Raw genomic sequence first — 56726 nt, forward strand, 5'->3', positions numbered from 1 at the left:
AGCATTATAAAAAAACGCCCCGCTGTGGCGGGGCGTTTTTATGGGCTATCACGCTTGGGATTGACCCAAGGGATTTAGCTGGCTTCTGTGGGCCTTACTTCTGCGGACGCAGGGCCGGGAACAGAATGACGTCACGGATGGTGTGGCTGTTGGTGAACAGCATCACCAGACGGTCGATACCGATACCCTGACCGGCAGTCGGCGGCAGGCCGTGTTCCAGTGCGGTGACGAAGTCTGCGTCGTAGAACATGGCTTCGTCGTCGCCTGCTTCTTTCTGATCAACCTGATCCTGGAAGCGTTTGGCCTGGTCTTCTGCATCATTCAGCTCGGAGAAGCCGTTGGCTAGCTCGCGGCCACCGATGAAGAACTCGAAGCGGTCGGTTACGTCCGGGTTCACGTCGTTGCGGCGGGCCAGCGGAGAAACGGCAGCCGGGTACTCGGTGATGAAGGTCGGTTGCAGCAGCATGTGCTCCACGGTCTCTTCGAAGATCGCGGTGATCACGTGGCCCAGTTCCCAGCCCTTCATCAGCTCGATGTGCAGACGCTTGGCAACGGCCTTGGCGCTCTCGAGGGTAGCCAGATCGTCCAGGGTTACATCCGGGTTGAACTTCAGGATGGACTCGACCATGGTGAGGCGCTGGAACGGCTGACCGAAATCGATGGTCAGACCCTCTTCGCCCTCTTTGGCGTAACGGATCTTGGTGTCGCCCAGAATGTCCTGCGCCAGGGTGCGCAGCAGCTCTTCGGTCAGGTCCATCAGATCGATGTAGTCGGCGTAGGCCATGTAGAACTCGATCATGGTGAACTCGGGGTTGTGACGAACCGAGATACCTTCGTTACGGAAGTTGCGGTTGATCTCGTAGACACGCTCGAAACCACCGACCACCAGACGCTTCAGATAGAGCTCCGGAGCGATACGCAGGTACATGTCGATGTCCAGCGCATTGTGGTGAGTGACGAACGGACGCGCGGAGGCACCACCCGGGATGACTTGCATCATCGGGGTTTCCACTTCCATGAAGCGCTTTTCATTGAAGAATTTACGGATACCGGCAACCACCTGGGTGCGGATCATGAAGGTCTTGCGGGACTCTTCGTTGGCGATCAGATCCAGGTAGCGCTGGCGGCAGCGAGCTTCCTGGTCGGTCAGGCCTTTGTGCTTCTCGGGCAGCGGACGCAGCGCCTTGGTCAGCAGGCGGATATCGGAAACGTGAACGGAGAGCTCACCGGTCTGGGTCTTGAACAGGGTACCTTCGACACCCACGATGTCGCCCAGATCCCACTTCTTGAACTGCTCGTTGTAGAAACCTTCCGGCAGGTCGTCACGGGTGACGTAGACCTGGATCTTGCCGGCCATGTCCTGCAGGGTGGCGAAAGAAGCCTTGCCCATGATCCGGCGGGTCATGATGCGACCGGCAATCTTCACCCGTTTACCTAGGCTCGTCAGCTCCTCGGCGCTTTTGTCGTCGAACTCTGCGTGCAGATCGCCAGAGAGGCTGTCGCGACGGAAGTCGTTGGGGAAAGGATTACCCTGGGCGCGCAGGGCGGCCAGCTTGGAACGACGCTCGGTCATCTCGTTGTTGAGTTCGAGAGTTTGGTCGACTTCCGGAGTGATGGTTTGTTCAGACATGGTGATTCCTGCTTGTTTACAGACCTGATTTCAGGCTGGCTTCGATAAACTTGTCCAAGTCACCGTCGAGCACCGATTGGGTATTACGGGTTTCGACGCCGGTGCGCAGATCCTTGATACGGGAGTCATCCAGCACATAGGAACGGATCTGGCTGCCCCAACCGATATCAGACTTGGTCTCTTCCAGGGCTTGTTTCTCAGCGTTCTGCTTCTGAATTTCCAGCTCGTAGAGCTTGGCTTTCAGCTGCTTCATACACTGGTCTTTGTTTTTGTGCTGGGAACGGTCGTTCTGGCACTGTACCACGACACCGGTCGGAACGTGGGTAATACGCACCGCGGATTCGGTTCGGTTAACGTGCTGACCACCGGCACCGGAGGCACGGTAGACGTCGATCCGCAGATCCGCCGGGTTGATCTCGATATCGATATCGTCGTCGATCTCGGGGTAGACGAACACAGAACAGAAGGAGGTGTGACGACGGCCACCGGAATCGAACGGGGACTTGCGAACCAGACGGTGTACGCCGGTTTCGGTACGCAGCCAGCCGAATGCATATTCGCCGGTGAACTTGATGGTGGCGGATTTGATGCCAGCCACGTCGCCTTCGGAGCATTCAATCAGCTCGGGCTTGTAGCCGTGGGCATCGCCCCAGCGCAGGTACATGCGCAGTACCATGTTGGCCCAATCCTGCGCTTCGGTACCACCGGAGCCGGACTGGATGTCGATATAGCAGTCGGAGCCGTCGTGCTGACCGGAGAACATGCGGCGGAACTCGAGATCCACCAGCTTGGCTTCCAGCTGTTCGGATTCGGCGATGGCTTCGTTGAAGGTCTCTTCGTCTTCCCCTTCCACGGCCAGGCTCACCAGCATCTCGACGTCATCCACGCCCTGGGTCAGGGTGTCGATGGTGCCGACCACGTTTTCCAGCGCAACGCGCTCTTTGCCCAGCGCCTGTGCGCGCTCGGGTTCATTCCATACGTCCGGCTGTTCCAGCTCGGCGTTGACCTCTTCTAGACGCTCTTTCTTGGCGTCATAGTCAAAGGTACCCCCTAAGAAGCTCGGTCCGCTCAGACAGCTCCTTAAGTTTATTTAATACGGGATTAACTTCGAACATCGTGAAAACTCTCAGGGTCGATGTGATTTAAAAACGGGATATTCTAGCCAATTGTGGAAGGAATAAACAGGGTTGCCTTGGCTTGTGCGGCTCATGCCGTCAATTTCTGGTGCACTTTTCTCCACCTCGGTAGAAAATATCGCCCGCAGACCCATTTTCAGGTTCAGTTTTGGCCATTCGGGTCGCTAATGACTACGTGTAGTGTTGTGCAATTTAGGGAAAAACCCGCTCCTCACCTCAATAAGAAGAACACATGATGAAAAACCTGTCACTCAAGCAGAAGATACTGTTGTCAGTGGTGATCGCCCTTTCGTTGGTGATTTTGTTGCTCTCCTGGCAGAGCTATAGCAGCCAGAAATCCCTGTTGCTGCAAGGCAGCCAGGAGCAGTTGCAACGGCTGGGTACCCAGCAGGCCGAGCGTGTCAGCGACTGGCTCGCAGCCCGTCGCGACGTGATCCAGGCGCTCGGCAACAAGGCCGGTGCCGACCCCCTCAATGCCTTGCAACAGGCACAAGTCTCCGGCCGTTTCCAGCTCACCTATTTCGGTGAGAGCAGCGGCAAGATGAATGACTCCGATCCCTCCATCAACCGCGATGGCTACGACCCGCGCTCCCGCGGCTGGTATCAGGAGGCGATGAGCAAAGGTGGCCTGATTGTCACCAAACCCTATCTCGATGTGGCTTACAACATCATGGTGGTGACCCTGGCCCAGCCGGTTTCTGGCGGGGTAGTCGGTGGTGACCTCTCCATCGCCTCGCTAGTGGAAGACGTGACCAAGATGCAGCTGCCTGCCGACGGTTTCGCCATCATGATGCACAAGGATGGCACCATCATCGCCTACAAGGATGCCGCCAAGGCGATGAAACCGGCCAGCGAGATCGACAACGATCTGACCAACGCGCTGATCGAGCAGAGCAAGTCGAGCAAGGATCTGGTACCAGCTTATTTTGACAGCGAAGGTCGCGACAAGCTGCTGTGGGCGGTTGATATCCCCGACACAGACTGGGAACTGGTGCTGGTGCTGGACAAGGCCGCGCTGGAAGCGCCGCTCTCCTCTCTGCTGATGACCCAGCTGGGGATGGCGCTGCTGGTGCTGGTGGGTAGCATCCTCGCTATCTCCTGGCTGGTCAGCATGCTGCTTGGCCCGCTCACCAAGGTCTCCCAGGCACTGGCCCGCATTGCCGATGGTAACGGCGATCTGACCCAGCGCATCAAGATCGACGCCAACGACGAAGTGGGCCAACTGGCCAACAGCTTCAACCGTTTCGTCGGTAGCCAGCATCAGCTGATCGGCAATATCCGTCAGCTGGCCAACGAGTTGAACGCCGATGCCGAGCGCAGTCTGGTGACCAACCAGGCCGCGGTGGACGAGCTGCAGCGTCAGCAGCAGGAGGTGACCATGGTCGCCACGGCAGTCACCGAGATGGCAAGCGCCACCATGGAGATCGCCGGCAACGCCGAGAACACCGCCGCCGCTGCCCAGCAATCTGCCCAGAGCAGCGAGCAGGGCAAGATGCTGGTCAACAAGACTCGCCAGTCCATCAATGGTCTGGCCGAAGAGGTGGGGCAGGCGACCGAGGTGATCGGCGAGCTGAGCCGCCACGCGCAGGCCATCACCAGCATTCTCTCCACCATTCAGGGGATTGCCGAACAGACCAACCTGCTGGCACTGAACGCAGCCATCGAAGCGGCTCGCGCCGGTGAGCAGGGTCGTGGTTTTGCGGTGGTCGCTGACGAGGTGCGGGTGCTGTCGCGCCGTACTCAGGACTCCACCCAGCAGATCCAGTCCACCATCGAGACACTGCAACAGACCACTGCCCGCGCGGTGAGCCTGATGCAGACCAGTCAGGGACTGGCGGACAACAGCGTGCAGGATGCCGATCAGGCGGTGCGCGCGCTGGAAGAGATCACCAGCGCCATCTCCCTCATCTCCGACATGGCGGGTCAGATCGCCACTGCCGCCGAGGAGCAGACCCAGGTGACCGGCGAGATCACCCAGAACACCACCGCCATCAAGGATGTGAGTGACGAGATCACCGCCGCCATGCGCGATCTGGATCAGGCCCACAGCCTCAAAGGGCGTGCTGCTGACCTGAACCAGCAGGTGTCGACCTTTATCCTGTAAGGTGCAACTCACGGCCTGTTCCGGCTGAGATAAACAAGCCCCGCCCTCTGTCGAGTGCGGGGCTTTTTGTTGTTCGGAGGGAGTGCGGGCTTGGTGATTTCGGGCTGTCTAGGTTGCTCGCTGGTCACCCTGGTGGCGGATACGTGCCCCGGCTCTGCCTGCGTCAGCTGGCGAGTAGAGAACAAACAAAGAGCCCACCGAAAGGTGGGCTCTGATTCATATACGTCTGACGGAAAGGGAATTACAGGAATGGCATTGCCATAAACAGCTTGATCACCATGGCGTTGATGATGTCAATAAAGAAGGCGCCCACCATGGGCACCACCAGAAACGCCAGGTGGGAGGGACCGAAGCGCTGGGTGATGGCCTGCATGTTGGCAATCGCGGTTGGGGTGGCCCCGAGGCCAAAGCCGCAGTGACCTGCCGCCAGCACGGCCGCATCGTAATTTTTGCCCATCACCCGGAAGGTGACGAAGATGGCGTAGAGCGCCATCGCCACGGTCTGGGCGGCCAGCAGGATGAAGATGGGCAGCGCCAGGCTGGCCAGATCCCACAGTTTCAGGCTCATCAGCGCCATGGCGAGGAACAGCGACAGGCTGACGTTGCCCAGTAGGGAGACTTCTCGATCGCTCACCTCATGCCAGTTCAGCAGGGTCAGGACGTTGCGCAGCAGCACGCCGACAAACAGCACGCAGACAAAGATCGGCAGCTCGAAGGCGCCCCCTTTGAGCGAGGCCGAGAGCAGCTCGCCGCCCTTGAGGCTGATGGCGATCAGCGCCAGCGTCTCGATGACGCTGAAAGTGGTGAGGGGGCGCTCCATATCCGGCATTTCGAAGCCCTGGGGGGCTTCATCCTGATTGTGCTCTTCACCGGGCACCTGCACTTTCTTCACCAGATAGCGAGCGACCGGGCCACCAATCAGGCCGCCCAGCACCAGACCGAAGGTGGCACAGGCGATGGCGAGTTCGGCAGCGGATTGCACGCCGTACTTCTCGGAGAAGGTCGCACTCCAGGCCGCCCCGGTGCCGTGGCCGCCGGAGAGAGTGATGGAGCCTGCCAGCAGCCCCATGTGGGGATCCAGACCGAGCAGGGTCGCCAGACCGACGCCCAGACTGTTTTGTACCAGCAGCAGGCCGGTGACCACCATCAGGAAGGTAACCACCGCCTTGCCGCCGCGTTTCAGGCTGGCGAGATCGGCGGAGAGACCGATGGAGGCGAAGAAGGCCAGCATCAGCGGGGTTTGCAGGCTGGTATCAAATTGCAGCTCTATCTGCAGGGTGGAGCGCAGCAGCAGCAGTACCAGCGCGACCACCAGGCCGCCGGCTACCGGTTTGGGGATGTTGAAGGTACGCAGCAGCCCGACTCGGGTAACCAACACCCGGCCAAGCAGCAATACCAGAGTGGCAGCGACCAGCGTTGCGTAGGAATCAAGTTGTAACATTCAGTACTCCCATGTTGATTGGCTGTGTCTTTCATAGCAAAAGACTTACAGATTCAGCCGGGATGAAAACAGTGTGGCTTATGTGCCAGCAAAGAAGGGGAAACATCTCCCCGCCCCAGGAAAGATGGGGCTTGTGCGGGCCTGAAATGCTCAGGCATCCAGATGAGATTTTAGTAAAATCCGGCGGATTGTAGCAAAAAGCATCATTTAATTCCATCTTTGTCGTATTAATGCTCGTTTTAGTGGTTTATTGTGACATTTAACACTATGTAGGTAGAGGGCAGAAAAGCCGAAAAGGGTGCATGGAACGGCTGTCATTTAGGGCGCCAGTCTCTATAATTCGCCGGTTTCCGCTGCACGCAGAGGCGATGGCGGGCGTTGACATTGTGGTTCACCCCGACATGGTTCATGTTCCGGTGGTGTTCACTTCATCAAGAGGAGAGGGTGTGAAGAAGTCTATCTACATTGCCTACACAGGCGGCACCATTGGGATGCAGCGTTCCGATCACGGCTACGTGCCGATGGCGGGCTTTATGGAAGACTGTCTGGCGCGGATGCCCGAGTTCCACCGCCCCGAGATGCCGGATTACCATATCCACGAATATGCCCCCCTCATCGACTCCTCCGACATGACCCCGGCGGATTGGCAGCGTATCGCCGAGGATATTCGCGACAACTACGAGAAATACGATGGCTTTGTGATCCTGCATGGCACCGACACCATGTCGTTCACCGCCTCGGCGCTCTCCTTCATGCTGGAAGACCTGCACAAGCCGGTCATCATCACCGGCTCCCAGATCCCGCTGGCCGAGCTGCGCTCCGACGGTCAGCAGAACCTGCTCAACGCCCTCTATATCGCGGCCAACTACCCGATCCACGAGGTGACGCTGTTCTTCAACAATCAGCTCTATCGCGGCAACCGCAGCAAGAAGGTGCACGCCGATGGTTTCCACGCCTTCGACTCCCCCAACTATCCGCCGCTGCTCAATGCCGGGATCGCCATCTCGCTGGAAGCGGGTGAGCTGGGTGTGCCCTCCGCGCGGCCGCTGGTGCTGCACGACATCACTCCCCAGCCCATCGGCGTGGTGACCCTCTATCCGGGTATCTCCAGCGAGGTGATCGCCAACATCCTGCAACAGCCGGTGAAGGCGCTGATCCTGCTGTCATTCGGGGTCGGCAATGCGCCGCAAAACCCGGCCATGCTGGCGCTGCTCTCCGAGGCTTCGGCCCGCGGCGTCATCATCGTCAACCTGAGCCAGTGCCTGCACGGCAAGGTCAATATGGGGGGCTATGCGACCGGCAACGCCCTGTCGCGGGCCGGGGTGATCTCGGGCTTTGACATGACCGCCGAGGCAGCACTCACCAAGCTGCACTTCCTGCTGAGTCAGGACTTGCCATCCCACCGCATTCGCGAGCTGATGCAGCAGTCGCTGCGCGGGGAGCTGACCCCCTGATAACCCTCGCGGTAGGGTGCAATAAGCGCAGCGCATTGCACCGATGACGAGGGGTGATAAGTTAGGAAAAAAGAGGGGAGCCATCATGGCTCCCCTCTCTGTTGTGGCCGCAGCGAGCGGCCTGCCGGGTAAGACTCAGTGGTTGAGGTCGACCCGCACTATCTCTTCCTCGTCGCGATACTGACGCTTGAGCTCGCTCTTGCTCTTCATCACGATCTCGCCGTCACGACCGATGTTCATGTGCTCGGGATTGTCGAGATGCATCGCCTGCCAGGCCATCACGGCTTGCAGGGAGGTGGCCTTCTGCTCGTCGGTGAGGGGCTTGCCATCGGGCCACTTGCCCAGCTCGACAGCGGTTTTGAGCCGCTCATACACCTCTTCGGGCATCTGCCTGATAGCTTGCAAAAACTCACCCTGTTGAAACGACATTTGGCCTCTCCTTGAACTATTGAGCCATAAACAGCGGGATCTGATGGGCCATGCAGGTAGACCCTATCGGTCTATGCCGGCAGATCCTGGCGGACTACGCCAGCCATCTGCTCCATCACCCGCACTACCTGACAACTGTACCCGAACTCGTTGTCATACCATACGTAGAGCACACAGTGATCCCCTTCGGCGATGGTCGCCTGGGAGTCGACGATGCCCGCATAACGGGAACCTACCATGTCGGAGGAGACCAGCTCGGTGCTGGCGCTGAAGTCAATCTGGCGGTGCAGGGCCGAGCTTAACGCCATCTGCTGCAGATAGGCGTTGAGGCTCTCCCGATCGGTGGCCTGCTCCAGCGACAGATTGATAATCGCCAGCGACACATTGGGGGTCGGCACCCGGATGGCGTTGCCGGTCAGCTTGCCCTTGAGCTCGGGCAGCGCCTTGGCCACCGCCTTGGCGGCGCCGGTGCTGGTCATCACCATATTGAGAGCTGCGCTGCGACCGCGGCGCTCGCCTTTGTGGTAGTTGTCGATGAGGTTCTGATCGTTGGTGTAGGAGTGGACCGTCTCCACGTGGCCGTGGTGGATGCCGAACCGCTCCTGCATCACCTTGAGCACCGGGGTGATGGCGTTGGTGGTACAGGAGGCGGCGGAGATGATCCTGTCACCCGGGCCTATCACCTCATGGTTGACCCCGAACACCACGTTCTTCATCTCCCCCTTGCCGGGAGCGGTCAGCAGCACCTTGCCAGCACCGCGCGCTTTCAGGTGCTCGGAGAGGCCTGCCTCGTCACGCCATACCCCGGTGTTGTCGACGATCAACGCATCGTGAATGCCGTAGGCTGTGTAGTCGATGTCGGCCGGGCTATTGGCGTAGATCACCTGAATGAAGGTGCCGTTGGCAATGATGGCGCTGCGCTCCACATCCACCTCGATGGAGCCATTGAAGGGGCCGTGCACCGAGTCGCGGCGCAGCAGGCTGGCGCGTTTCTCCAGATCCCCGTCGCGACCACCGCGTACCACGATGGCGCGCAGACGCAGCGGATTGGCAGCGCCGGTGCGCTCGATCAGCAGGCGGGCCAGCAGGCGGCCGATGCGGCCAAAGCCGTAGAGCACCACGTCGGTCGGCTGCGGCATCTGGCTGCGGCCAAGGGCCGGTGCCAGTCGCGCTTGCAGATAGTCCTCGATCCCCGCTTCATCCTGATGATCCTGCCAGTAGCCAACTGCCAGCTTGCCAAGGTCAACCTCGGCGGCGGTGGGTTTGAGGGCAACGATGGCCTGAAGCAGGGGGAAGCTTTGCTGGATGGGGAGGGGAGTGCCCTGGTGGCGGCGGACGACCCGGTGGGCCTTGAGGATATCGATGGTGGAGGCGTTTTGCAGCGGGCGGCCGTAGAGGGTGATCTCGACCCCTTGTTGTCGGTAGAGGCGACCAATCAAGGGCTGCATGGCTTCGGCGAGCTCCTGGCTCTCCTGCCACGCTTGCAAGTAGTGCTCGTGGGTCATTGACCAGATCCTTTATTTCACGTTGTTGGTGTAAATAGAAAATTCGTCGAATGCAGATCAGGGTAGGGGTGTATATTTCGTTATATTATTCTGCAATCGCGGCCTTATATGGCGCGCGCATTGTAATGGATATGTAACCGGCTTGCTAGCCGGAGGTGGCCCGTAAAGGCGCCAGTTGTTACCAACCCGCGTTACCAACAAGATGTGAACCATGGCCAATTTCCCCCTGCGACAGACCTTCATCATGCTTTCCGTCGGCCTTGCCGTGGCTGGCTGCAATGACGACCGGATCCACAACATCTGTGGCAATCATCCCGAGCTCTGCCAGGATCTGGTGGACGATGGCTGGTGTCGCTACGAGCGTACCGATGTGATCCGCAGTCGCTTCTATCTCAAGGAGGAGGGGACGGATCGGCGCAAGTACGAGCTGATGCGTAACCTTGAGCGCTATCTCAAATGTGCCGAGCGCTCCACCAGCATTGAGTACAAGAATGCCCGCGAGCAGAAGAGCCCACGGGTAGAGGGAATGCTGGCGGCCGGGGATCAGTTGGCCCAGCTCGATGCCGCGACCCGCAATTCACAAGATCCCTACCTGCTGCTCTGGCACTGGACCAACAACACCAACGAGCTGGCTCGCCAGCAGTTTATGGCTCTGGAAGGCACCAAGGCGCTGGATGAACCCGAGCTGCAACTGGCGCTCGGCGGTATCTACGCCAAGAGCGACCCGGAAAAGGCCATCGCCACCCTGCAGCATGGCCTATCCCTCTATCAGGAGGGGGACAAGGTCAACAGCCGCATGTTCACCTCCCTCAGCACCCTCTATATGGGTCAGAAACAGTACGGGTTGGCCTATCTGTGGGGCAAGGTGAGCGAGTCGTTTCAGGATAGCCCCGAGGTCTCAGCCAAGCGTTTTGGCATCTACCACACCCTGAGCAAGACAGAGCAGGATGGTTACGATGTGCGGGCTGCCGAAATTGTCGAGCAGCTAAAGCATGGCAACTACCGGCCCTGATGCAGTGATGACGACGTTCTCTCCGGCCAGCTGCTGGCCCAATCCGTTCGATCTCTCTTTCGTTCATGGCGAGGTACGTACCGATGGCCGCACTCTGGAGCGCCTCACGGTGCGTGCCGTGGTGCCCCGTGGCGACGAGCTGCTGCTGGTCCACTCCCGGGTCAACGGCGATCTGATGTTCCCCGGGGGCGGCATTGAAGCGGGGGAGAGCCACCATGTGGCGCTGGCCCGCGAGCTGCTGGAGGAGTGCGGTGCCGAGCTGCGGGAAGTGGGGGGACTGCTTGGCGAGACCCGTGAATATCGCGCCGCCCGCGAGCCGGGGTTCGATGCCTACTGCATCCGCTCGCTCTACTACTTGTGCCGGATTGGCGATCAGCTGGTGGCCCCGCAGCCGCAGCCCTACGAGATCCGCCTCGGTTTTGTGCCCGGCTGGTTTGCCCTCGACGAAGCGCTGCAGACCAACAAGACCCAGCTGGCGGGGCCCTGTCCCCAGTGGACGGCGCGAGAGACCCGGGTGCTGGCCCAGCTGCAACGCTGGCATCAGCAGGGGATCTTCGACCACGGTTGATGAGTACATCAAGCTGCAACTGTCTGTGATATCAATAAAAAGAGCGCCAATAGGCGCTCTTTTTCATTGCGAGGGAGGAAGTTATTTGGCCTCCCTGTCGTACGAGATCATTTGACCTCTTCGCCCTTGGCTTGCAGATCAGCATGGTAGGAGGAGCGAACGAAAGGACCACAGGCGGCGTGGGTAAAGCCCAGCTCCATGGCGACATCTTTCAGCTCGTCAAACTCTGCGGGCGGCACGTAGCGCTTGACCGGCAGGTGGTGGCGGCTCGGCTGCAGATATTGACCCAGGGTCAGCATGTTGACGCCGTGGGCGCGCAGATCCTTGAGTACCTCGACGATCTCTTCGTTGGTCTCGCCAAGGCCCATCATCAGACCGGACTTGGTCGGCACGTGGGGGTGCATCTCCTTGATGCGGCGCAGCAGCTCCAGCGACCACTTGTAGTCGGCACCCGGGCGGGCGACGCGATACATGCGCGGCGCGGTTTCCAGGTTGTGGTTGAAGACGTCCGGCGGGGTCTCGCGGAACACCTCCAGCGCTTGCTCCATCCGGCCACGGAAGTCCGGAGTCAGGATCTCGATGCGGGTCTGCGGGCTGTGCTCGCGGATCTCGCGGATGCAGTCGGCGAAGTGCTGGGCACCGCCGTCGCGCAGATCGTCGCGGTCCACCGAGGTGATCACCACATACTTGAGGTTCATCTCTTTGATGGTCAGCGCCAGCTTCTTCGGCTCTTCCGGATCGAGTGCCAGCGGGCGGCCGTGGGCCACGTCGCAGAAGGGGCAGCGACGGGTGCAGATGGCGCCCATGATCATGAAGGTGGCGGTGCCGTGGTTGAAGCACTCCGCCAGATTGGGGCAGGAGGCCTCTTCACACACCGAGTGCAGCTTGTTCTTGCGCAAGGTGCTCTTGATGTGTTCGATCTTCTGGCTGGAGGGGGGCAGCTTGATCCGCATCCAGTCCGGCTTGCGAAGGAGTTCTTCGTTGGGATCCGGCATGAATTTCACCGGGATCAGGGCCATCTTGTCGCCATCGCGCAGCTTGACGCCCGGCTCCATACGAACGGGTTTGCTCATGATTCACTCTCGGTGTTTGTTATTGTTTGATAGCCAATCAGGCGGGCCAGTTCGGCCACCAGAATGGATTGCGCCTCGGCCACGCTTTGCGGGCCGCCCAGGGCGCTGGTCTGGGTCATGGCCATGCCCGCATAGCCGCACGGATTGATGTGCAGGAAGGGGGTCATGTCCATGTTGATATTGAGTGCCAGCCCGTGGAACGAGCACCCCTTGCGGATGCGCAGACCCAGCGAGGCCAGTTTTGCCTCCATGCCAAGGTCATTTTTCACATAGACCCCGGGGGCATCGGCCTTGGCATAAGCCTGGATATCGCTTTTGGCGAGGGTATTGATGATGGCTGTCTCCAGCGCGGTCACCAGCTCGCGAACCGAGAATTTGCAGCGGCGGACATCCACCAGTACGTAGAGCACCAGCTGGCCCGGGCCGTGATAGGTCACCTGACCGCCGCGATCGCTCTGCACCACCGGGATATTGCCCGGATTGAGCAGGTGTTCGGCCTTGCCGGCCTGGCCCTGGGTGTAGACGGGATCGTGCTCGACCACCCAGAACTCGTCCGGGGTGTCGCTGGTGCGGTTGTCGGTGAAGGCTTTCATGGCGTCCCATACCGGCTGGTAGGGGCGGCGACCCAGCTGCCTGACAATCAGGCTGGACTGGGCGGGGATCTGGGATGACATGGCGTCCTCGCGGCGTGCTGCGGCCAAAAACAGTCGCCCCGCAGAACGGGGCGAGAGAGAAATTACAGTACGTATTTCACCAGCTCGATCTTGCCAAGGGCGTGGTACATCGCTTCGATGTGCTCTTTGCTCTGGGCAGTCACGGTCACGCGGACCGAGTGGTAGTTGCCCTTGGAGCTGGGCTGGACTGTCGGGCTGTAAGTGCCGGGTGCGTGCTGCTGCAGCACTTCAACCACCATTTCCGGCAGTGCCGGGTCGGCAACGCCGAGTACCTTGAACGGGAATTTGCAGGGAAACTCCAGCAGTTCATCAAACTTGGTATTCATTTACTCACCTTTTGCGTCATCACCGGGATGACTTCATCTTGGATGGCTAGTGGCCGATGGCCCGTGGAGGCCGCCATTTCAAGTCTATATGGGCACGGCTCATAACTATATGGGCGCTGCCCGGACCGGGATCAAGGCCAGGATCGGTCAGACAAGGATGGAAGTGCTGCTTTTTACCACAAATCAGGGTAAGGCGGAACCTGCAGTTTACAGGGTTATTCACTGCTTTTGTCCGTCACAGACAGCAGCGGCGCCTGTTGGCGCCGCTGTTTGGTGAGGATTGTGCGTTGGATTACTTGAACCAGCTGGTGACCAGCAGTACCAGGTAGTCCCACAGACGGCTCATCAAGCCACCTTCCTGCACCTCTTCCAGGGCAACCAGCGGCACCTGCTTGATCTCTTTGTCACCCTGTTTCAGGAACACGGTACCGACGCGCTGACCCTTGGCCAGCGGCGCTTTCAGCTCGCTGTCGAGCTGGAAGTCAGCCTTCAGGTTGTTGCCTTGACCGCGGGTGACCAGCACGGAGACATCTTTGTCGACGCCCAGTTTCACTTCCGGTTTGTCGCCCATCCAGATCTTCTGGGTGACCAGCTCGGTGCCTGCCTTGTACGGGGTCAGGCTCTGGAAGAAGCGGAAGCCATAGGTGAGCAGTTTTTTGCTCTCGGCGGCGCGGGAGGCTTCGCTGCTGGCGCCCAGTACCACGGCGATCAGGCGCATGCCTTCGTTGTTGGTGGCAGAGGAGACCAGGTTATAGCCGACCTGGCTGACGTGGCCGGTCTTGATGCCATCCACCTGCAGGGATTGATCCCACAGCAGGCGGTTGCGGTTGTGCTGAGTGATGCCGTTGAACACGAAGGATTTCTGGGAGTAGATCTTGTACTCCTCCGGCAGGTCGCGGATCAGCGCCTGACCCAGACGGGCCATGTCGTGAGCGGTACTGTAGTGACCTTCCGCATCCAGACCGTGCGGGTTCATGAAGTGGCTGTCATTCATGCCGAGCTTGGCGGCCCAGCTGTTCATCAGGCTGGCGAAGGAGTCGGTGCTGCCTGCCAGGAACTCGGCCATGGCGACACAGGCGTCGTTGCCGGACTGGATGATGATGCCCTTGTTGAGATCATCGACGGAGACCTGCTTGCCCACCTCGATAAACATCTTGGAGGAGTCGGAGTAGTTCTTGGACCAGGCGTTCTGGCTGATGGTCACCATGTCGGTGCGCTTGATGTTCCCCTTCAGCAGCTCCTGGCCGATGATGTAGGAGGTCATCATCTTGGTCAGACTGGCGGGCGGCAGACGCTCTTCGGCGTTCTGCTCGGCCAGCACCTGGCCGGAGTAGTAATCGATCAGAATATGGGCCTTGGCGGAGATCTCCGGCGCGGCGGGAACCACCATGGGCATGGCATTCGGGGTCGGTGTCGGCACCGGCGTATTGGCCTGGGCGGTTACGCTGATCAGTGAGGCCAGAAGAACTGAACGGGCAAATTTGGACATCTTGAAATTCCTGCGAGCCAGATGGGGATAAAATGCGGGCCTAACTATACCAGATGCGCCCGCAGGTTATAGCCCGAGATGGCGATCAGAACTGGTTTTTTATCCATCACTCCCTGTCATCACGCCATAAAACGACGTGATGACAGTGAGTAAGCGGTTAGTCACATCCGCAGCAAAGGCGGGCGATCAGGGCACGATAAAGGCCTGTTCCAGCCCGCCCTGACGTACTTTTTCCAGCACACTTGCCTGCTGGTCGGCGGCGACCGGGCCAATCAGCACCCGGAAAATGGCGCCATGAGCATCGATCCGGTAAGGCACGCCGTAACGCTGGGTCATCACCTTGCCCATTGCCTCGGCCCGATCCCGGGAGCCGCTGGCCAGTACCTGGATCATCTTGCCATCCCCACTGCTGGCAGGCGCTGCGGCCTTGGCCGGAGCTGACTTGACCGGTGCCGCTTTGGCGGGATTGGCCGCGGGCGCCTTGACTGGAGCGGGTTCGGCAGCGGGAGTGGCCATCGCCAGTGCGGTCGGTTCACCCAGGAAGCCATCTTGCGACAGCGTGTTGGAGGCCGCAGCCGGAGTGGTCGGGGTCATCTCGATGGGCTTCATCGGCTCCATGATCACCATCTGATCCGGGGTGTCGCTGATCAGCTCCAGCCGTACTCGGGCCTCACCGCTGTCGACCATCTCCAGCTGCTTGGCCGCTGCGTAGGAGAGGTCGATCAGACGCGGGCTGTTGAAGGGACCGCGATCGTTGATCCGCACAATGGTCTCCAGCCCGTTGTCCAGATTGGTGACCCGCACATAGCTCGGGATGGGCAGGTTGCGGTGGGCGGCGCTGAACAGCTTGCTGTCCAGCACATCGCCGTTGGCGGTCTTCTGGCCGTCCAGATCCGGCGACAACCAGCTGGCGGTGCCCTCTTCGCTGTAGTGTTTGATGTCGCGCCACACCTCGTGCTTCTGCTTGCCGATCCAGTAGTCCCGGTTGCCGCTGGCACTCAGGGGCTCGGGGCGCGGAATTGCGCCGGTGGCTTGCGGGATCTCGATAACGGGTGGCTTGCTGACCGGTGCTTGCGGCTCGACGGGGGCGCTCTGTTCCGGCTGGCTGCTACAGGCGGCCAGCAACAAGCTCAGGCTGAGCGGGAGGAGTTTGTGACGAAGATGCATACGCTTCCTGAATGGCTTGGCTAAGTTGATACACCGCCATCGCATAGAGTGGGCTGCGATTGTAACGGGTGATCACATAAAAGTTATGCCGTGCGACCCAGTATTCCGGTCCATCGGCTTGGGCAAACGCCAGTAACTTGACCGGCGTCTGTGGGGCCAGCGGCGTGGCGAGCTCAATCCCTGCCGCCGCCAGTTCTGACCACTGTTGTGTTAACTCGGGCTCAGGCCTGAGTAGAGGTTCGACTGCCATCAACCCGATCTGGGCCGGTTCCACCATGGATTCGCCCCAGCGCCACTGGTGGCTGGCAAAATAGTTGGCCACGCTGCCGATGGCATCGACCGGGTTGGCAAACAGATCCCGCTTGCCATCCCCGTCAAAGTCGACGGCATAGTGGCGATAGCTGGAGGGCATGAACTGCCCCATCCCCATGGCGCCGGCATAGGAGCCCTTGAGGGTATCGAGTTGCCACCCTTCCTCTTTGGCCAGCACCACCAGCTGGGCAAACTCCTTGGCAAAGAAGTCGGCCCGCTCGGGGTAGTGAAATCCCAGGGTGTAGAGGCTATCGAGCACCGGATGACGGCCCATCTGGCGACCGTAGAAGGTCTCGACTCCGATGATGGCCACGATGAGCGAGGCGGGCACCCGATAGGTCTGCTCCGCGCGGGCCAGTGTCTCGGCATGTTGCTGCCAGAACTGCTGGCCATCACGGATGCGATCCGGGGTAACAAACAGCGGCCGGTAGCGATGCCAGGGTTTGGCCTCCCACGGCTTGCTGATGGTGTCGAGCACCTCTTGGCGCAACTGGGCGCGGGCGACCGCGGCCTGCAGCTCCGCCAGCGGCACCTGCTGCTGTTCGGCGAGCAGGGCCAATCGATCCGGCGACACGGCGGCGGTCGCCATCGTGGTGACGAGATAAATCAGCAATCCAACCCGTCTCATCAGGCGAGCAGTCTTCTATGAGTCTGGATGGACATCAGTATGCCAAAGCCGGCCATCAGGGTCACCATGGAGGTGCCGCCATAACTCACCAGCGGCAGGGGCACCCCCACCACCGGCAGGATGCCGCTCACCATGCCCATGTTGACGAACACATAGACGAAGAAGGTGAGGGTGATGGCGCCGCCCAGTAGTCGCTCGAAGCTGTTCTGGGCCTGCATCGAGATAAACAGGCAGCGACTGATGACGTAGAGGTAGAGCACCAGCAGCAGGGCAACCCCCACCAGACCGAACTCCTCGCTGAATACCGCGAAGATAAAGTCGGTATGCCGTTCTGGTAAAAACTCAAGCTGGGACTGGGTCCCTTGCAGCCACCCCTTGCCAAAGACGCCGCCGGAGCCGATGGCAATCTTGGACTGGATGATGTGATAGCCTCGCCCGAGCGGGTCTTTCTCCGGGTCGAGCAGCATCAACACCCGCTGGCGCTGGTAGTCGTGCATCAGGAAGAACCAGAGCACTGGCATAAAGGCCAGCATCAGCAGGACCGCCAAGCCGATCAGCCACCAGCTGAGCCCCGCCAGGAAGATGACGAAGAAGCCGGAGGCGGCCACCAGAATGGAGGTGCCAAGGTCAGGCTGCGCGGCGATCAGCAGGGTGGGCAGCAGCACCATGATGAGGGCGATCACCACATGGCTGAACTTGGGGGGCAGCGAGTGGCGACTGAGCCAGGCTGCCACCATGATCGGCATGGAGAGCTTCATCACCTCGGAGGGCTGGAACTTCATAAAGCCCAGATCGAGCCAGCGTTGTGCCCCCTTGCCGATGTGGCCGAACACGTCCACCGCAATCAGCATCAGCACCACCACGGCGAATAGCGGCACCGACCAGCGGGCGTAGAGGGAGGGGGGCAGCTGGGCCAGGCCGATCATCAGAGCAAAGGCGAGACCGCCGCGCACCAGCTGGCGCACGATGGAGTCCATATCCTGACCGGAGGCGGAGTAGAGCACCACCATGGAGAGGGTCATCACGGCCAGCAGACCGAGCAGCAGGGGCAAGTCGATATGCAGCTTGTACCAGATGCTCTGCTGGCGGGCAGAATTACTCATTGGGAGCGACCTCACTCGGTTGGGACGGCTTTTCCGGTGCCGGTGGCAGTTGCGGATCAGGGGGCAGCAGATAGGCATCCAGCATTTGGCGTGCAATGGGCGATGCAGCTCGACCACCGCCACCTCCGATGGAGTTTTCCAGTACCAGAGCTACCACCGCTTTGGGCGCCTCGAAGGGGGCATAAGCAACGAACAAAGCGTTATCGCGATGTTCCGCCTTGACCGTCTTGATGTTGTAAACCTGATTTTCCTTCAAACCGACTACCTGGGCTGTGCCCGATTTGCCGCCTGAGGAGTAAGGCGCCTTGGCAAACGAGTGACGGCCACTGCCTTCACTGCCATGGTTGACTCGCCACATCCCATCCTGCGCCACTTTCCAGAAGCTGTCGTTCTTGAGCTTGAGGGCGATATTGGGGTTGATGGGGGCATCGACCACCCCCGCCTGGGAGGCGGTGCTCTTGAGCAGGTGCGGGGTGACGTCGTGACCATTCTGGGTCAGGATGCTGATCGCCTTGGCTAGTTGGAGCGGGGTGGCGCTCCAGTAGCCCTGACCGATACCGACAGAGATGGTGTCACCCTGATACCAGGGCTGGCGCCAACGGGCCATCTTCCAGTCACGGGACGGCATGACACCCTTGGTCTCTTCATAGAGATCGACCCCTGTGTACTGACCGAAGCCAAACTTGGTCATGTAGCTGTGGATCTTGTCGATGCCGACTCGATAGGCGAGATCGTAGAAGTAGGTATCTGCCGAGACCTCGATGGCGCGATAGACGTCGAGCCAGCCATGACCCCAGCGGCGCCAGTCGCGAAACTTCTTGGTGGTACCGGGAATGGAGAAGCTCGGGCCGCCGAAATAGCGGTAGCCCGGGGTAATGGCCCCCTCGTTGAGACCCATGATGGACATCATGGGCTTGACGGTGGAGGCAGGGGCATAAATGCCCTGAGTGGTGCGGTTCACCAGCGGCCGCGCCGGATCGTTGAGTAGCGCCGAGTAGTTGGCGCTGGAGATACCGGTCACGAACAGGTTGGGGTCATAGCTCGGGCTCGACTCCAGGGCCAGGATGGCGCCGGTTTTCGGGTCCATCATCACGATGGCTCCGCGCTGGCCAGCCAGCAGTTGCTGGGCCTTGAGCTGCATCCGGACGTCGATATTGAGGTAGATATCCTTGCCCGGAATAGGTGGCTGGAACTTGAGGGTGCGGACAATCCGGCCGCGGTTGTTCACCTCGACCTCCTGATAGCCCGCCACACCGTGCAGCTCATCCTCGTAATACTTCTCCACCCCCTGCTTGCCGATATCCTTGGTGGCCGCGTAGTTGGCGAGTTTTTCTTCCTTCTCGAGGCGCTCTACGTCACGGGTGTTGATCTTGGCCACATAGCCCAAAGCGTGGGTGAGGGTGTCACCAAACGGGTAGTAGCGCTTGAGGTAGGCCTCGATGCTGGCGCCCGGGTAGTTATGCTGGTTGACCGAGAAGAGGGCCACCTGATACTCGGTCAGCTTCTCGTAGAGGGCGACCGGCTTGAAGCGGCGCTGGCGCTTCACTTCGGCGAGGAACTTCTCCTTGGTGCCCTCCGGCAGACCCAGCAGGGTGATCAGCTGGTCGGCGGTTTTTTCGAGATCCTTGGTCTCTTCCGGCACAATTTCCAGACTGTAGACCGGGCGGTTTTCCGCCAGCAGCACACCGTTGGTGTCATAGATGAGGCCCCGTGGCGGTGCCACCGGCACCACGCGGATGCGGTTGGAGTTGGAGCGAGTCTGGTAGGTGTCGTAGGACTCGACCTGCAGATAATAGAGATTGCCCAGCAGCACCAGCATCAGCACGACGATGCCGATGTAGGCTACCAGGGTGCGCCGGAAGAACAGATTGCCCTCGGCACTGTGATCGCGCATTTCGATGCGTTGTTTCAGCATGCCTTTACCTCAAGACCCTTGGGGGCAATAAGAGCAGGAACTGCATTGTTCACTCTCTGTGATATGGGTGAATATGAGAGGTGAGACTCCAGAGACGCATGGCTCACTCTCTATGATACGGATGATTGGTGGTGATGCTCCAGGCCCGATAGAGGCTCTCTGCCACCAGCACCCGCACCAGCGGATGGGGCAGGGTGAGCGGTGACAGTGACCAGCTCTGTTCAGCGGCAGCCTTGCACTCGGGGGACAAGCCTTCCGGCCCGCCTACCAGCAGCGCGACATCGCGGCCATCGAGTTTCCACGCCTCCAGCTGGGTAGCCAGCTGCTCCGTGGTCCAGGGCTTGCCCGGAATATCGAGGGTGACGATGCGCGAGCGCCCCGCAGCCGCCAGCATGGCTTCCCCTTCCTTCTGCAGGATGCGGGGAATGTCGGCATTTTTGCCCCGTTTGCCAGCGCCGATCTCGACGAGTTCAAACGGCATGTCTTTGGGGAAGCGGCGACGATACTCTTCGAAGCCATGCTCTACCCAGGCGGGCATCTTGGTGCCCACCGCAATCAACTGGATCTTCATGGTCGTTACACTTGTGCTCTTATTGCGTATTCATTTGAGCGGCACCGCTCCACAGCTTTTCCAGTTGGTAGAAGTCACGATGTTCATCCTGCATCACATGCACGATCACCGAGCCCATATCTACCAGCACCCATTCACCGCTCAGTTGCCCTTCCACGCTCAGCAGATCCAGACCCGCGTGGCGGGCTTCGCTGGCCAGATGGTGGGCAATGGCGCTGACGTGACGACTTGAGTTGCCGGAACAGATGATCATGGTGTCAGTAATGCTGGATTTGCCGCGTACATCGAGGGTGATGATGTCGCGGCCTTTCATGTCATCGATCTTGTCGATGATAAAGGCATGCAATTCTTGGCCTTGCAATGAGTCTCTCCTGTATTCCGGCACGCAGCGTTTGCGTCAGGGCGGCGGATTATATCATGGTCACTCCCGTTTCCCATCGGGTGGGGCGGGATTACGACAGGGGCTAGCGGCGGTTGGCGCGGTAGAGCCCCTGTTGATCAATATAGTGCGCAACCGACTCGGGCAAGAGGTAGCGGGTGTCTTGCCCCCCATCCAGCAAGGCCCGCAGTCGGGTGGCTGACAGTTCGATGGGCTGGTTGTCCGCCAGCCAGATATGACCGGCCAGACGCTGATGCAGCGCGTTGGCATCCGCGGTGTGATGGCGCGCCAGCAGCTGCGCCACCTCGGTCGGATAATCCGGTTGCCAGCCCGGCCGCACGCTCACCACCAGATGGGCATGGTCGAGCAGCTCCTGCCAGCGGTGCCAGCTTGGCAGGCTCAGCAGGGAATCCATCCCCATCAGAAAACAGAGCGGCGTATCGGGCAGTTCACGACGCAGCTCGATAAGGGTCTCGATGGTGTAAGAGGGCTTGTCCCGTCTCAGCTCCCGCTCATCTACCACAAAGTGGTGGTTCTCTGCCGCCGCCAGTTTGACCATGGCGAGGCGCTGTTCGCTTGAGCAGAACGGATTGGCACGGTGGGGCGGGATATGGTTCGGGATCAGCCGCATTTCGGCCAGCCCGAGAGCATCGCGCGCCTCGATGGCCGGGCGCAGATGGCCGATATGGATAGGATCGAACGTGCCTCCCAGCAGGCCAATGGGCGCTTTCAGCACGGGCTGCTCTCCATCACCAGCGGCAGCGGGGTGCCATCACGAAAGCCGAGGGCAATGGTCTGCAGCATCAGCCACGCCTGTTCGGTATCGAAGCGGCGCTGGGCATCGTCCAGCTGGGCCATCAGTTGCCACAGTTGCTGCAACTTGGCAAACGGCAGGCGGGTCAGTGCTTGCTGAATGAGCTGCTGGCGGCTCTGCCAGATGCGCAGGCGGCTGAAGTGCTCCCCCAGCGGCTGGCCGTTGCGCATCGCCAACGACAGCTCGGTCAGCTGCTCCAGCTCGCGGCAGAGGGTCCAGGCCAGCATCCCTGGCTCGGTACCTTCGGCCCGCAGGGCGGCCAGAATGCGCTGGGCCCGGTTCACCTTGCCCTCCAGCAGGGTATCGACCAGCTGAAACGGGGTGAAGTGGGCGTGGCGGATAATGGTCTCTTGCAGATAGGTGACGCTGATGGGCTGGGGCGGCGAGAGCAGGGTCAGCTTCTCGATCTCCTGACTGGCGGCCAGCAGGTTGCCCTCGTAGGAGTGGCACATGAAGTTGATGGCATCCGGCAGCGCCTTGAGGCCGAAACGCGCAAAGCGGGCGCTCATCCAGCGCGGGAAAAACTTGGGCTCCGGATGGTTGACCGGCACATAGGTGCCAATCTGGTAGAGCTTGTCGAACCAGGCCGCCTTCATCTGGGTCTGGTTGAGGCGACCGCCACTCAGTACCAGCAGCAGGTCGGGATGAAGCTGCTTGCCAATTTCGCTGATGCGGGCAGCGAGATCCTTGTCCACCTTGGCGGGCAGCTCCAGCTCGATGATCTGACGGGCGGAGAAGAGGCTCATGGCCTGACAGGCATCGTAGACCTGATTCCAGTCCAGCCCCTGTTCCACCACGAAGGTGTGGCGCTCATCGAAACCCTGCTTGCGGGCGACCTGACGGATGGCATCGATGGCCTCCAGTCGCAGCAGGGGCTCGTCGCCAAAAACGAGATAGCAGGGCCGAAGCCCTGCTTTGAGGTGGTCACCAAATTGTTCCGGGTAGATCCGCATCAGAAGCTGACCTGACTCAACTGACGGATCACCTGATTGGCCGCCTGCTCCTGCATTTCGCGGTTGAGCTGCTCCTGCTCACGGGAGGAGGCGAGCGCTGCATCCGGCTTGTTGAGGAAGCTGCGGTTGAAGTTGATGGGGAAGACCTGAGTCGGCTTGCCCGGTACCGAGATGGTGAACTGGGTACCAAAGCCCAGCACATATTCGGTGTCCGTCCCCAGTGCGTTGACCGAGGCGACCTGACTGGTGCTGCCTACGCCGGCCAGAGTGAGCACCGGAATGCCCTCCTTGTCGGCCAAGGTCACGCCAGAGGCCTTCAGACGGGTGGTAACCATCCGGTAGAAGTCGCTCTTGTTGTCGCCCACGACCTTCATGGTCATCAGCTCGCTCGGAATGCCGTTGCCGCGCATGTGAAAGCCGCAGCCTTGCAGCAGCAGACCAGCCAGCACGATGGCCATCCAGCGGGTGAAGATGGTGCCCATAGAAAATCCTCTTTGCATTAAGGGAAAGCGGCGGGCGCAGGGCCCGCCGTTATCATCCGTTTGCTGTCACAGATTGGCAATGATCAGTTGGCAGCCAATTAGTTAGCGACAATGTTGAGCTGTCATGGGCCGGTACGTCGTTACCCATGAGTGGCCACACAGTCAGCCAAGGTCGCCAAATGGTATGACATCAGTTGGCAACCGATCAGTTAGCGACAATATTGAGCAGCTTGCCAGGTACATAGATCACCTTGCGCACGGTCAGCCCGTCGGTGAACTTCTGTACGGAGGCATCGGCCATCGCCAGCTTCTCGACGTCGGCCTGGCTGATCTCGGCCGGCACGGTCAGTTTGCCGCGCATCTTGCCGTTGATCTGTACTACTACCAGCTTCTCGGTCTCGACCATGGCCGCTTCATCGGCCACCGGCCAGGCTGCGTGATCGATGTCGTCGCCCTTGCCCAGCATCTTCCACAGCTCGAAGCCGATGTGCGGGGTGATGGGGTAGAGCATAACAACGACAGCTTCCAGCGCTTCCTGCATCAGGGCGCGGTCCTGCTCGTCGTTGCCGAGCTTGGCCAGATTGTTCATCAGCTCCATGATGGCGGCGATGGCGGTGTTGAAGGTCTGACGGCGACCCACGTCATCGCTCACCTTGGCGATGGTCTTGTGCAGTTCACGGCGTACCGCTTTCTGCTCGTTGGTGAGAGCAGCCACATCCAGCGCGGCAACGGCGCCACCGGAAACGTGTTCGAAGGTGACGCGCCACAGGCGACGCAGGAAGCGCTGGGCGCCCTCTACGCCGGAGTCGGACCACTCCAGGGTCATCTCGGCCGGAGAGGCGAACATCATGAACAGACGGACGGTATCGGCGCCGTAACGCTCGACCATCAGCTGCGGGTCGATGCCGTTGTTCTTGGACTTGGACATCTTGGTCATGCCGGAGTGGATAACTTCGCGGCCTTCGTTATCGATGGCCTTGGTGATGCGACCCTTCTCGTCACGCTCTACCTTGACGTCGGTCGGGCTGACCCAGACGTTACCGCCTTTTTCGTCCTTGTAGTAGAAAGCGTCGGCCAGCACCATGCCCTGACAGAGCAGACGCTTGAACGGCTCGTCGCTGTTCACGAGACCCGCGTCACGCAGCAGCTTGTGGAAGAAGCGGGCGTAGAGCAGGTGCATACAGGCGTGCTCGATGCCGCCGATGTACTGATCCACCGGCAGCCAGTGGTTGGCAGCAGCCGGGTCCAGCATGCCCTTGTCGTAGTCCGGAGAGCAGTAGCGCGCGTAGTACCAGGAGGACTCCATAAAGGTGTCGAAGGTATCGGTTTCGCGGAACGCTTCCTGACCGTTGTAGGTGGTCTTGGCCCACTCGGCGTCGGCCTTGATCGGGCTCTGGATGCCATCCATCACCACATCTTCCGGCAGCAGCACCGGCAGTTGATCTTCCGGCGTCGGCACCACGGTACCGTCAGCCAGGGTCAGCATCGGGATGGGAGCACCCCAGTAGCGCTGACGGGAGACACCCCAGTCGCGCAGACGGAAGTTGACGGTGCGCTTGCCCTTGCCCAGTGTTTCCAGCTTGTTGGCGATGGCATCAAAGGCACCCTGGAAGTCGAGACCGTCAAACTCGCCGGAGTTGAACAGTACGCCCTTCTCGGTGTAAGCGGCTTCGCTCACGTCGACGTCGCCATCAACCGGCTTGATGACCGCCTTGATGTCGAGGCCATATTTGGTGGCGAATTCGAAGTCACGCTGATCGTGGGCCGGAACCGCCATCACGGCGCCGGTGCCATAGTTCATCAGCACGAAGTTGGCGACCCAGACCGGTACCTTGCGGCCATCCAGCGGGTGAATGGCGTAGAGGCCGGTGGCCATGCCCTTCTTCTCCATGGTGGCCAGTTCGGCTTCGGCTACCTTGGTGTTCTTGCACTCTTCGATAAAGGCTGCCAGTTCCGGATTGTTTTCGGCGGCCTGCAGGGCCAGCGGGTGACCGGCAGCGATACCGACATAGGTGACGCCCATGAAGGTGTCCGGACGGGTGGTATAGACCTCCAGCTGATCAGCCTGACCCTCGATGGCGAAGCTGATGTTGACCCCTTCGGAGCGGCCAATCCAGTTGCGCTGCATGGTCTTGACCATCTCCGGCCAGCCTTCGAGGTTGTCGATGTCGCTCAGCAGCTCTTCAGCGTAGTCGGTGATCTTGATGAACCACTGGGGGATCTCTTTCTGCTCCACCGGGGTGTCACAGCGCCAGCAGCAGTTGTCGACAACCTGCTCGTTGGCCAGCACGGTCATGTCGTTCGGGCACCAGTTGACGGAGGAGGTCTTCTTGTAGACCAGACCCTTCTCGTAGAGCTTGGTGAAGAACCACTGCTCCCAGCGGTAGTAGTCCGGCTTGCAGGTGGCGACTTCACGATCCCAGTCATAACCCAGACCCAGCATCTTCAGCTGGTTCTTCATGTATTCGATGTTTTCGTAGGTCCAGGGGGCCGGCGCCGTGTTGTTCTTGATGGCGGCGTTTTCCGCCGGCAGACCGAAGGCATCCCAACCGATGGGTTGCAGCACGTTCTTGCCATTGAGGCGTTGATAACGGGAGATCACATCACCTATGGTGTAGTTGCGAACGTGCCCCATGTGTAGACGACCAGACGGATAGGGGAACATGGAGAGGCAGTAGAACTTCTCTTTGTCTACTTTTTCCACGGCCTTGAAGGTTTTCTTGGCATCCCAGTGCTTCTGCACTGCTGGTTCGATTGATTGGGGAACGTATTGCTCTTGCATTGGTGACATCCGGATCTGTGAAATGAATAGATAAATCAGCTGGGAAATCGCAATAGAATACCCATATCCTGCGGCGGCAACAACCGCCAGCATCCGTCAAGCCTGAAGCCGGGCCAGAAAGGGATTTAGCAGAGGAGTAACAGCCATGGACAAACGTCAAAAAGGGTATGAAACCTTCATTGCCGAACTGCAAAAGCAGTGGCAAGAGACAGAGCAGTTCCAGGGGGAGCGCCTCAACCGGATGATTGCCCGCGTTCAGGCCTATCTGGAAGCGGCCAGTGACCTCACTCAGGACGAGCTGGCGCTCATCGCCGAGTATGTGAAGCGGGATCTGGGGAACTATGACGAGGGGCGCAAGGATGAGCTGGTGGAGGAGTCTGCCTTTATGCTGGCGCTCAAAGATACCGCCTGGTCCTGGCTGGCGGATGTGACCGACCGCGCCCAGGTGGAGTGGCGCGAGCTGGCCGACGAGCTGGAGCACAAGGGGGTTTACGAAGCGGGTGACTGGGTAGGGCTCGGGGTCATGGTGTGCGACCAGTGTGGCTGGCGCCATACCGTGCTGCACCCCGAGCAGCTCGATACCTGCCCCGAGTGCGGTTGCGCCGAGTATCATCGCGAGCCGCTCTCGCCCTGAGTCATGCCATCAAGGCGGACGAGATAACGAGCAAAAAGGCGCCATCAGGCGCCTTTTTCTTGCTTGCAGGTTTCGTCGGGACGTTTACTTGCCCGCGACGGAGAGGCCGCCAAAACGGATCTGCGGGGCGTAGAAGCCCTTGCCGTCGTTGTGGTGCAGGGTATCGCCGACCGCTTCCAGCTCGCCCAGCAGGCGGTAGAAGTTGCCTGCTACCGTGATGCCGCGCACCGGCTGCAGGCGAACTCCATCGCGGCAGAGGAAGCCCGACGCGCCAAAGGAGAAGTCGCCGCTCACCGCATCGGCACCCGAATGCAGGCCATCCAGCTTGACCAGCTCCAGATAGTCGCCGCTCTGCACTTCCGCTTCGCAGTGGGGGCCCGCGCCAAACACCAGATGGCGAGCGGTCACATCGAGGGCGCTGCGGGCACCGCGAGCGGCCGAACCGTTGCTGGCGACGCCAAAGTGGCGGGCGGTGGCGCTGTTGTGGAGCAGGGTTTTCAGCTCCCCTTCGCCAATCAGCAGCAGATCCGAGCTGGCCGCCCCCTCGCCATCAAACGCCTTGATGTTCATGCCGCCAGGCATATAGACTCGGCTTTCCAGAGTAAGCCAGCGTGACGCCACGCTCTGGCCGACCTTGCTGCGCCAGGGGTTGATCCCCTGCTGGGCCCACTTGCCCGACAGCACTCCCTGAAAGCAGCCAAACAGGCTGGCGAAGCAGTTGGTGCTGAAGATGACGCTGTAGCGGCCGCTCGGCACCGCTTCACCGGGCAGCAGACCATCGGCGATGGCGTAGATCTGCTCGATCAGGGCCTGACTGTTCAGCTCGTCGAAGCGACGGCCATACTGCCCCTGCGAGTGCATCGACTGGCGGCCATCCCGTTCCACCAGCGCCGAGGTGTAGCAGCCGACGCTGAACTCGCCGTGCTGGCAGAGGGTGCCCTGACTGTTGGCGAGCCAGAGCTGGCTCTCCCCTTCGAAGAAGCTGTTGTAGGGAGCGCCGCTCACATCGGGCATGGCCAGCATGTCAGATTCCAGGCGCAGGGCCAGTGCGATCTTCTCCTCAACCGGCGTGGTATCGGGCTGGTTGATCTCGGCGCAATCTGTGGTGATCCGGCTATTGGCCACCGAGATGCGCTGATCCGGATCCACCTTGGCAAAGCGGCTGGCATCGAGCGCATCCTGCAGCATGGCATCCAGCGCCAGCTCATCGAGGGATTCCGAGTAGGCGATGCCGACTCGACCCTCTTTGATCAGGCGAATGCCGAGCTGCTGGCTGCTGGTGACCTTGTATTCACCCAGCTCGCCCTTGTCTGCCTTGAGGGAGAAGGCTCTCTCCTGATTGGCGATGATGTCTGCCTCGGCGCCGAGGTCGGCCACTTTATCCAGCAGGCGGGTGAGCAGTTGATTCATGTCGATGGTGCTCATCAGGCGTTCCCTCCCACCAGAATATTGTCTACTTTTAGCGCCGGCTGGCCCACCGAGGTGGGGACCGAGCCCGAGACAGAGCCGCACATACCGGCGGCCAGCGCCAGATTGCGGCCCACCATGGAGATCTCTTTCAACACCTGCGGGCCGGTACCGATCAGGGTGGCTGACTTGAGCGGCTTGGTGATTTTGCCGTGCTCGATGAGGTAGGCCTCCTGCACATTGAAGTTGAACTCGCCGGTGCCGGGCTGTACTGAACCGCCCCCCATCTTCTTGGCGTAGATGCCATGTTCGACGGTGGCCAGCATATCGTCGAGGCTGTGGTTGCCCGGTTCGATATAGGTGTTGCGCATGCGCGAGGTGGGGGCGTACTTGTAGGATTCGCGCCGCCCAGAGCCGGTGCGTGCGTAGCCTGTTTTGAGGGCGCCCATTCTGTCCACCAGAAAACCGGTCAGGACGCCATCCTTGATGAGCTGGGTATGCTGGGTCGCCATCCCCTCGTCATCGACGTTGATGGAGCCCCAGGCGTTGCCTTGCAGTCCCTCGTCCACCGCATTGACCACCGGATTGGCGATAAGCTGGCCCATCTTGTCGTGGAACACCGACGCCTTCTTGGCCACCGAGGTGGTCTCCAGCAGATGACCGCACGCCTCGTGGAAGATGACGCCGCCAAAGCCGTTCTCCATGATGACCGGCAGGGTGCCGCTCGGGCAGGGAGCCGCGCCCAGTTTCACCAGTGCCTGACGGGTGGCGGTGAGCGCCAGCTCGCGCGGATCGATGCGATCGGCATGCTCCCACCCCATCAGGGCGCCGGGGGCCTCGTAACCGACGCTCTGCTCGCTCCCTTCCATGGCGATGGTCTGGGCCATGATGCGGTTGTAGTGGCGGCGATCGGCGACTTGCACCCCTTCGCTGTTGAAGATTTCCACCTCCTGCTCCCAGCCCAGCACGTTGCCGGAGAACTGGCTCACCTTGCTGCTCTCGGCGCGGGCCGCCGCATCCATGGCGTGCAGATAGGCGATCTTCTGCTCCAGCAGCTTGTCTGCCGAGAGCGGCAGCGCCACCGGGTTGCGATCGCTCAGGCGTGTGAAATCGAAGGCGGTGGCGGTCACCACAGGGTCGCGGCGGTCTTTGGCCGCCAGCAGAGTGACGATGCGTAGCAGTTCGTCGCGGCTGGCCAGATTGGTGTAGCCGTAGAGCACCTTGTGGCCGTAACAGAGGCGCACGCCGATGCCGAAATCGAGGCCGCCGCTGATGTTCTCTATCTGGCTGGAGAGCAGGCTGAGCTGGCTGCGGCGCTTGCGCTCGACAAACAGCTCGGCGAAATCGGCACCCAGCGCCAGCGCGTGATCGAGCACGTCACGGGCAATGGCGGGGGCCAACAGGGAGAATGGGGTCATAGAATATCCTTTTCTGGTCTGTCCGTTTGCTTCCGACATCCGGCTCTGATTGTTATGGGATGTCGAGTCCATTGTTGCAGACCAGCACAAAAAAGTCGCTATAGCGTCATGCGATGATACCGATTGAGAAAATCGGTACGATAACTGCGCCCGGGCAGCCACATCCACAGGGAGTGGCCGCCTTGAGATGAGTGAAAAAGATCAGAGCAGGGCGTGGATTTCGCTCAGGATCTGTTCGACCCACTGCTCGATGCGCGGATCGGTCTGGTCATACTGATTGGCATCGTCCAGCGCCAGCCCGACGAAGTGACGGCCATCGTCGATCAGTGCCTTGGAGGCATCGAATTCGTACCCTTCGTTGGGCCAGTAGCCCACCAGCTTGACCCCTTTTGGCACCAGCTGATCGTGCAGCATGCCGAGGGCGTCCTGGAACCATTCGCCATAACCGAGCTGATCGCCGAGGCCAAACAGGGCGACGATGCGTCCCTCCAGATGGAGATCGGTGATATCTTCCCAGCGGGACTCCCAGTCCTCCTGCAGTTCGCCAAAATCCCAGGTGGAGATGCCGAGGATCAGGATCTCGTAATCCTCCATCAGGCGTAGGGAGACATCCTTGATATTGTGAATATCCACCAGCTCGGGGCCGATGAGGGCGCGGATCTTCTCGGCAGCCATCTCGGTGTAGCAGGTGGTGGAACCGTAAAACAGACCAATCTTCATCGCTCTTCTCTCTGTTGGCGCTTTCTCGCTTGCTTTTGGCGCGTTCTCGCATGCTCGTGTGGGCTGCGCCATGTTGGCAACACGATGGGTAACGTAAGGGGAGGGCGCCAGTCTAGCAGATTGCTATTCGACCTTCACCGCCCGGCAAGGGGCGTGGCAAACGTGCCTTATCTTTCCAATGAAAGTGCCTTGTCTTTCCAAGGAGATGACGCGTTACAATGGGCCATCGATCCCCTGATTGCAGCGCACCATGAGCAAACCCGACCTCCATCCCCTGATTGAACCCTTTCTCGACGCCCTCTGGCTGGAGCGGGGATTGTCTGACAACACGGTCAGCTCCTATCGCTGCGATCTGGAAAAGTTTTCCCTCTGGCTCGACGAGCAGGGGAGCTCGCTGCTGCTGGCAGGGATGGACGAGATCCAGCACTACCTCGCCTGGCGGGTCGATCACCAGTTTGCGGCCAGCAGCACCGCCCGCTTCCTGTCGGCCCTGCGCCGCTTTTACCAGTATCTCAACCGCGAGAAGCTGCGCAGTGACGATCCGACCGTGCTGCTGGAGGGGCCCAAGCTGCCGAAAAAACTCCCCTCCGATTTAAGCGAAGCGGAAGTGGAAGCTCTGCTGAGTGCGCCGCTGGTGAACGACCCGCTGGAGCTGCGGGACAAGGCGATGCTGGAGCTGCTCTACGCTACCGGCTTGCGGGTTTCCGAGCTGGTGGGACTAACCGCCGAGCATGTCAGTTTGCGGCAGGGCTTGGTGCGGGTTATTGGCAAGGGTAACAAGGAGCGGTTGGTGCCCATGGGCGAGGAGGCGATGCACTGGCTGGAGCGTTACTACCGGGAGGCCCGCACCCTGCTGCTGGGGGGCACCAGCTCGGATGTGGTATTTCCCTCCAAGCAGGCCCGTATGATGACCCGCCAGACCTTCTGGCATCGCATCAAGCTCTATGCCCTGCGGGCCGGGATCAACGGCGAGCTCTCCCCTCACACCTTGCGTCACGCCTTCGCCACCCATCTACTCAACCACGGCGCCGACCTGCGAGTGGTACAGATGCTGCTGGGCCATGCGGATCTCTCCACCACCCAGATTTACACTCATGTGGCCAACGAACGGCTCAAGGCGCTGCACGGGGAGCACCACCCCCGCGCTTAAGCCTGTTGCAGGCGATTTTTGCCCGCTTGTTTAGCCTGATACAGGGCTGCATCGGCGCGGGCCATCACACTGTCTGGAGCATCATTCAGGGATTCGGCAATGCCACCGCTAAAGGAGACGCTTAAGCCCTTTTCACGCCAATCCTGTTGCCCCATGCTGATACGCCACTGCTCCATCAACTTCTGCGCGTTGGCAATATCAGTCTGTTCAAAAATAGCGACCAGCTCTTCCCCCCCAAAGCGGCACAGGGTTGCCTGTTCCTCCAGCAATTGGCTACCGAGCTGAGCGGTGCGCTTCAAAACGGCATCACCGATGGGATGACCATAGGTATCATTTATTTTTTTGAAGTTATCAATGTCGATAATTGCCAATATGTATTGGCTATTTTCTTTATGTAGAGTGGCGAGCGCCTCTTCCAAATAACGGCGGTTGTACAAACCGGTTAATGCATCACGCAGCGATTTTTCTGTTTCGGCCTGCATTTTGTCTGAAATCATTACAATTTCATCCTCCAGCTCCTCTATGCCTGCCAGCTTGGGGATAATAATTTGTTGCCCTGGAGGGGTGATACGCAATTGTCTAACAACTTGTACCAATGTGCTGATTGTATGCTCCAGACGTTGCCTGAAAATAATAGCAACCAGTGTGAATATCGATAATGATAATACCAGAGTGATAAATATAGTAGGCAGTATCTCACCAATCAAAATATCGCTCTTGAATGGAAATACAGTAATAACCAGCCACGATGGGTTGTTGTGAAGGGCGTGATATGAAATGAGATCACCATTTTTACTCATTAAGGTACCATTCCTGCCTTTCAATTCAGAAATCCATGGTTGGTCAAGTCGACTGCCGTTTTCCTGAGGGTCGCTGTGAGCCACAATCATCTTGCTGCCTCGGTCAAAGAGCATATATACAACATTGTTACTACTCTCCAGAATCCGCCCTATACGTGCTGAAAATACTTTCAAGTTCAGGTCGATGCCAATCACGCCAAGAAATTCCCCCTGGTTATTAAAAACAGCATGGGAAAGGGTGACGACCGGCATTTTTTCAATCGCGTCAATGTAAGGGGAACTCCAGATATTGATGCCGGGATGCTCGATAGCATTGCGGTACCATGGACGTTCCGACTCTTTGAACTCAATCGGGGTAGGATGAAGAGAGAAATTGATATGCTTGTTATCCTGAAGCATGTAGTACACGGTTTTTATTGGACCATCAGGGTAAAGAAGGTATTGCCAAATGTCGCGATAACGTTGTTTTAATTCCGGGGGAAGATCTCCATTATTCTCAGTAATGTCGGCAATGATAATATTTATTTGCCTCTCAACCGAAGAGAGTGAGTTATCCCATTGCTGCGCAGTACTATCGTTAAAAAATCTGGCGGTGCTTAGCAAGGTGTTTTTCTGCATAACAGAAAAAAGGTACGCACTACCCAATGTGGTCAAAACAAGTGGCAGCGCAAGCAGCAAAAGAAAACGGAGAATAAAGTTGTGATTGGAGTTTGCAGCAGTGGAGGTTTGCATAGTCACGACGCCTATATAACTTTACGCCATCTAACCATAGCCCATGGGCATCGTGACACACATACACACCAGTCTGGGGAGTCGGCTTAACGCTCCTGTTGAGATTTCAGCAGATCACGGATCTCGGTCAGCAGCTCCTGATCCTTGGTCGGGCCTGCCGGGGCGGCGGCTTCCTCTTCCTGCTTCTTCTTGAGGGTGTTGATGGCCTTCAGTCCCATGAAGATGGCAAAAGAGATGATCAGAAAGTCGATGATGGTCTGGATGAACTTGCCATAGGCGATGACCACGGCGGGTGTTGTACCTTCTGCGGCCTTCAGGGTGACCGCCAGGTCGCTGAAGTCCACGCCGCCCAGGATCAGGCCGATGGGCGGCATGATCACGTCACCGACAAAAGAGGAGACAATTTTGCCGAAGGCGGCACCAATGATAATACCGACCGCCATATCGATGACGTTGCCGCGGGCGGCAAAGGCTTTGAATTCTTGAATCAGACTCATTATTTCCTCCGAAATTAAACAAGATAGCGCGTTGATTACCCTTGCCAAAGGGCGAACTCTTGTCAGGAAAAACAGAGGCTAAGCCGCGTTGTTCCTGTCGTCCTGACTAGCTTGCGGGCGTTATGAGTCCTTGGCAATCGGGGGGAGCCATTTTTTTGGTACAAAGTGATATTAATTTTTTGGTAAGTAGCTGGTTGAATGATGAGCTGTGCTGCTGTAGTTTGCTGGGTCGATTCATTCATACCACGTGAGTAAACAAGTGAAGTATTTACTACTGGGAATGATGCTTTTGTGCACATTTGCTGCCAGAGCGGGGATGGATACCCAAGCCTTGAAACAGACCATCACGGCCCGGCTGGGGGTCCCCGTCTATCTGGTTGAACCGACCCCAATCGCGGGGTTGTATATGCTGGGCACCTCACAGGGGGTGCTCTACAGCGATGCCAAAGGGGATTATGTGGTGCAGGGGGTCATGCTGGATATGACCCGCGACATGAAGAACCTGACCATCTCGGGTATGCGCGAGCAGCGCCGACTTGGTTTGGCGCAGGTGGCTCATGCCCCCATCGTGCTCAAGGCTCGGGATGAGCGTCACCGGGTTGCGCTGTTTCTCGGCGAGCAGGACGCAAAGCGCCGTCAGCTCTCCGGCACCTTGCAACACCTGCAGGCATCCGGGGTGAGCGTGGCACTCTATCCGGTGATTGATCACGCCGAACGGGCCGCCGACTGGTGCAGCGATCCCCTGCTGCAAAATGATCCGTTAAAAGCCTATTTGCCTCAAACGGCATGTAGTGAGACCCTTATCCAAAATATTGGCCTGAGCCAATGGTTGGGGGTCAAGGTACTGCCGGCCTGGGTCTCCTCCGACGGGGATCTGGTGCGCGGGTATCAGAGCCCCGAACAGCTGCTCAAGATACTGGATCATATTGATGTCCCTGCAAATCCGTCGTCGTCCGCGAGTTGATGATTCCCATCTGCCTGCCACCCTGCATCCCCTGCTTCGCCAAATCTTCGCCAGCCGTGGCGTAGAGGATCCCGCCCTGCTGGAGCGCAGCGCCAGCCAGCTGTTGCCGCCCCAGCGCCTCTATGGGATGGAGCAGGCTGTGCCGCTGCTGGCGGATGCCCTGACTGCCCAGAAACGGCTACTGATTGTCGGCGATTTCGACTGCGATGGCGCCACCAGTTCGGCGCTGTGCGTGCTGGCCCTGCGCGCCATGGGGGGGCGCCATATCGATTTTCTGGTGCCCAATCGCTTCGAGTTTGGCTACGGTCTCACCCCCGAAATTGTCGAGCTGGCGGTGGCCCGTGGCGCCGAGTTCCTGATCACGGTGGATAACGGCATCTCCAGCATCGCCGGGGTGGCGGCTGCCAAGGCGGCCGGCATGCAGGTACTGGTTACCGATCACCATTTACCGGGTCAGGAGCTGCCTGACGCCGATGCCATCGTCAACCCGAACCAGCATGGTTGCGATTTCCCCTCCAAGTCGCTGGCCGGGGTCGGGGTAGCCTTCTACCTGATGGCGGCCCTCAACACCCATCTGCGTCAGCTCGGCTGGTACGAACGGCAAGGGTTGCGAGCCCCCAATGTGGCGGATTACCTTGATCTGGTGGCCCTCGGCACGGTCGCCGACGTGGTGGCGCTCGATGGCAACAACCGCATTCTGGTCCATCAGGGCTTGCAGCGGATCCGGGCCGGGCGCTGTCGCCCCGGCATTCAGGCGCTGGTGGATGTGTCGGGCCGCGATGGTCGCCGTCTCACCGCTGCCGACCTCGGTTTTGCGCTGGGGCCGCGTCTCAACGCGGTGGGCCGTCTCGATGACATGTCCCTCGGGGTCGCCTGTCTGCTCTGCGATGATCTCAATTTGGCGCGCCAGCTTGCGGCTGAGATGGACAGCCTCAATCAGGAGCGCAAGGAGATTGAGCAGGGGATGCAGCAGGAGGCCCTCGCCACCCTGGAGCAGATCCGTTTTCGCGATGGCGAGGTGCCGTCGGGCATAGTGCTGCACCGGGACGAGTGGCATCAGGGGGTGGTGGGGCTGGTGGCTTCCAAGGTGAAGGAGAAATACTACCGCCCGGTCATCGCGTTTGCCGAGAGCAGCGAGACCGAGCTCAAGGGCTCCGGCCGCTCCATTCCCGGGGTGCACCTGCGCGATGCGCTGGAACTGCTCGATACCCGCCATCCGGGCCTGATGGGCAAGTTTGGCGGCCATGCCATGGCGGCGGGGTTGAGCCTGCCCAAGGCCAACATCGAGGCGTTCGGTCGGGCCTTTGAGGCGGTCATCAGCGAGCTGGTGACACCGGAGCTTTTGACCGGGGTGCTGCTCACCGATGGCGAGTTGTTGCCGGATGAGCTCAACCTCGAGCTGGCGGAGTTGATTCGCGCCTCCGGCCCCTGGGGTCAGGCCTTCCCCGAGCCACTGTTCGACGGCGAATTTGTGCTGGTACAGCAGCGACTGGTGGGGGAGAAGCACCTCAAGATGATGCTGACAACCGATTCCGGTCACGCGGTGGATGCCATCGCCTTTGGCGTCGATCTCAAGCGCTGGCCCGATGCCTCGGTCAAGCGGGTGCGGCTTGTCTACCGGCTCGATGTCAACGAGTGGCGCGGCAACCGCAGCGTGCAGCTGCTGGTGGAACATCTGGAGGCTGCCGGTCTCTGAGCCGGTTGCATCGCTGCTTTGTCGCAGATAGCGCTGACAACGGCCACCCTCGGGTGGCCGTTTTTGTTGGCAGATCTCTGGAAAAGGGCGTTGACCTGTCTATAGCTTTACAGTTTAAGCTCGTCTTTATCGGGTCACCTGAGGGCCCGCACCGTGAGTGATTGCCATGAAAATATCCGAACTGGCCCGCCGCTGCGGCCTCGCCCGCTCCACCCTGCTCTATTACGAGAAGCTGGGGGTGATTGCCGGTACCCGGGCCGCCAACGGCTATCGCCACTATGACGAGGGGGATCTGCAGCGACTGCAGATGGTGCAGGCCCTGCAGGCAGGTGGTCTCAGCCTCAAGCAGTGCCTCGCCTGTCTGGCTGGCGAGATAGATCAAGCGGCATTGCAGGCCCGGGTCAGGGAGCTGGATGAGGAGCTGGTGCGGATGCAGCGCGCCCGGGATTTGTTGGCGGATCTGACAGGGCTGCGCCCGCGCTCCGGTGAAGAATTCAAGGCCTGGCAGCTGCAACTGCAGCGCGAGGCACCGGAGGCCTACTTCGCGTGGGTGATGAAACAGGGTTTTAGCGAGAAAGATCGCTACCACTTGCAATGGTTGAGCAAAGACATGAATGAGCATGAGCGTTACATCAAGGACTTTATCCAGCTGCTGGATGGCATGAGTTACTGGGGGCCGGGGGATCGCGCCTTCACCCAGCAGCAGTTTGCCGCCTTGCCCATCCGGCCGCGCCGGATCCTCGACATGGGCTGCGGGCGCGGGGCCTCGACCATGGCGCTGGCTCAGGTGACCGATGCCGCCATTGTGGCCATCGATCTGGAAGAGGAGGCACTGGCCGCCGTGGCGGACTCCGCCCGTGCAGCAGGCTTTGAGCATGTCTCCACCCTCTGCGCCAACATGGCGGCACTGCCGGACGATCTGGCCCCGGCCGACCTCATCTGGGCAGAGGGGAGCGCTTACGTGATGGGTGTTGCTAATGCGCTGAAGGCGTGGCGTCCGCTGCTCGCGAGCCCGCAGGCTTGCATCGTGCTGAGTGATGCGGTCTGGCTGACCGATAACCCGCCCGAGGAGGCGTTGGCATTCTGGCAGCAGGATTATCCCGCCATGCAGACGCTGGCGGGCCTGCTTGAGACGGTACAAGCGGCAGGCTACCGCTGCCTGTCGCACACTCCCTTGCCGATGAGCGCCTGGAACAACTATCTGGACCCTATCGAGGTCAATCTGGTGCGCTATCGAGACGAGCTGGGGGAGAGTGGCGCCTGGCAGGACTTGAGCCGGGAAGTGGCCATCCATCGCCAATATCTGGGCAGTTACGGCTATGTGATCTGCTGCCTGCAAAAAGATGCGTGATTAGCTGTCGTAAAAAAACGAGGCGCCTGCGGGCGCCTCGTTGTTTATCAGGAATTGCGGGTGGTCATTACAGCTCGCGGGCCCAGGGGTGGGCTTTGGGGCGCAGCGCCAGCGCCAGACCCAGCAGCAGTACGGTCAGACCGTAGAGAGGCCAGCGGCCAAAGCGCAGGTAGGGGGTCTCGCCGTGGGCGGGACTCACTTCGCTGCGCAGCACGCCCGCTTCAAATTGCGGGATCTGGCCGATGATGCTGCCGTCGATGTCGGTAACGATGGTGATACCGGTGTTGGTGTCCCGCAGCAGCGGGCGAGCCAGCTCCAGCGCGCGCATCCGGGCGATCTCCATATGCTGCCAGGGGCCGATGCTGGTGCCGAACCAGGCATCGTTGGAGACGGTCAGCAGGAAGTCGGTATCGGCATTGACGTTGCGGCGTACTTCCTCCGGGAAGATGATCTCGTAGCAGATGGCGGCGGCAAACTTGAGCCCCTTGGCGATCAGGTTTGGCTGCACTTCATCACCCCGGCTGAAAGAGGACATCGGCAGGTTGAAGAAGGGGGCGATGGGGCGCAACAAATCTTCAAACGGCACGAACTCGCCGATGGGCAGCAGGTGGTACTTGTTGTAGCGGTTGGGGTGGTTGTAGAAGTAGGACTCCTTGCCATCCGCATCCTGCACCCCCATGCCGAGCACGGTATTGTAGAAACGCTGTTGCTGCTCGTCGTAGTGAATGATCCCCGCCAGCAGGCCGGTATCGTTCACCTTCATCGCCTTGTCCAGATTCTCCAGATAGGGGCCCATCGCTTTCTCTATGGCCGGGATCGCCGACTCCGGCCAGATGATGATGTCGGCATCCTGATTCTCGCGGCTCAAGTCCTGATAGGTGCGCACCGTGGGGGCCAGCGCCTCCGGATCCCATTTGAGGGATTGGGCGATATTGCCCTGCACCAGCGCCACCTTGACCGGCTCGCCACGGGTCACCCAGTTGAGCTGCATCAGACCGTGGGCACCGGCCACCAGCAGGGCGGGCACCGCCAGCCACAGTGGCGAGCGGGATTTCCACACCAGCCAAATGGCGGAGGCGGAGAACAGCAGTGCCAGGGTGATGCCCTGCACCCCGAGAATGGGGGCAAAGCCCTTGAGGGGGCCGTCGATCTGGCTGTAACCAAACCAGAGCCAGGGGAAGCCGGTCATCACCCAGCCGCGCAGCCAGTCAGCGACCAACCACAGTGCCGGGAAGGCGAGCAGCCAGCGGCTCCAGTGACGGCCGCCAAAGAAGCGGGCAAAGATCCAGCAGGCGAGCGTCGGGTAGAGGGCTAGATAGGCGGAGAGCCCGGCCAGCAGCACAAAGGCGACCGGCAGCGGGATGCCGCCAAACTCGGTCATGCTGACATGGATCCACCACAGCCCCGGCAAAAAGAGTCCCATGGCGTAGCCAAAACCGCGCCAGGCGGCCTGTTTCGGCGTTGCTTTGTCCTGCAGGGCGTAGAGGCCAAGCAGGGAGGGGATCACCAGCGGCCAGTAGCCGAAGGGGGAGAAGGCCAGCACTGCGATGGCACCAGAGGCCAATGCACTGAGGCTTAACAGAATTTTAGAAGTAACAGGGGATAATCTCACGGGCGATGGTGCTCGTCTTGGTGTGCAACTGGGGTCGAATGGCCGGTATCTTAACCTGTAAGCGGGGCAACGGCGAGCCTCGATGCCGGTGGCAGAGAGCACAACGCCCCGAGGTCGGGGCGTTGTTTCACACATCGAGCGGATCTGCTTATTGCGGCTCGGATTGCGCCGCCGCGTGGTGCTCGGGGATCTTCACCTGCAGCTGCTGCAGACGGCGCCGGTCGGCATGCATCACCTTGAACAGGTAGCCGTCCAGCTCGATCTCCTCGCCCTTCTTTGGCAGGTGGCTGAAGGCGTGCATTACCAGACCACCCACTGTATCCACCTCTTCATCGCTGAATTTGGTGCCGAAGAAGTCGTTGAAATCCTCGATCTCGGTCAGGGCGCTGATGGAGAAGACCCGCTTGCTGAGGCGGCGGATTTCGTCCGGCTCATCCTCGATGTCGTCAAACTCGTCGTCGATCTCGCCAACGATCAGTTCCAGTATGTCTTCGATTGTCACTAGACCTGAGACGCCACCAAATTCGTCGACCACGATGGCCATGTGGTAGCGCTCTTCACGGAACTCCTTGAGCAGACGGTCAACCCGTTTGCTTTCCGGCACGATCACCGTGGGGCGCAAGATTTTCTCGAGCTGCAGCGGCTCGCTGGCGTGATGGCCGCCAAACCCGAAGGGGAGCAGATCCTTGGCGAGCAGAATGCCCTCCACATGATCCTTGTCCTCGTTGATCACCGGGAAGCGGGAGTGGCCGGACTCGATGATCACCGGCAGGATTGCATCCACCGGCTGGGACTTCTCGATGGTCACCATCTGGGAGCGGGGGATCATGATATCGCGCACGCGAAGATCGGCGATCTCCAGCACCCCCTCGATCATGTCCTTGGTGTCCTGATCGATGAGGTCGCGCTCTTCGGCATCTGCTATCACGTCTACCAAATCATTGCGGTCTTTTGGCTCGCCCTGGAAGAGTTGGCTGAGTTTGTCGAGCCAGGTTTTCTTCGGCGAGCCGGTACTAGGGTGATCGTCGGTCATTTTCTCTCTTGGTTACTCGTATGAACACACTTGAAATAGTTCGGGTTATATAAGGATGGCCATCTGCTGTTTCAAGACGATGACCATCCGGTTCTTTACTCTTCGTCGTTCAGATAAGGATCGGCAAAACCTAGCTCCTGCATGATGTCGCGCTCAAGCGCTTCCATCTCTTCGGCTTCCTCATCCTCGATATGGTCATAACCTAGCAGATGCAGACTGCCGTGCACAACCATGTGGGCCCAGTGGGCCATCAGGGGCTTGCCCTGCTCCTCGGCCTCGCGCTCTACCACCTGACGGCAGATCACCAGATCGCCGAGCAGCGGCAGCTCCAGACCGGGTGGCGCCTCGAACGGGAAGGAGAGCACGTTGGTGGGCTTGTCCTTGCCGCGATAGGTGAGGTTGAGCTCGTTGCTCTCCGCCTCGTCGACGATGCGCACCGTCACTTCTGCCTCTTGCTGGAAGCCGAGAATGGTTCCGTCGAGCCAGCCTTGCAGTTGGGCTTCGGTGGGCAGGCTATCAGTGCTGGCACTGGCCAGCTGCAGATCCAGGGTTACGCTCATTGCTCGCTCTCTTTGCTGGAGTTTGTTTGGCCGGCCACCTTCTCGGCTGCCTGTTTGGCGTCGAACGCCTCATAGGCCTGCACGATGCGGGCCACCACCGGGTGGCGAACCACGTCTTTGGACTCGAAGAAGTTGAACGACAGACCATCGACCCCTGGCAGCACTTCCAGCGCGTGGCGCAGGCCGGATTTGGCGTTGCGCGGCAGGTCTACCTGGGTGATGTCACCGGTGACCACAGCCTTGGAGTTGAAACCGATGCGGGTCAGGAACATCTTCATCTGTTCGGTGGTGGTGTTCTGGGCCTCATCGAGAATGATAAAGGCGTCATTGAGGGTTCTTCCGCGCATATAGGCGAGCGGCGCCACCTCGATGATGTTGCGTTCCATCAGCTTCTCGACCCGCTCAAAGCCCAGCATCTCGAACAGGGCGTCGTAGAGCGGGCGCAGGTAAGGATCCACCTTCTGGGAGAGATCGCCAGGCAGGAAGCCGAGCTTCTCCCCCGCTTCCACCGCCGGACGGGTCAGCAGAATACGGCGGATCTCCTGACGCTCAAGCGCATCCACCGCCGCTGCGACCGCCAGATAGGTCTTGCCGGTACCGGCCGGGCCTATGCCGAAGCAGATATCGTGGCGCACGATATTGGCAATGTACTGGGCCTGATTTGGGCTGCGTGGCTTGATGAGACCGCGCTTGGTCTTGACCGTCACCTCCTTGCCATAGGGGATGCTCGGCGCCGGTTCGTCATCCTGCTCCAGCACTCGCGACTCCTGAATGGCCAGATGGACCATGTCGGGGGTGATGTCGGTCACCTTGCCACCCTTGAGGGGCTGGGTTTCCACATAGAGGTGCTTGAGGATGACGGCGGCGGCATCCAGCTGGGCCGGTTTGCCCACCAACTGGAAGTGGCTGTCACGGTAGCTGATCTCGACGCCGAGGCGGCGCTCCAGCTGCTTGATGTTGTCATCGAAGGGGCCGCACAGGCTGGCAAGGCGCTGGTTGTCGGCGGGCTCCAGATGCAGATTCAGGGTCGAGATGTGTCGGCTCAAAATATCCTCGTCTCAAGGCGCTCCCCATCCGCCGGGCGAATGGGGAGGAGGGGATTAATGGGGGGTGAAGGCGGCCACGCCCAGCTCGTCCGGTACGTTATCCGGGCGACGGGCCAGGATTTCGCTCGGGGCGGTGGCGATCCGCAGGTTCATCTCGCTCTCGCCGCGGATGAACTTGCCGCGCAGGGAGTTGGGACGCACCTCGGTGATCTCCACGTCGGCAAAGCCGCCGATCAGGGTGTGCTGGCCTTCGAAGTTGACCACCCGGTTGTTCTCGGTGCGACCACACAGCTGCATCGGGTCGAGCTTGGAGGGCCCTTCCACCAGGAGGCGCTGGGTGGTGCCCAGCATGGCACGGCTAATCTGCATCGCCTGGTTGTTGATGACGTGCTGCAGGCGGGCCAGACGGGCTTTCTTCACTTCCATGTCGACATCGTCGGGCATGTCGGCGGCCGGGGTGCCCGGGCGCGGACTGAAGATGAAGCTGAAGCTCATGTCGAAACCCACATCCTCGATCAACTTCATGGTCGCTTCAAAGTCTTCGTCCGTCTCGTTCGGGAAGCCAACGATGAAGTCGGAGCTGATGGTGATGTCGGGACGGGCGGCACGCAGGCGACGGATCTTGGATTTGTACTCCAGGATGGTGTGCGGGCGCTTCATCATGGTCAGAATACGGTCGGAGCCGCTCTGCACCGGCAGGTGCAGGAAGCTGACCACTTCCGGGGTATCTTTGTAGACTTCGATGATGTCGTCGGTGAACTCGATCGGGTGGCTGGTGGTGTAGCGAATGCGATCGATACCGTCGATAGCGGCCACCAGACGCAGCAACTCGGCGAAGGTGCAGATGCCGCCATCAAAGGTCGGACCGCGGTAGGCGTTGACGTTCTGGCCGAGCAGGTTCACTTCGCGCACGCCCTGCTGGGCGAGCTGGGCGATTTCGTAGAGCACGTCGTCCAGCGGTCGGCTCACCTCTTCACCGCGGGTGTAGGGCACCACGCAGTAAGTACAGTATTTGGAGCAGCCTTCCATGATGGAGACGAACGCGGTAGCCCCTTCGGCGCGAGGTTCGGGCAGGCTGTCGAATTTTTCGATCTCGGGGAAGGCGATATCAACCTGGGCACCATGGCCCTCTTGCACTTCCTTGATCATGGCGGGCAGGCGATGCAGGGTCTGCGGGCCGAACACGATATCCACATAGGGAGCGCGTTGGCGAATCGCATCGCCCTCCTGAGAGGCAACGCAGCCACCCACGCCGATCACCAGACCGGGCTTTTTGGCCTTGAGCTTTTTCCAGCGTCCCAGCTGGTGGAACACCTTCTCCTGCGCTTTTTCGCGGATGGAGCAGGTATTGAGCAGCAAGACATCTGCCTCTTCGGGCTCTTCGGTAAGCGTGTAGCCATTGCTGGCATCCAACAGGTCGGCCATTTTGGACGAGTCATACTCGTTCATCTGGCAACCCCAGGTTTTAATGTGAAGTTTCTTGCTCATTGCTTCTCTTGACTTGTTTTGAAATCGGCATGGTCAAAGGACCGCGCATTTTACTCCGCAATCTGGATACTGCCTAGCTAATATCCAGCTGGCAATGGTGCTCACCCGATACCTGTTGCCTGCAAGCTCAATAAGCTTTCTCCTTGATTTGACGCAGCAATTCCCCGTTTGTCTCACTGTTTATCAGCCGCCCTTGCGCTATCATGCAGCCATCCGGTTCACGTCCGGGCGCTGTCGCCGGACGCACCCTTTCAGGAATAAATGTATGGAACAGTGTGATATCGCCATCGTCGGCGCCGGCATGGTGGGCGCCGCCACCGCCTGTCTGCTGGCGGCTCAGGGCCTCTCGGTGCGGGTCATCGAGACCCAACTGCCGGAGCATTACGCGCCGGAGCAGCCGCTGGATCTGCGGGTCTCCGCCATCAGTCAGGCCTCGGTGGCGCTGCTGGAGCAGGCCGGTGCCTGGCACCATCTGCAGCAGATGCGGCTCTGCCCCTACCGCCGGCTGGAGACCTGGGAGCTGGACGGTTTTGCCACCCGCTTCAATGCCGCCGATCTCGGTCTGCCCCAGCTCGGCTACATCATCGAAAACCGGCTGGTGCAGCTCGCCCTGCTCAAACGGATGGAGGATTTCCCCACCATCCAGACCCACACCCCGGCGGCGGTGACCAGCCTGCGCCAGAGTGCGGATGAAGCTGTGCTGACTCTGGACGACGGCACCGAGCTGGCGGCCCGCTGGGTGCTGGCCTGCGATGGTGCTGAATCTCACACCCGCAAGCTGGCGGGTATCGGCGTATCGCGCTTCGAGTACCGCCAGCACTGCATGCTGATCAATATCGACACCGACTTTGCGCAGGAAGATATCACCTGGCAGCAGTTCACCCCGAGCGGTCCGCGCGCCTTCCTGCCGCTGCCCGGTCAGCACGGCTCTCTGGTGTGGTATGACAGCCCGGCCCGGATCCGGGCGCTGGCAGCCATGAGCAACGAAGGGCTTGCCGCCGAGGTGCGTCGCCACTTCCCAAGCCGGCTCGGCGGATTTACTGTCACCGGCAAGGGGAGCTTCCCGCTGGTGCGCCGCCACGCCAACGACTACCACGCCGGTCGGGTGGTGCTGCTTGGCGATGCCGCCCACACCATCAACCCGCTGGCGGGGCAGGGGGTCAACCTCGGCTTCAAGGATGTGGCCTGCTGGGCTGATCTGCTGCAAGGAGCTGGCGCCGACTGGCATCAGCTGGCGTTGGCCGAGCGTTACGAGCGGCGCCGTCGTCCCGACAACCTGCTGATGCAGTCGGGGATGGATCTCTTCTACGGGGTGTTCAGCAACGAGATTGGCCCGCTCAAGCTGGCCCGTAATCTGGCACTCAATCTGGCGGATAAAGCTGGCCCCTTAAAGGAAATGGCGCTGCGCTATGCACTGGGGCTGGTTTGACAGGTAGAAACCAGATAGCACGGGCTGAATGCGCGAAGGAGCAAAGGTGATGAACAAGGCACTGCTGGTGATCGATTTTATCAACGATATTGCCCATCCCGACGGGCGCATTGCCGCCTCTGCAGCCCATGTGCTGGAGCAGGATGCTGTTGCGCATGCCAATCAGGCGCTGGCCCATGCCCGCGCCAACGGCTGGCTGGTAGTGCTGATCAAGGTGGGCTTTGACGGCGGCTATCAGCTGCAACCCAAGGGGTCTCCCATGTTTGGTCGCGCTCACCAGTTGGGGGCGCTGTCGCTTACCGACCCAGGCACCGATTTTCACCCGGATCTGGATGTGCAGCCCGGCGATCTGGTGCTGACCAAGCCCAGGGTCAGTCCCTTCTATGGCACGGCGCTGGAGCCTGTGCTGCGGGCCAATCACATCGACCACCTATATCTGTGCGGAGTGAGCACTAGCTGGGCCATTCAGGCGGCAGCGCGGGATGGTCACGATCGCGACTACGCCATCACCATTCTGGAGGATGCCTGCGCCGCCGCAGATGCCACCGAGCATCACACCTCGCTGCGCATGCTGGGTCGCATCGCCGAGATCATCAAGGTGTCCCGGCTGGCTTGATCCTTAACGCAGGCAGCATCCGAGCACCGTGTTGAGATTGACTCTGCGGCCCCCTGTCGGGCCGTAGCGCTTTTGGGCAACATGATTGTCGGGCAAGATAGTCTTCACATGGATAACAACAAGGATGGACAGATGCGTTATCAGGGACGGATCGCGAGCTGGAACGAGGCGCGCGGCTTTGGATTTATTACGCCGGAGCAAAATGGCGCCGAGCAGGCAATGAATGGAGCACGCAGTGCAGGGCTGTTTGTGCATGTTACGGCGCTGCAATCAGATGGCCGCGTGCCAGAGCCGGGGGAGCGTGTCACCTATCTGATCGGCAGTGGCCAGGATGGCAAACCGAGGGCGTTACAGGTCTTTTTCCCCGATCGCCCGCTCACGTTGGCGGATGCCGTGCCGTCGGCCGCATCATCAGCGGCACCATCGTTTCGGGCAGCAAGTCAGCCGCCACGCCCCACCTCGACCAGAGAGAGAAGTAACCCCTATCGACGTCGCAAGAGCAGCTGGAGTGGCAAATTGATCCCCCTGCTGGTGCTCGTCGGCCTCTTTTCCATCTATTCCCGTTTCTCGGCCGAGTCGATGGCGCCATTGCCGGTCTCCTCTTTCAATCAGGAGGAGGTCAGCACGCCACAGGCAACGACCTTTATTCGCCAGTGTGATGGTCGGCAGCATTGTTCCCAGATGACCTCCTGCGAGGAGGCAACCTGGTTTTTGCAACATTGCCCGAACACCAAAATGGATGGAGAGGGCGATGGCATCCCTTGCGAAAATCAGTGGTGTGGTCATTAAATGTGACTTATCAAATACATATGCTCATGATGTGCTCTTGTTATCCGGAACAGGGAAACTGGCCTGAAACCTTGCCGGATGGTGTTCGATGGTGAAATTTGGTCTCAGTTGGCTAAGTGGAAATTGGGTGCTTTACTCCATCTGCTGACTTTATTGTTAATAGATGGCGGTATGCCACTTTTGCCACAGGATGGCCATCATGGTGGATGATATACAGAGGCCGCGAAGTCACTTCTCCGAGCGGGCTCATTATCTGGCTGTGCTGCTGGATTCGCTGGAAGACCAGATATCGGTGATAGACCGGGATGGCGTGATCCATTACACCAATCTCGCCTGGGAGCTGTTTGGTGAACAAAATGGCATGCCCAAGGGATATAACTGGCTCGGAGTCAATTACATGGGGGCTTGTGACGATGAAGCCGAGCCCTCTGGATTGGCTGCTGTGGAGGGGATCCTCCGGGTTATCCGTCATCAGCAGGAGAAGTTCTATCTGGAATACCCCTGCCACAGCCCCGACACCCAGCGCTGGTTTATGATGCGAGTAGCGCCGGTACCCGGGCTTGATGCCGAGTATTTTTCCATCGCCCATATCAATATCACCGAGCGCAAGCTGCTGGAGCTGGAAGTTGCCAGCCTCTCCCAACATGATCCCTTGACCGGACTGGCCAATCGGCGGCTGTTCAACAGCTTTCTGCATAACGAGTGGCGGCGCAGCATGCGTGAACACACACCGCTCTCCCTCATCATGCTGGATCTGGATAACTTCAAGGCGTGCAATGACCATCTTGGTCATCAGATGGGGGATGGCTCCCTCCAGCTGGTGGGCCATCTTCTGCAATCCTTCTGCCAGCGTCCGGCGGATCTGCCCTGCCGTTTTGGTGGTGACGAGTTTGCTCTGATCCTCGGCAATACCGATCGAGATGCGGCCCAGCGGATTGGAGAGGAGATCCGCCAGGCCATTAACGATCTCGACATCGTGGTGGCAAATAATATTCAGCTTAGCGCCAGCATTGGCATTGCTACCTACACGGCAGAGCAACTGCTGGAGGGAGAAGGGGCGTTGCTGGCCGCGGCCGATGCGGCGCTTTATTGCGCCAAGGGGGCGGGTAAAAACCGTAGCCACTGCGCCAGTTGTTGAGCCGCATTACCGCTTTTGTCCTGCATGCGCCCCCTTGATGGGGGCGCACTGTTTTGACGTGGCACGATGTTAGCTACCAGCGAGCGCTGGTTTCAGCGCTCGGGTGTGGCCGACACCGGCAGGGGATGGCTGGCGATCACCTGGTTGACGAAGTGATCCCGGATTGGGTCGGCAAAGTCCGGATTCCATACCATGCTGACCTCCCACTCGGAGCTGGGGCCTGAGAGGGGATAGAGGGTGACATCGGGCCCTGCGATAAAGCTGACGCTGCGTGGCAGAATGGCGTTGCCGATGCCCGCCGCGACCAGCGCCACCAGCGTCTGGATATCTTCGGCCTCCTGAACCATGCCGGTCAGCCGATTGGCGCCGAGGAAACCGGCGATCTGCTGGCTGAGACCGGGGCAGCGGTGGCCCACCATCTGCAACAGGGGTTGACTGGTCAGTGCCTGCTGGACGTCGAATGCGGCCGGGTCTGGCTCGGTCATCCGTGTCGGCACCGCCAGCACCAGCCGGTCGATCAGCAGTCTGTGCTCCTGCAACTGCGGCACCTGAGGTCTGCGCATAAAGCCAAGCTGCAACTGGCCGGAGATCAGCTGCTCCTGCTGGATGGCGGAGGGCATATCCTGCAGATGGACCATCACGTCCGTGACCTGCTGCTTGAAGCGGGCCACCAGCGCAGGGGCCAGTGCGAAACTCGACAGACCGAAGCCAATCTTGAGCCGACCGGCTACCCCGCTCGCCACCGCCAGCGCATGGCTTTCGAACTCCCGACCATGCTCGACCAGCGCACTCGCCTGAGTGAGCAGCTGGGCGCCGAGCGCCGTCAGCTCGGCACCATGGCGGCCCCGCTTGAATAGGGTGCAACCCAGCGTCTGCTCCAGCCCCAGGATCTGCTTGGTGAGGGCCGGTTGGGTGATAAAGAGGCGGCTGGCCGCTTCCCGGTAGTTGGAGGTCTCGGCCAGCGTCACAAACGCCTGTAGTTGCCTCAAGTCAAATTTCATTCCAATTGGTTATCCAAAGTGGCCATTTATTGATTATAAATTATCTAATCGCCTTGTTCTAATGGCTCGGCAAGGGGGGAATCGCCCTCCTCTGAACCGGAACAAGGAGCCATATCATGTCCACTCAACGTTATCTTTTTTTGATCAAGGGCACCCTGGTGCTGGCCCAGCCATTGGCGGCCCAGGAGACGGGGGAGCTGCTCGCCAGCCTGTTGCAACAGGGGTTTGTGGTCGGCCCCTTGCAAGTGTGGGCTGGCAGTGCCGAGCAGGCGTTGGCCTGTTATGAGCGTGCCGCCCAGCAGCAGGCCTTTGCCGATGCGCTCTCTGGCTCTCTGCCCGAGCTGGCCGGGGTGTCTGTATGAGAGCCTGTATGAGTGCTGGCATGAACACGCTCACCCTGTCGGTATCCGCCCTGCTGCTCGATATGGATGGCACCCTAGTCTGCTCGACCGGCGATGTGGAGAAGGTGTGGCGGCTCTGGTGCCAGCATCATCAGCTTGCCCCAGAGCCGGTGTTGGCTATGTGCCACGGTATGCGCTCACGTGAGGTAATCCGGGCGTCTGGATGTGGAGCGGGAAGCGGCGCGCCTCGACGAGCTGGAGATGCTGCATACCGGTGGCGACGCCATCTTTGGGGCTGGCGAGTTGCTGCGCCGCTTGCCGCCAGAGCATTGGTCCATCGTGACCTCCGCCAGTGAGCGGGTTGCCCGCCATCGCTTGAGTTGTGCCGGTTTGCCACTGCCCCACGTACTGGTGGGGGCCGAAGCAGTGATCAATGGCAAGCCCGATCCCGAACCCTATCTGCTGGGGGCTGAACGGCTTGGCGTGTCGCCCGATTGTTGTCTGGTGTTCGAGGATGCCCCGGCCGGTATCGAGAGCGCCCTGCGTGCAGGTTGCACCGTGGTGCAGGTAGGGGGGTATGCGCCGCTCAATCCGGCGGTGGTGGCGGTGATCCGCGACTGGCGCGAGGTGAAGGTGGAGTTGGGGGAAGGTGACTCCCTGCTGGTGACGCTGCCCGCCTGAGCGATGGAGATAAGGGGTTGTGGCTGCATATGCGCTATGAGCCATCCGCACTCTATGTTGCAATAAAAACGCCCCCGAACTGCGGGGGCGTTTTGCTTTCTCAACGGTTATTTGAAAACGCGGAAACGGGTGGCATCGTCGATAAAGGTCTTGTCGCCGGCCGGTTGCTTGATGCTGCCAAAGGGCATTTGGGCGCGCAGCAGCCAGCTGGCGGGCAGGTTCCACTCCTTGCGTACCGCCTCGTCGATCAGCGGGTTGTAGTGCTGCAGGGAGGCACCGACTTTCTCCTGCGCCAGCGTTGTCCAGACCGCAAACTGGGCGATGCCGGTGGCATGTTCCGACCAGATGGGGAAGTTGTCTGCGTAGAGGGCGAATTTTTGCTGCAGATCCTTGATGACATCTGTGTCTTCGAAGAACAGCACGGTACCGAAGCCTGCGCGGAAGCTGCCATCTACCTTGGCCTCACTCTGGGCGTAGGCCTCCGGCGGCACAATCTTTTTCAGCTCGGCTTTGACGATATCCCACAGCTTGTGGTGCTGGGCGCCAAACAGGATGACGGCACGGGAGCTCTGGGAGTTGAAAGAGGAGGGGCTGTGCCTGATGGCATCCTGGATCAGGGTCGTCAGCTGCTCCGGCGTATGGGACACCTGGTCGCCCAGGGCATAGATGGTACGACGTGCTTTGATCTGTTCGATAAACGGACTGCTCATAACATCTCCTTGTTCTGCTTGGCGTTGCAGCCGGTGATGGACGGTGTGTCCAGCGCCTGCCGAATCAGGTATAGACTATAACACCCGCAATGCAGAGCGGGGTTAACCCGGGGTAACTAGCGTTTTTCCTGTCAGTTGATATTCGTTTGCGAACCTTGACGTTTCGCTAATGTTGGAAGTGTCATTTAAGGGGCGCGAAAGTGATATTAATCAATGATTCACTCTCCTTTCTCTCCCACAATCCCTGTATGTTTTCTTGGTTCGGATGTGATGTGAGCCGTTCGTATCTCAATAAACGCTACTATGTGCTGGTTCCCCTCTCTGCATTGATTGGTTTGATGATCCTGATAGTGACGATCATCATGGCTATTGCCAGCTATCTGAGGGATATCGATATGACGGTATCCGGCTTCGGCCACATGGCCTCCTCCGTTGAAGCGTCCCTGATCCACGAGATGGTGAAGGTCAATGAGCGGCAACTGGCAGTGCTGGAGGCCTCGCTCGACAAGGAGAAGATCGCTCGCGGCGGGCTGGCCGACTCCCCCATCTGGGCCATTGCGCACAAGATCAAACCAGGTAACCACTACATCTACTTTTACAACCTGAACGCGGATCGTATCGACAGCTACCCGGACTGGCTACCGCCCCCCGGTTATCAGGCGGCGCTGCGACCCTGGTATCAGGTGACCACCATGCCGGGCGACGAGCTCGTCTGGTTTGGCCCCTACCCTGAATACAATACCAATGAACTGATACTCAGCCTGATCAAACGGGTGCGGGACGATCAGGGGCAGCTGCTGGGGCTGCTGATGGTCGACATGTCGTTCGACTCGCTGCAGCAGGCGCTACAACGGACGGTTGGTGGCAATCAGGCTGCACTCTATCTTACCTTGCGCGACAGCGGCCAGCTGGTGGTGGGCAGCAATATGGATCTGCTGGCAGATCACCCCATCGAGCAACATCAGGGCCAGCAGTGGCTCGGTCTGGATGTGTTGTGTCATGGCACTTTCCTGAAGCGCGAGCTGGCGGACATTGGCTGGGATCTCAATATCTATCTGCCGCCCGTGCTGTTTCGCAACAGCCTCTATGAGGCGCTGCAGATGGTGGTTTTGCCATTGATCTCCCTGTTTGCCATCTGGTGTTGCACACTGAGTCTGCTGGTGCGGATCTTCCGCCAGGAGCAGGCGCTGGTGTCGGGGTCACTGACCGGTATCGTGCGCAATCTGGAGAGTTCTCCCCCCATCACCAAGGCCAATACCTGGTTTGTGCGACGCAGCCTGAACGAGATCGATCAGGTCAGGGCCAGCTTCCTCAAGGGGCAGGATGCGCTGTTGCGGGACCCTCTGACCGGTATCATGAACCGGCGAGCCTTCGAGCAGCACAAGAGCGCGCTGGAGCTGAGGGGGGAGCGCTTCTGGCTGCTGCTGTTTGATATTGATCACTTCAAAGGACTCAATGACAGTCTGGGTCATGCCTTCGGCGATCAGGTGCTGTGTCGGGTGGCCAACTGTCTTGCTGATGTGCTGGGGGTGAGCACGGTTTACCGGATTGGTGGCGATGAGTTTGCCGCTCTGCTGCAACAGCCGCAGGATGAGTTGGCGGAGAAGCTCAATTGTCTGCTTGACGTGGTGCGACATCAACAGTGGCGTGAGCACAAGGGGCAGGTCACCTTGAGTATCGGCGGCGCCTGCCATTCACCCGTCGCCGACCCCATCTTCGAGCGTACTGATGCAGCCCTTTATCGTAGCAAGGAGGCTGGCCGGGACTGCTGGCATTTGGCGGATGAGGCTGCTGACTGACAGCTTTTGTCTCAGCGCAGTGGGCCTGTGCCGGGACACGACAACCAGATGGTGGGTCACCCTGCCGTAATAGTTTGGCTTTTTGGTGATTTTAATCTTTAAATTCAATCGCTTGATTTTACTCTTCCATTCTGGGCGGTGGCCGTGCGGCCATTGACTGTCGCATCCCTCATTTCTGCTGGCTGGCGAACCCCGTGGCGCTTTGTATAGTGCCGCTGAATATTAATCAGGTTTGACAGGAGTACCCATGGAGATGAATTCGCGTGCTCTTCGCGCACTGGCACTGCTGGGCGCCTTGCTGGCTGGCAGCACGACCGTGCACGCTTCCGAGACCCTCAATACCATTTTGGGTGGTGGCGCAGGTGGTGTGGCGGGGACCATGATCGGCAAGGAGCTGGGTGGCGATACCGGTGCGCTGGTGGGAGCAGCGTTGGGCGGTGCTGCCGGTGGGGCTGCGACGGCCAACAAGGGCAACAAGAATGAAGCGGCCCTTGGCGGCGCTGTGGGGGCGCTGGGCGGTGCCGCCATCGGCAAGAGTGTCGGTGGCGATACCGGGCAGCTGATCGGCGCCGGGGTCGGCGGGGCGAGCGGTTCGGCCATCGGTGCCAAGACCGGCGATGGCCACAAGAGCCAGGATCGCTATTACGATGATGACGACGATCATCACCATCACAAGCACCACAAGAAGTACAAAAAGCATAAGAAGCACAGATGGCACGACGACGATTGATGTGTGCGCAGTGAGTGTGGAAGATGCAAAACGGGGCCTGTTGGCCCCGTTGTGCATGGTGTGGTCACTCGATTTTGTGGTGACTCGATCGTGCAGTCACACCAGCCGGTGCTGACGGCGACCGGCGGCAAAGGCGTTGATGTTGTCGATCAGCTGATCGGCTAGCCGCTGCATCGACTCCTCGCTGGCCCAGGCCACATGGGGGGTCAGAATGAAGTGGGGGTATTGCAGCGCCTTCATCAAGGGATGGTCGGGAGGCGGCGGTTCGACGCTCGCCACATCGAAACCGGCGCCACCGAGGCGGCCGTTGGCCAGCGCTTGCAGCAGCGCCTCCTCATCCACCAGCCCACCGCGGCCGACGTTGATCAGCAGAGCGCCCGGTTTCATCAGATCCAGCTCCCGCTCGCCAATGAGGTTGCGGGTGTAGGGGGTGAGCGGGCAGTGCAGGCTGATCACATCCGAACTTTGCAGCAACTCGTCGAGGGGGAGGCGATCCTCGTCGTGACTGGTGCCGACCTGGCTCTGGGCGTAACGCACTGTCATCCCCATCCCTTTGGCCCGCTCGCCAAGCGCCTGTCCCAGAGTTCCCTTACCGATGATGCCAAGCTGCTTGCCGTGCAGATCCATGATGTTGTGGTCGAAAAAGCAGAACTGGCCGCTCTGCTGCCAGCGCCCCTCCAGCAGCGACTGGCGCCAGCAGAAGAGGTTGCGCGACAGGGCCAGCATCAGCGCCATGGCGTGCTCTGGCACCGAGGGGCCCGAGTAGTTGCGAATGTTGCACACCCCGACGTTGGCGGCGCGGCACGCTTCCAGATCCACGTTGTCGCTGCCGGTGGCGGCCAGGGCGATGAGTTTGAGCTCCGGTAGCTGGGCCAGTTCGGCGGCGCCGATCCGTACCTTGTTGATGATAGCGATGCTGGCATCTTTGAGCCGTTCCACCACCTGTTCCGGGGTAGTACTTGGATAGCTTTGCCAGTGGTGGGGGAAGTCGGGGTGATGCAGGGTGATGCCCGCATCCAGGGTATCGCTGTCGAGAAACACAATCTGCTGCATGGGCCTTCCTGCCATTGTTCAGGTTCGAGAGGCCATGATGCCAAAGAGGATGCAGTCAGGGCCAGCCTGCCGCTGTGTCATGGCTGGGCTTTATCCGGCAGATGTGAGCTTGCGCGCTTTATTGCGCCACGCTAGCGGCCGGTTTAGAGCCAGCCCAGATGGTTGAGCCAGCCCTGAATGCGGGTGGGGGTCTCCTCCAGCTCCATCAGGGCGTAGGGGCGATAGTTGAGCTTGTTGCTGCGCCGGCTCTCGCTTTTGCGGGCCTCGGCGGCCAGCAGGGGCCAGCGACCGCCATCCTCCTGATAGAGGTCCAGGGTGGGGATGGCCGCCTGAGCCACCTGTTTGGCCAGGGTCTGGTTGCTCTGCTGGTTGGGGAAGAAGCCATCGAGCAGCACCAGCGCATCGGGGGCTGGCAACTGTTCGCTGGCGATGAGGTTGGCTGTCCAGGCGGCGCCAGTACCTTGCGCCAGGATCAGCTTGAAGCCCCCCTCCTGCAGCTTGGCATCCGCCAGCTTGCTGATCCGCTCGGCAAACTGCTTGCGAAATGCATCGCTGTTTTTCGCTTTTTTCTCGGCGGCTGGGTCCAGTTCGGTCTGCTGGGGGGAGGGGAGCAGCAGCAGGGTATCAAAGCCCAGTCGACCAAGGGCGCGAGTCAGTTGCCAGAGCTGGCCGCTGCGCTGCCAGTCGGGTAGTAAAATGGCGAGCCCCAGATAGTTTTCACTGTCGTGTTTGGCGAACAGCACTGTCTGCTTGTCGATTTGGGTAGCATCGGGCAACCCTTTCCAGTCGCTGGCTTGCCAATGGTCGAGGGGCATAGGTTCGGCAACGGGGGGCGCAACCTCGCTCGCCTCTGCCCCATGGCCAGCCAGCAAGGTCAATAACAGCAGTGATAAGGATAATCTGGCCATAGTGTGCTCCCCCGGTTATCTGGGTTAGCGGCGGCGGCGGGATTTTCTGAAGGCGGGCGGTGTGATGGCAACTCGGAGGCAATAAAAAAGCGAGCCGTTGGCTCGCTTTTTTGCAATCAATTCAAAGCGGTCAATTAGTTGACGCGACGCTTGAATTCGCCGGTGCGGGTATCGATTTCGATCTTGTCACCGATCTCTACGAAAGCGGCAACAGCCAGCTCGTAGGTAGTGCCTTTCAGACGGGCAGGCTTGGTCACTTTACCGGAGGTGTCGCCACGGGCAGCCGGCTCGGTGTACTCAACTTCGCGCACGATGGTGGTCGGCAGTTCTACGGAGATGGCTTTCTCGTTGTAGAAAGTCACTTCGCAGATGTCTTCCATGCCGTCTACCAGGTAGTTCAGCACGTCACCCAGGTTGTCTTTCTCTACGTCGTACTGGTTGTACTCGGTGTCCATAAAGACATACAGGGGGTCAGAGAAGTAGGAGTAGGTGCACTCTTTACGTTCCAGCTGAACAACGTCCAGCTTGTCGTCGGCCTTGAAGACGGTCTCGGTAGCGCTGCCGTTCAGCAGGCCCTTCAGCTTCATTTTGACCACGGCGGAGTTACGGCCGGATTTGTTGAATTCAGCCTTCTGAACCACCATCGGCTCGGTGCCGATCATGACTACGTTACCAGCGCGGATTTCCTGTGCGGTTTTCATGTAAAAAATTCCTGTTCGTGAAACGGACGGATAAAAACTGCCAGATTATATACGGCTTTCCAGAAATTTCACCAACCGTGTGACGAGATCCCCATCCCGGAGCAACTTCTGTGACCAGCTTCGCCCATGTTGCTGCCAAATGGCGCTATATCGTGGCCATTGGCCCCAAAGTTCGCGGCAATCTTCGCCACGATTGAGAGCCAGATTAAAGCGGCGCAGCCATTGGCCGCACTCGGCGGGTAGATCGGATAAGTAGTGGTCAAGGAACTGCTCCAGCTTGACCAGATGAGCCTCCTCCTCCTGTTGGTAGATATGCCAGAGGAAAGGACGAGCGGCCCACTGGGCCCGCACGAAGGAGTCCTCCCCACGCACCAGATTGAGATCGCAGTTCCACAGCAGTCGATCGTAACCGGCCTGATCGGTCATCGGCAGCAGCTTGATGGTGAGGTTGCCCGAGTGGAGCAGATCCCCCGCTTTGGCCGCAGGGATGGCATCAGTCAGACCGGCACCGGTGAGCACATCGTTGAGAGAGCGCCCCAGCGGCAGCAGCAGGGTGACGGGCGTGGCGCTCTGGCACCAGCTCTCGACCAGGCTCTTCAGCGCATCGCTCTCGTAGGTAAAGATGCTGACCCGCAGCTCGTTCTCTTGTTTTGGCTGCAAACCGAGGCTGGCCCAGTAGGCTGCCAGTCCCGCATCATCTTGCTGCCACTGTTCCCGTTCGGTGATGAGGTCGTGCTCGCACAAAAGGCCGCCGGTTTTAGCGGTAAAGCCCGGGAAGAAGAAGTATTTGTTGAGGCTCTGGTTGCCAACTCGCTGTGGCGAGGCGAGGCCGTGACAATCCTCGACCCAGCTCTCCGCCGAGAGGTACTCCAGATTGATCCAGCAGGGGGGCTTGGGTTGGCTCGCCATCAGTTCGGCCATTTGTGCAATGAAGGGGGCGGGCAGTTCGCAGGCAAAGGCTTCGATCACCACCCTGGCCGGTGTCATGTCGCTCGGCAGGGACTCATGCCAGTGCTGGATATAGATGCCATCGACCCACTGACCATCCTGCGCCGGGTCGAGCCCTGGACAGATGCGGGCAAAGCTTGCCAGATCGTCCACCCAGAGCCGCACCTGAACCTCATTGCCATGTGCCGCAATATTCCCCTCCCGTTTTAGCTGGCGGGCGAGTCGCCAGGTGACGCCAATGTCACCGAAGTTGTCGACGACGCAGCAGAAGATGTCCCAGTCAAACGGGGGCAGGGGAATTGTCATGGCTCGGGATCCCAGATGCAAAAAACCGGTGCGCAGGGTAGCACACCGGTTGACTGGCTTCTAACCGTCAGCGCGTTACGGCGGTCTGTGGCAGGTTACTCTTTGCCGTAGACGTTGTTCTCTTGTTCGCGTACCCGGATAAAGGTGGTGCGTTTGGTGAGCTCTTTCAGCTGGCTGGCGCCCACGTAGGTACAGGTGGAGCGCACGCCGCCCAGAATGTCGCGCACGGCGTTCTCGACCGGGCCGCGGTAGGGCAGCAGTACGGTTTTACCCTCGGAGGCACGGTATTCGGCGACGCCGCCGGCGTGCTTGTCCATGGCGCTGGAGGAGCTCATGCCGTAGAACTTCATGAAAGGCTCACCGTCTACATCGACGATCTCGCCACCGCACTCCTCGTGGGCTGCCAGCATGCCGCCCAGCATCACGAAGTCGGCGCCGCCGCCGAAGGCTTTGGCGACGTCGCCCGGGCAGGTGCAGCCGCCGTCACCGACGATCTGGCCGCCGAGGCCGTGGGCCGCATC

At 59.9% G+C, this 56726-nt stretch carries 52 protein-coding genes and 1 pseudogene (1 of these 53 running past the window's edge); 17 read left to right on the top strand and 36 right to left on the bottom strand.

Annotated elements, in window-relative coordinates:
- Positions 1–94: 94 nt before the first annotated feature.
- Together lysS and prfB are read right to left on the bottom strand one after the other, a co-directional pair.
- Positions 95–1630: a lysine--tRNA ligase gene (gene lysS, locus AB5Z09_RS02065; RefSeq protein ID WP_005335201.1), complete on the bottom strand. Its 1536-nt coding sequence runs from the start codon at positions 1628–1630 to the stop codon at positions 95–97.
- Positions 1631–1646: 16 nt separating this feature from the next.
- A protein-coding gene (gene prfB / locus AB5Z09_RS02070) for a peptide chain release factor 2 (RefSeq protein ID WP_100645262.1) occupies positions 1647–2745 on the bottom strand; the annotation gives its coding sequence in 2 pieces (ribosomal slippage) (positions 1647–2669 and positions 2671–2745; 1098 coding nt in all).
- Between the two features lie 256 nt (positions 2746–3001).
- Here prfB and AB5Z09_RS02075 point away from each other — a divergent pair.
- On the top strand, positions 3002–4870 hold the full coding sequence (locus AB5Z09_RS02075) for a methyl-accepting chemotaxis protein (RefSeq protein ID WP_368194546.1): 1869 nt from the start codon (positions 3002–3004) through the stop codon (positions 4868–4870).
- Between the two features lie 241 nt (positions 4871–5111).
- On the opposite strand, the gene gltS is transcribed toward AB5Z09_RS02075, so the two are convergent.
- Positions 5112–6311 carry a sodium/glutamate symporter gene (gene gltS / locus AB5Z09_RS02080; RefSeq protein WP_110302620.1) on the bottom strand — a complete coding sequence of 400 codons (1200 nt, stop codon included), beginning with the start codon at positions 6309–6311 and terminating at the stop codon, positions 5112–5114.
- Between the two features lie 446 nt (positions 6312–6757).
- On the opposite strand from gltS, the gene ansA reads away from it, so the two are divergent.
- Positions 6758–7765, top strand: coding sequence for an asparaginase (gene ansA, locus AB5Z09_RS02085; protein ID WP_042054747.1), 1008 nt, complete (start codon positions 6758–6760; stop codon positions 7763–7765).
- Positions 7766–7900: 135 nt separating this feature from the next.
- Here ansA and AB5Z09_RS02090 read toward each other — a convergent pair whose 3' ends face one another.
- Together AB5Z09_RS02090 and AB5Z09_RS02095 are read right to left on the bottom strand one after the other, a co-directional pair.
- Positions 7901–8194 carry a YeaC family protein gene (locus AB5Z09_RS02090; protein WP_005335194.1) on the bottom strand — a complete coding sequence of 98 codons (294 nt, stop codon included), beginning with the start codon at positions 8192–8194 and terminating at the stop codon, positions 7901–7903.
- Between the two features lie 71 nt (positions 8195–8265).
- On the bottom strand, positions 8266–9699 hold the full coding sequence (locus tag AB5Z09_RS02095; protein ID WP_368194525.1) for a glyceraldehyde-3-phosphate dehydrogenase: 1434 nt from the start codon (positions 9697–9699) through the stop codon (positions 8266–8268).
- Between the two features lie 211 nt (positions 9700–9910).
- On the opposite strand from AB5Z09_RS02095, the gene AB5Z09_RS02100 reads away from it, so the two are divergent.
- Positions 9911–10711, top strand: coding sequence for a DUF2989 domain-containing protein (locus AB5Z09_RS02100; protein WP_042082765.1), 801 nt, complete (start codon positions 9911–9913; stop codon positions 10709–10711).
- 7 nt (positions 10712–10718) lie between these two features.
- A complete protein-coding gene (locus AB5Z09_RS02105; RefSeq protein WP_042054743.1) occupies positions 10719–11279 on the top strand; it encodes an NUDIX domain-containing protein in 561 nt (186 codons plus the stop codon).
- A gap of 107 nt (positions 11280–11386) precedes the next feature.
- Here the strand turns inward: AB5Z09_RS02105 and lipA are convergent, their stop codons facing one another.
- From lipA to leuS, 14 genes are all read right to left on the bottom strand, one after another.
- Positions 11387–12352, bottom strand: a complete 966-nt coding sequence (lipA, locus tag AB5Z09_RS02110) for a lipoyl synthase (protein WP_005335190.1) — start codon at positions 12350–12352, stop codon at positions 11387–11389.
- On the bottom strand, positions 12349–13026 hold the full coding sequence (gene lipB, locus AB5Z09_RS02115; RefSeq protein ID WP_040066806.1) for a lipoyl(octanoyl) transferase LipB: 678 nt from the start codon (positions 13024–13026) through the stop codon (positions 12349–12351). The genes lipA and lipB overlap by 4 nt, the downstream gene beginning before the upstream one ends.
- 62 nt (positions 13027–13088) lie before the next feature.
- Positions 13089–13352, bottom strand: coding sequence for a DUF493 family protein YbeD (ybeD, locus tag AB5Z09_RS02120; RefSeq protein WP_005335178.1), 264 nt, complete (start codon positions 13350–13352; stop codon positions 13089–13091).
- Positions 13353–13644: 292 nt separating this feature from the next.
- Positions 13645–14841 carry a D-alanyl-D-alanine carboxypeptidase family protein gene (locus AB5Z09_RS02125; RefSeq protein ID WP_005335176.1) on the bottom strand — a complete coding sequence of 399 codons (1197 nt, stop codon included), beginning with the start codon at positions 14839–14841 and terminating at the stop codon, positions 13645–13647.
- A gap of 186 nt (positions 14842–15027) precedes the next feature.
- Positions 15028–16008 carry a septal ring lytic transglycosylase RlpA family protein gene (locus tag AB5Z09_RS02130; protein WP_279491241.1) on the bottom strand — a complete coding sequence of 327 codons (981 nt, stop codon included), beginning with the start codon at positions 16006–16008 and terminating at the stop codon, positions 15028–15030.
- A complete protein-coding gene (gene mltB / locus AB5Z09_RS02135) occupies positions 15950–16948 on the bottom strand; it encodes a lytic murein transglycosylase B (RefSeq protein WP_368194526.1) in 999 nt (332 codons plus the stop codon). Before mltB ends, AB5Z09_RS02130 begins: the two co-directional genes overlap by 59 nt.
- Positions 16948–18051 carry a rod shape-determining protein RodA gene (gene rodA, locus AB5Z09_RS02140; protein ID WP_005335170.1) on the bottom strand — a complete coding sequence of 368 codons (1104 nt, stop codon included), beginning with the start codon at positions 18049–18051 and terminating at the stop codon, positions 16948–16950. The genes mltB and rodA overlap by 1 nt, the downstream gene beginning before the upstream one ends.
- Positions 18044–19966, bottom strand: coding sequence for a penicillin-binding protein 2 (gene mrdA, locus AB5Z09_RS02145; protein WP_005335168.1), 1923 nt, complete (start codon positions 19964–19966; stop codon positions 18044–18046). Before mrdA ends, rodA begins: the two co-directional genes overlap by 8 nt.
- Positions 19967–20069: 103 nt before the next feature.
- Complete coding sequence (rlmH, locus tag AB5Z09_RS02150; RefSeq protein WP_005335166.1) at positions 20070–20537, bottom strand: 23S rRNA (pseudouridine(1915)-N(3))-methyltransferase RlmH; 468 nt, start codon at positions 20535–20537, stop codon at positions 20070–20072.
- A gap of 19 nt (positions 20538–20556) precedes the next feature.
- On the bottom strand, positions 20557–20898 hold the full coding sequence (gene rsfS, locus AB5Z09_RS02155; protein WP_005335165.1) for a ribosome silencing factor: 342 nt from the start codon (positions 20896–20898) through the stop codon (positions 20557–20559).
- A gap of 103 nt (positions 20899–21001) precedes the next feature.
- Positions 21002–21652: a nicotinate-nucleotide adenylyltransferase gene (gene nadD, locus AB5Z09_RS02160; RefSeq protein WP_368194527.1), complete on the bottom strand. Its 651-nt coding sequence runs from the start codon at positions 21650–21652 to the stop codon at positions 21002–21004.
- On the bottom strand, positions 21646–22683 hold the full coding sequence (gene holA, locus AB5Z09_RS02165) for a DNA polymerase III subunit delta (protein WP_042054737.1): 1038 nt from the start codon (positions 22681–22683) through the stop codon (positions 21646–21648). The genes nadD and holA overlap by 7 nt, the downstream gene beginning before the upstream one ends.
- Positions 22683–23165 carry an LPS assembly lipoprotein LptE gene (gene lptE, locus AB5Z09_RS02170; RefSeq protein ID WP_151286086.1) on the bottom strand — a complete coding sequence of 161 codons (483 nt, stop codon included), beginning with the start codon at positions 23163–23165 and terminating at the stop codon, positions 22683–22685. Before lptE ends, holA begins: the two co-directional genes overlap by 1 nt.
- Positions 23166–23370: 205 nt before the next feature.
- The gene (gene leuS / locus AB5Z09_RS02175; protein WP_368194528.1) at positions 23371–25947 is read right to left on the bottom strand and encodes a leucine--tRNA ligase; all 2577 of its coding nucleotides are present in this window, start codon (positions 25945–25947) and stop codon (positions 23371–23373) included.
- A gap of 145 nt (positions 25948–26092) precedes the next feature.
- On the opposite strand from leuS, the gene AB5Z09_RS02180 reads away from it, so the two are divergent.
- On the top strand, positions 26093–26581 hold the full coding sequence (locus AB5Z09_RS02180) for a zinc ribbon-containing protein (protein ID WP_201929062.1): 489 nt from the start codon (positions 26093–26095) through the stop codon (positions 26579–26581).
- A gap of 84 nt (positions 26582–26665) precedes the next feature.
- Here AB5Z09_RS02180 and AB5Z09_RS02185 read toward each other — a convergent pair whose 3' ends face one another.
- The 3 genes from AB5Z09_RS02185 to fldB all read right to left on the bottom strand — a co-directional run bounded on the left by AB5Z09_RS02185 (position 26666) and on the right by fldB (position 30126).
- Entirely contained in the window at positions 26666–28006 is a 1341-nt protein-coding gene (locus AB5Z09_RS02185; protein WP_368194529.1) for a TldD/PmbA family protein, read from the bottom strand.
- A complete protein-coding gene (locus AB5Z09_RS02190) occupies positions 28006–29406 on the bottom strand; it encodes a TldD/PmbA family protein (RefSeq protein ID WP_368194530.1) in 1401 nt (466 codons plus the stop codon). Before AB5Z09_RS02190 ends, AB5Z09_RS02185 begins: the two co-directional genes overlap by 1 nt.
- A 201-nt stretch (positions 29407–29607) precedes the next feature.
- Entirely contained in the window at positions 29608–30126 is a 519-nt protein-coding gene (gene fldB, locus AB5Z09_RS02195) for a flavodoxin FldB (protein WP_069554118.1), read from the bottom strand.
- Between the two features lie 250 nt (positions 30127–30376).
- Between fldB and xerD the strand changes: the two genes are divergently transcribed.
- Positions 30377–31276, top strand: coding sequence for a site-specific tyrosine recombinase XerD (gene xerD, locus AB5Z09_RS02200; protein ID WP_368194531.1), 900 nt, complete (start codon positions 30377–30379; stop codon positions 31274–31276).
- Here xerD and AB5Z09_RS02205 read toward each other — a convergent pair.
- Together AB5Z09_RS02205 and mscL are read right to left on the bottom strand one after the other, a co-directional pair.
- Positions 31273–32808, bottom strand: a complete 1536-nt coding sequence (locus AB5Z09_RS02205) for a sensor domain-containing diguanylate cyclase (RefSeq protein ID WP_159157479.1) — start codon at positions 32806–32808, stop codon at positions 31273–31275. The genes xerD and AB5Z09_RS02205 overlap by 4 nt on opposite strands.
- Positions 32809–32894: 86 nt before the next feature.
- Entirely contained in the window at positions 32895–33305 is a 411-nt protein-coding gene (gene mscL, locus AB5Z09_RS02210) for a large-conductance mechanosensitive channel protein MscL (protein WP_005354103.1), read from the bottom strand.
- Positions 33306–33621: 316 nt separating this feature from the next.
- Between mscL and AB5Z09_RS02215 the strand changes: the two genes are divergently transcribed.
- From AB5Z09_RS02215 to AB5Z09_RS02225, 3 genes are all read left to right on the top strand, one after another.
- A complete protein-coding gene (locus tag AB5Z09_RS02215) occupies positions 33622–34269 on the top strand; it encodes a disulfide isomerase DsbC N-terminal domain-containing protein (RefSeq protein WP_005335146.1) in 648 nt (215 codons plus the stop codon).
- Positions 34235–35965: a single-stranded-DNA-specific exonuclease RecJ gene (recJ, locus tag AB5Z09_RS02220; protein WP_368194532.1), complete on the top strand. Its 1731-nt coding sequence runs from the start codon at positions 34235–34237 to the stop codon at positions 35963–35965. The genes AB5Z09_RS02215 and recJ overlap by 35 nt, the downstream gene beginning before the upstream one ends.
- A gap of 166 nt (positions 35966–36131) precedes the next feature.
- On the top strand, positions 36132–37316 hold the full coding sequence (locus AB5Z09_RS02225) for a MerR family transcriptional regulator (RefSeq protein WP_368194533.1): 1185 nt from the start codon (positions 36132–36134) through the stop codon (positions 37314–37316).
- Positions 37317–37383: 67 nt separating this feature from the next.
- On the opposite strand, the gene lnt is transcribed toward AB5Z09_RS02225, so the two are convergent.
- The 5 genes from lnt to miaB form a co-directional block, all read right to left on the bottom strand.
- Positions 37384–38928, bottom strand: coding sequence for an apolipoprotein N-acyltransferase (gene lnt, locus AB5Z09_RS02230; protein WP_368194534.1), 1545 nt, complete (start codon positions 38926–38928; stop codon positions 37384–37386).
- Positions 38929–39076: 148 nt separating this feature from the next.
- Positions 39077–39961 (bottom strand): CNNM family magnesium/cobalt transport protein CorC, encoded by an 885-nt coding sequence (gene corC / locus AB5Z09_RS02235; RefSeq protein ID WP_005354092.1) that lies wholly within the window; start codon positions 39959–39961, stop codon positions 39077–39079.
- A gap of 95 nt (positions 39962–40056) precedes the next feature.
- Positions 40057–40521, bottom strand: a complete 465-nt coding sequence (gene ybeY / locus AB5Z09_RS02240; RefSeq protein ID WP_115522256.1) for an rRNA maturation RNase YbeY — start codon at positions 40519–40521, stop codon at positions 40057–40059.
- A complete protein-coding gene (locus AB5Z09_RS02245; protein WP_005354086.1) occupies positions 40518–41567 on the bottom strand; it encodes a PhoH family protein in 1050 nt (349 codons plus the stop codon). The genes ybeY and AB5Z09_RS02245 overlap by 4 nt, the downstream gene beginning before the upstream one ends.
- A gap of 54 nt (positions 41568–41621) precedes the next feature.
- A complete protein-coding gene (miaB, locus tag AB5Z09_RS02250) occupies positions 41622–43055 on the bottom strand; it encodes a tRNA (N6-isopentenyl adenosine(37)-C2)-methylthiotransferase MiaB (protein ID WP_368194535.1) in 1434 nt (477 codons plus the stop codon).
- A 265-nt stretch (positions 43056–43320) separates the two neighbouring features.
- On the opposite strand from miaB, the gene AB5Z09_RS02255 reads away from it, so the two are divergent.
- The 4 genes from AB5Z09_RS02255 to AB5Z09_RS02270 all read left to right on the top strand — a co-directional run bounded on the left by AB5Z09_RS02255 (position 43321) and on the right by AB5Z09_RS02270 (position 47027).
- Positions 43321–44484, top strand: a complete 1164-nt coding sequence (locus tag AB5Z09_RS02255; protein WP_042061083.1) for an FAD-dependent oxidoreductase — start codon at positions 43321–43323, stop codon at positions 44482–44484.
- Between the two features lie 49 nt (positions 44485–44533).
- Positions 44534–45100 carry a cysteine hydrolase family protein gene (locus tag AB5Z09_RS02260; RefSeq protein ID WP_368194536.1) on the top strand — a complete coding sequence of 189 codons (567 nt, stop codon included), beginning with the start codon at positions 44534–44536 and terminating at the stop codon, positions 45098–45100.
- Between the two features lie 132 nt (positions 45101–45232).
- A complete protein-coding gene (locus AB5Z09_RS02265) occupies positions 45233–45889 on the top strand; it encodes an excalibur calcium-binding domain-containing protein (protein WP_139477398.1) in 657 nt (218 codons plus the stop codon).
- A gap of 199 nt (positions 45890–46088) precedes the next feature.
- Complete coding sequence (locus AB5Z09_RS02270) at positions 46089–47027, top strand: diguanylate cyclase (RefSeq protein ID WP_368194537.1); 939 nt, start codon at positions 46089–46091, stop codon at positions 47025–47027.
- Positions 47028–47119: 92 nt separating this feature from the next.
- Here the strand turns inward: AB5Z09_RS02270 and AB5Z09_RS02275 are convergent, their stop codons facing one another.
- Entirely contained in the window at positions 47120–48028 is a 909-nt protein-coding gene (locus AB5Z09_RS02275) for a LysR family transcriptional regulator (protein WP_368194538.1), read from the bottom strand.
- Positions 48029–48144: 116 nt separating this feature from the next.
- On the opposite strand from AB5Z09_RS02275, the gene AB5Z09_RS02280 reads away from it, so the two are divergent.
- Together AB5Z09_RS02280 and AB5Z09_RS02285 are read left to right on the top strand one after the other, a co-directional pair.
- Positions 48145–48390 (top strand): hypothetical protein, encoded by a 246-nt coding sequence (locus tag AB5Z09_RS02280; RefSeq protein WP_323910942.1) that lies wholly within the window; start codon positions 48145–48147, stop codon positions 48388–48390.
- A gap of 20 nt (positions 48391–48410) precedes the next feature.
- Positions 48411–49050 (top strand): annotated as a pseudogene (locus AB5Z09_RS02285) (HAD-IA family hydrolase).
- Positions 49051–49157: 107 nt separating this feature from the next.
- On the opposite strand, the gene AB5Z09_RS02290 reads toward AB5Z09_RS02285, so the two are convergent.
- On the bottom strand, positions 49158–49760 hold the full coding sequence (locus tag AB5Z09_RS02290) for a nitroreductase family protein (RefSeq protein ID WP_042082707.1): 603 nt from the start codon (positions 49758–49760) through the stop codon (positions 49158–49160).
- A 248-nt stretch (positions 49761–50008) separates the two neighbouring features.
- Between AB5Z09_RS02290 and AB5Z09_RS02295 the strand changes: the two genes are divergently transcribed.
- Together AB5Z09_RS02295 and AB5Z09_RS02300 are read left to right on the top strand one after the other, a co-directional pair.
- Positions 50009–51559: a sensor domain-containing diguanylate cyclase gene (locus AB5Z09_RS02295; RefSeq protein WP_267517813.1), complete on the top strand. Its 1551-nt coding sequence runs from the start codon at positions 50009–50011 to the stop codon at positions 51557–51559.
- A gap of 247 nt (positions 51560–51806) precedes the next feature.
- Complete coding sequence (locus AB5Z09_RS02300) at positions 51807–52289, top strand: YMGG-like glycine zipper-containing protein (RefSeq protein WP_005354064.1); 483 nt, start codon at positions 51807–51809, stop codon at positions 52287–52289.
- Positions 52290–52385: 96 nt separating this feature from the next.
- On the opposite strand, the gene AB5Z09_RS02305 is transcribed toward AB5Z09_RS02300, so the two are convergent.
- From AB5Z09_RS02305 to AB5Z09_RS02325, 5 genes are all read right to left on the bottom strand, one after another.
- Positions 52386–53342: a D-2-hydroxyacid dehydrogenase gene (locus AB5Z09_RS02305; protein ID WP_021229760.1), complete on the bottom strand. Its 957-nt coding sequence runs from the start codon at positions 53340–53342 to the stop codon at positions 52386–52388.
- Between the two features lie 143 nt (positions 53343–53485).
- Positions 53486–54250 (bottom strand): DUF3530 family protein, encoded by a 765-nt coding sequence (locus AB5Z09_RS02310; RefSeq protein WP_005354060.1) that lies wholly within the window; start codon positions 54248–54250, stop codon positions 53486–53488.
- Positions 54251–54384: 134 nt separating this feature from the next.
- Entirely contained in the window at positions 54385–54951 is a 567-nt protein-coding gene (efp, locus tag AB5Z09_RS02315; protein WP_005362323.1) for an elongation factor P, read from the bottom strand.
- 45 nt (positions 54952–54996) lie between these two features.
- The gene (gene earP, locus AB5Z09_RS02320; protein WP_368194539.1) at positions 54997–56205 is read right to left on the bottom strand and encodes an elongation factor P maturation arginine rhamnosyltransferase EarP; all 1209 of its coding nucleotides are present in this window, start codon (positions 56203–56205) and stop codon (positions 54997–54999) included.
- A gap of 95 nt (positions 56206–56300) precedes the next feature.
- Positions 56301–56726: the final stretch of a GMP reductase gene (locus tag AB5Z09_RS02325; RefSeq protein WP_005348017.1), read on the bottom strand. The gene runs 618 nt beyond the window's last position; 426 of the gene's 1044 nt are visible here — the last part of the coding sequence; its start codon lies off the right edge, out of view; the stop codon is at positions 56301–56303.

Source organism: Aeromonas sp. R2-2, assembly GCF_040908355.1.
Classification (GTDB): domain Bacteria; phylum Pseudomonadota; class Gammaproteobacteria; order Enterobacterales; family Aeromonadaceae; genus Aeromonas; species Aeromonas veronii.

Excerpts from the sequence above, each read along its gene's own strand:
- AB5Z09_RS02260 (WP_368194536.1), top strand. The coding sequence starts at position 44,534 with ATGAACAAGGCACTGCTGGTGATCGATTTTATCAACGATATTGCCCAT.
- AB5Z09_RS02310 (WP_005354060.1), bottom strand. The coding sequence starts at position 54,250 with ATGGCCAGATTATCCTTATCACTGCTGTTATTGACCTTGCTGGCTGGC.
- ybeD (WP_005335178.1), bottom strand. The coding sequence starts at position 13,352 with ATGAATACCAAGTTTGATGAACTGCTGGAGTTTCCCTGCAAATTCCCG.
- AB5Z09_RS02130 (WP_279491241.1), bottom strand. The coding sequence starts at position 16,008 with ATGCATCTTCGTCACAAACTCCTCCCGCTCAGCCTGAGCTTGTTGCTG.
- miaB (WP_368194535.1), bottom strand. The coding sequence starts at position 43,055 with ATGAGCAAGAAACTTCACATTAAAACCTGGGGTTGCCAGATGAACGAG.
- AB5Z09_RS02225 (WP_368194533.1), top strand. The coding sequence starts at position 36,132 with ATGAAAATATCCGAACTGGCCCGCCGCTGCGGCCTCGCCCGCTCCACC.
- AB5Z09_RS02255 (WP_042061083.1), top strand. The coding sequence starts at position 43,321 with ATGGAACAGTGTGATATCGCCATCGTCGGCGCCGGCATGGTGGGCGCC.
- lysS (WP_005335201.1), bottom strand. The coding sequence starts at position 1,630 with ATGTCTGAACAAACCATCACTCCGGAAGTCGACCAAACTCTCGAACTC.
- AB5Z09_RS02290 (WP_042082707.1), bottom strand. The coding sequence starts at position 49,760 with ATGAGCAGTCCGTTTATCGAACAGATCAAAGCACGTCGTACCATCTAT.
- lipB (WP_040066806.1), bottom strand. The coding sequence starts at position 13,026 with ATGTCATCCCAGATCCCCGCCCAGTCCAGCCTGATTGTCAGGCAGCTG.
- AB5Z09_RS02125 (WP_005335176.1), bottom strand. The coding sequence starts at position 14,841 with ATGTCCAAATTTGCCCGTTCAGTTCTTCTGGCCTCACTGATCAGCGTA.
- AB5Z09_RS02190 (WP_368194530.1), bottom strand. The coding sequence starts at position 29,406 with ATGACCCCATTCTCCCTGTTGGCCCCCGCCATTGCCCGTGACGTGCTC.
- leuS (WP_368194528.1), bottom strand. The coding sequence starts at position 25,947 with ATGCAAGAGCAATACGTTCCCCAATCAATCGAACCAGCAGTGCAGAAG.
- AB5Z09_RS02215 (WP_005335146.1), top strand. The coding sequence starts at position 33,622 with ATGGATACCCAAGCCTTGAAACAGACCATCACGGCCCGGCTGGGGGTC.
- rodA (WP_005335170.1), bottom strand. The coding sequence starts at position 18,051 with ATGAGTAATTCTGCCCGCCAGCAGAGCATCTGGTACAAGCTGCATATC.
- AB5Z09_RS02100 (WP_042082765.1), top strand. The coding sequence starts at position 9,911 with ATGGCCAATTTCCCCCTGCGACAGACCTTCATCATGCTTTCCGTCGGC.
- AB5Z09_RS02275 (WP_368194538.1), bottom strand. The coding sequence starts at position 48,028 with ATGAAATTTGACTTGAGGCAACTACAGGCGTTTGTGACGCTGGCCGAG.
- mrdA (WP_005335168.1), bottom strand. The coding sequence starts at position 19,966 with ATGCTGAAACAACGCATCGAAATGCGCGATCACAGTGCCGAGGGCAAT.
- lptE (WP_151286086.1), bottom strand. The coding sequence starts at position 23,165 with ATGGGCACCATCTTCACCCGCTGGATGGCCATCGTGCTGGCTGGTCTG.
- recJ (WP_368194532.1), top strand. The coding sequence starts at position 34,235 with ATGTCCCTGCAAATCCGTCGTCGTCCGCGAGTTGATGATTCCCATCTG.
- AB5Z09_RS02105 (WP_042054743.1), top strand. The coding sequence starts at position 10,719 with ATGACGACGTTCTCTCCGGCCAGCTGCTGGCCCAATCCGTTCGATCTC.
- ybeY (WP_115522256.1), bottom strand. The coding sequence starts at position 40,521 with ATGAGCGTAACCCTGGATCTGCAGCTGGCCAGTGCCAGCACTGATAGC.
- earP (WP_368194539.1), bottom strand. The coding sequence starts at position 56,205 with ATGACAATTCCCCTGCCCCCGTTTGACTGGGACATCTTCTGCTGCGTC.
- xerD (WP_368194531.1), top strand. The coding sequence starts at position 30,377 with ATGAGCAAACCCGACCTCCATCCCCTGATTGAACCCTTTCTCGACGCC.
- gltS (WP_110302620.1), bottom strand. The coding sequence starts at position 6,311 with ATGTTACAACTTGATTCCTACGCAACGCTGGTCGCTGCCACTCTGGTA.
- mscL (WP_005354103.1), bottom strand. The coding sequence starts at position 33,305 with ATGAGTCTGATTCAAGAATTCAAAGCCTTTGCCGCCCGCGGCAACGTC.
- AB5Z09_RS02300 (WP_005354064.1), top strand. The coding sequence starts at position 51,807 with ATGGAGATGAATTCGCGTGCTCTTCGCGCACTGGCACTGCTGGGCGCC.
- AB5Z09_RS02180 (WP_201929062.1), top strand. The coding sequence starts at position 26,093 with ATGGACAAACGTCAAAAAGGGTATGAAACCTTCATTGCCGAACTGCAA.
- AB5Z09_RS02305 (WP_021229760.1), bottom strand. The coding sequence starts at position 53,342 with ATGCAGCAGATTGTGTTTCTCGACAGCGATACCCTGGATGCGGGCATC.
- AB5Z09_RS02075 (WP_368194546.1), top strand. The coding sequence starts at position 3,002 with ATGAAAAACCTGTCACTCAAGCAGAAGATACTGTTGTCAGTGGTGATC.
- AB5Z09_RS02295 (WP_267517813.1), top strand. The coding sequence starts at position 50,009 with ATGTTTTCTTGGTTCGGATGTGATGTGAGCCGTTCGTATCTCAATAAA.
- AB5Z09_RS02095 (WP_368194525.1), bottom strand. The coding sequence starts at position 9,699 with ATGACCCACGAGCACTACTTGCAAGCGTGGCAGGAGAGCCAGGAGCTC.
- lipA (WP_005335190.1), bottom strand. The coding sequence starts at position 12,352 with ATGAGCAAACCCGTTCGTATGGAGCCGGGCGTCAAGCTGCGCGATGGC.
- corC (WP_005354092.1), bottom strand. The coding sequence starts at position 39,961 with ATGACCGACGATCACCCTAGTACCGGCTCGCCGAAGAAAACCTGGCTC.
- holA (WP_042054737.1), bottom strand. The coding sequence starts at position 22,683 with ATGCGGATCTACCCGGAACAATTTGGTGACCACCTCAAAGCAGGGCTT.
- efp (WP_005362323.1), bottom strand. The coding sequence starts at position 54,951 with ATGAAAACCGCACAGGAAATCCGCGCTGGTAACGTAGTCATGATCGGC.
- AB5Z09_RS02265 (WP_139477398.1), top strand. The coding sequence starts at position 45,233 with ATGCGTTATCAGGGACGGATCGCGAGCTGGAACGAGGCGCGCGGCTTT.
- AB5Z09_RS02270 (WP_368194537.1), top strand. The coding sequence starts at position 46,089 with ATGGTGGATGATATACAGAGGCCGCGAAGTCACTTCTCCGAGCGGGCT.
- rlmH (WP_005335166.1), bottom strand. The coding sequence starts at position 20,537 with ATGAAGATCCAGTTGATTGCGGTGGGCACCAAGATGCCCGCCTGGGTA.
- AB5Z09_RS02090 (WP_005335194.1), bottom strand. The coding sequence starts at position 8,194 with ATGTCGTTTCAACAGGGTGAGTTTTTGCAAGCTATCAGGCAGATGCCC.
- AB5Z09_RS02205 (WP_159157479.1), bottom strand. The coding sequence starts at position 32,808 with ATGCAAACCTCCACTGCTGCAAACTCCAATCACAACTTTATTCTCCGT.
- fldB (WP_069554118.1), bottom strand. The coding sequence starts at position 30,126 with ATGAAGATTGGTCTGTTTTACGGTTCCACCACCTGCTACACCGAGATG.
- AB5Z09_RS02185 (WP_368194529.1), bottom strand. The coding sequence starts at position 28,006 with ATGAGCACCATCGACATGAATCAACTGCTCACCCGCCTGCTGGATAAA.
- mltB (WP_368194526.1), bottom strand. The coding sequence starts at position 16,948 with ATGAGACGGGTTGGATTGCTGATTTATCTCGTCACCACGATGGCGACC.
- AB5Z09_RS02280 (WP_323910942.1), top strand. The coding sequence starts at position 48,145 with ATGTCCACTCAACGTTATCTTTTTTTGATCAAGGGCACCCTGGTGCTG.